The following is a 57,671-nucleotide window of genomic DNA, read 5'->3' on the forward strand; positions in this document are numbered from 1 at the left end:
AACCATGCAATCCCACCGAGCCTTCGCGCAAGCCCGCGCTCGGCGGCGGCCGTTTCCGCGTCCTCTGGGAGGCCGAGAGCCTGACCACGTAATTTACCGTGCTTAGTCACGAGGCGATTTAGAGCTGGCCGGGAGAATTTGGACAGCGGGATAATTGGAGTTTCTGCCTGCCGGCGGCCAAGATGGCAGCCGAACAGGAGAGAACATGAGCAGACGGCCGCGCCGGAACCACACCCCGGCATTCAAGGCGAAGGTGGCACTGGCTGCCGTCAGGGGCGAGCGGACGCTGGCGGAATTGGCGCAGCAATTTGACCTCCATCCCAATCAGGTCACCCAATGGAAGGCGCAACTGCTGGAAGGGGCGGCCGGCGTGTTCGGGTCCGCGGCTGGTAGTGGGCCCGCCACCCCCGCGATTGATCTGAAGTCGCTGCACGCGAAGATCGGCGAACTGACGCTGGAGAATGATTTTTTGGGGTAAAGCCGTCGATCTCGAGCGGATTCGGCTTGCCGCTGAGCTCTTTCGCAACCGCGGCCAGCACGGGAAGCTGCACCGGGTTGATCTCAGCGTCGCCGCTGGCGAAGAACCGGGCGGCTGAGAGTGAGATCACCAGCCCGCGGTTATCGAGCCTGACGGAGACCCCCGAATCCTGAAAAGTCAGCAGCGCCGTGCTCAGATTATCGCCCAGATTGGCCAGTCCCTTGCGCGACGTCTCGGCCATCATACGGCGCGTCATCTCCGTCATCGCCGAGCCCGACGCCCGCGCCGCTTCGCCGAGCTCGGGCCGCGTGCCGCCCCGATGAGGCCGCACGCCAACTCCAGTCGCCGCCGCCGTCCACGCCCGATTGACCTGATCGCTCGACTGCATCGACATCGCATACATCAGGACGAAGAGCGCAAACAGCAACGTGATGAAATCGGCGTAGGAGACCAGCCAGCGTTCGCTCGAATCATGTCCGCCGCCGCCTTCTTCATGTTCCATCGGGAGTTCCCTTCAATTGGCCGCAGGCAGGCCGTTTCATTCGCGCAACAACGGCCCGGGGCTGGACGGAATCAGCGCGGCGGCCGCGCCGAGCCGCGGCGCGCGGCGGCGGGAGAGTCCGGCCTTGGTGATATGGTACTGCAGCGCGCGGGTCGTGATCCCGAGCTGGCGCGCAGCCGCCGCGCGATTACCGCCCGCCGCGGCGATCGTGCGCAGGATCATTTCGCGGCGCGCCTCCTCGCGGCTGGTTTTCCAGCCGGTCGTCGGGGCCGCCTCCGCAGCCGCCGCCACGCTCAGGTGCTGGCGGATTTCCGCCACATCGACCAGGTTTTGTCCGGCGCTAATCGGCGCGATCGCGACCCGCGAGACCAGGCTCTCGAGTTCCAGCACATTGCCGGGAAAAGCGTAGGCGCCCAGCGCCTTGAGCGCCGCCGGCGTGAAACTGCGACGCGGATTCGCGCGCCGGATAAAGTACCGCGCCAGCAGCGCGATATCGCCGACGCGTTGGCGCAGCGGCGGCGCTTCAAGCGCAAAGACGTTAAGCCGCCAGTAGAGCTCGCGGCGGAAATCGCCGCGTTCGACCAGGGTCCCCAGCGCACGGTTGGTCGCAGCGATAAACCGCACCGGCGGCGCTGTCGCCAGCGGCGCGGCTGACCAGAACTGCTGATCGCCCGCCTGCAACATGCGTAAGAGCTTGAGCTGCGCGCCGTCGCTCAGCTCGCCGAGTTCGTCGAGGAAGAGCATTGCCGCCGCTGGCCCGGCCAACGGCCCCGGCGCCTGGCGCGCAATCGCACCCATCAGCGCGTGCTCGTCAAGTTCGTCAAAGCGCGCGCAGTTGAGCGTCAACAACGGCCCGCGGCTGCGGCTCGCCTGATGGCACAACCGCGCCAGATTGTATTTACCCGTGCCGATTTCACCGCTCAAGATTACCGGCACCGGACTGGCCGCGACGCCCAGCACGCTGCGCACCGCCGCCAGCATCACTGGATCCGCGGTCAGCAGTGCGGGCCGCAGCCGCAGCGCCGCCGAGACGATCAGGCAAGCCCCCGCCTGCCAGTCCGCGATCGCCAGATCAGCGTCCGCGCGTCCGCCACCCGCGCGCGGCTCCAGATCGAGGCTCAGGAGCTCGACCCCCGGCGGCCGCGCGCCGACGAAATCGACGTATAGGGCAGCGGCATGACGCTGAGTGAAGGGCAGGACCTCTATTCCGGCGCTCGCGACAAACTCCGCCAATTCAGCCGGCGCGCCCGGTCCGAGTGCGACCCGCGGCCAAGGCTCCGCGGCGGCGCGGTTGGAGAGGCCGTACGGCGCAGGCGCCATCAGCGCAGCCCCGACGGCCGTCCCGACGGCGGCGTTTCCACCAGCTCGATAATCTTCGCCCCGATCTGATCCTGCATCATCACCACCTCGGCGCGGGCGAACAGCGCACCGTTGACGTAGACCTCGACCGGATCGCCCGCGTGACGATCGAGCCGCAGGCTGGCGCCGACTTCGAGCTCGTCGAGAATCTCGCCGAGCGTCATGACCGTGCGTCCGACCTCGACCTGCACGGTCATCGGGACCTGGCGCAAAACGCCGAACTCGACCCGGCCGGCAGCCTCGGCTTCGCCAGCCGACGGCGTATCGTTTGTGCTAGCGTCGTCGATCGCCGCCGAGTCATTCGCAAGCGTAGTTTCGTTCACCGAATTTATCTCCTACTGGTCTAAATCACCCGGCCGTCTCACCAGGCCGCATCTGCTAATTGCGTTAACGAATCGCGCCACCGGACCACCCGCGTTCAGGCCGCGCCGGATTCGCGCCGCGGCTGCATCAGGAAGCGGTACCAGCCGCGCTCCGCGATTACGGTTCCGGCACAGAGGGTTTGACCGGCCGCTCTAAGCTCAACCGGCGGCGCGATACCCCGCATCCGACCCAATGGAATCACCGAGCCCGGGCTCAGTGTCTTGACCGCGGTGAGAGGCATCGTCACCGCACCGAGCACGGCCTCGAGCGGCAGCCGGGCAGCGCCAAGCGTCTGGCGCAGCCGTTCCACCGTATTGCGAGCTTCCGATGCCGCCGACGGCTGAGCTGCGCTCGCGCGGCCGGCGATCGCCAGGCTAAGTCCGAGCGCGAGCGCGCCGCTGCGCCCGCTGATCACATATTGTCCGCTCAGCGCCAGCATTGGCTCTGTAGGCTCGATCGTGTCCGCAATCAGGCCGGCCCGGTCTGCTACGCTGATAATCTGCAGGACCGTTTCCAGCTCCTCCGCGCCGCCGCGACGAGGCGCTGACGTAGCTTGTAAAGCGTCTTGCAAGAGCTCTTGAAAGGCTTGCGGAGCGGCGATACTCACGGCGCTCTTGATGAGATTAAGAAGGATACGCTTTTCGGTCGCCGTCAGCGGCGCTTCACTCGCCTCGCTCGACGAGGTGTCGACTCGGCCCAACACTCCATCGACGAGTCCCAGCGCCAGCGCGTGATCAACCCGGATGCTCAGCGCTGGTTTCGCTCCAACCCCAAACACCAGCGTGTGTTGCGCCGGCGACGCCGCGCAAAAGTCCGCAAAGCTCGCGACCGCCTGACGCACTCCCTGCAACTTGATGCGCCGTGCGATCAGCGGTTCCAGGGACTCCCCGAGCAGCGCGAAAAAGCGCTCGCCGCGTCGCTGCAGCGCCTGCGCCACCCCGCGCTCGAGCCCATAACTATCGGCCAACGCTGAAAGACCCGCCTTCGTCATATGGGGGGCCAGCGCAAGTCCGATGCCACGGGGTCGGCACCCGTGAAGATAGGAAAGCCTTGGGAAAAGATGCTGCTCACGGCAGTCCGGCGATGCCAGATTGCAGAGACCCCGGGTAGTTGTGTCGCGGCAAAAGTCTCAACCTGGAACAGAGGGCGCGAATAGAACGACGTTACCTTTCGACTAGGAAAACCTCCTTCTTCCGATCCTCCGCGCGCGCTCCGATTAGGCTCTGGTTGCGCACTTTGCTGATAGAAGCCGGCAAAACATACTGGCCGAAAAATGCATCGCTTGATGCCAAGGGAAGGTACCAGATGGCGCTTAGTCTAATCACCAACATCGGCTCGCTGATCGCGTCGAACGGATTGACGCAGAATCAGAACGGGCTCAACCAGTCGATCGCGCAGCTTTCGAGCGGCAAGCGCATCGTCAGTTCGGCAAACGACCCTGCAGGTCTCGCCATCGCGAGCCAGACCGCCGGCACGCTGTCGGGGCTCACCCAGGCCTCGGCGAATGACGCCAACGCACAAAGCTTCCTGCAGACCGCCGATGGCGCATTGGCCAATATCAACAACGTCCTGACGACGCTGCAGCAGGTCGCGACCGAAGCCGCTGACGGTTCTTTCAGCTCCTCACAGTTGGCCGACCTGCAGACCCAGTACGCCAGCCTCTATTCGCAGATCGACTCGATCGCGCAGAGCGCGCAATTCAACGGCATCGCCCTGCTCAGCGGCGGCAGCAAGACTTTCCAGGTGGGGTCGGCGAACACCGGCGCCCAGCAGCAGAGCGTCGCCTTGCCCACCATCTCAGCAGCCAGCCTCCTTAGTTCGACCACGCCAGTCTCCGGCACGGCTCTGGTGGCAGGCACCAACGTCAGCATCGCCGCGCCGGTCGGCGTCGCGGCGCATGTCGCGCTGGGCGGTACGGCAGCTTCTTCGAGCGGTTTGGCGAATCAAGCTGCGGCAACAGCCACCAATGACAAATTAAGTTCGAATGCACCGAGCAGCCTCACCCTGACGGTCGTTTCGATCAACAACGGTGCAGCCACCAGCGGCGCGCTAGGCACTGACAACATCACCTTCCAGGTGGCGGACTCAACCGGCGGCGGCGGCCAAGTCACGCTCTATGGCGCAGCCGCGCAGCTCGCCATCACCAACGTCGATAACCTGGGCTTCGATCTCAAGGTCGGCAACGCTGCCGATACCTTCAAGGTCGGCGACCAGATTTCGCTCAACTTCGGCACCGCCGGCGGCGTCTCTAACGTCTCGACCCAGGCCGCCGCGCAGACCGCGATCGGCGCCGTCCAGACCGCCATCCAGACCGTCGCGACCGACCGCGCCAGTATCGGCGCCAGTCTCGGCCAGCTCGCCACCACGGCGACCAATCTGAGCACCTATAGCCAGAACTTAACCCAAGCACTGTCGACGATTCAGGACGCCAACGTCGCGCAGACCTTTGCCCAGTTCACCAAGGAATCAGTGTTGCAGCAGGCGGGCGTCCAGGTGTTACGGCAGGCCGACGCGGCGCCCCAGCAGTTGCTGGCGCTCTTTCAGTAACGTTCCGCTAACCGGCGGGGAAGAGGGCGGCGCCGCCGTCCCCTCCCCGCCGTCAGCCGCCAAAGATTACACCTTCGGGTAAGCCACGGGTAAAGCACAATGGCAGGAGCACCGCCGATCACTTTCGGCAATTTCACCGGCATCAATTTCAACCAGATCATCCAGACGGAGGTCGCGGCCGCCTCGGTCCCGATCACCAACCTCAACAATCAAATCGGCGCCGAGAACACCCAGATCAGCTCGCTCGGCGCGATCAGCGCCAACGTCAGCTTGCTGCAAAGCGCCGTCGCCAACCTCAATACCGACGCGACCACGCCCCAGCAGGCGGTCAACGTCCAGGCCGGCGCGCCCTTCACCGCCTCCAGCACCGGCAGTCCCGCCAGCGGCGTCTACAACGTGACGGTCAGCGCGCTGGCGACCTCGCAAATCAGCGCCTCGCAGGGTTTTGCCAGCTCCGCCAGCACCTTGGGGACAGGTACGGTAACCTTGACGGTCGGTGGCGTCGCTCATCAGATCACCGTCGACACCACCAACAACACGCTCTCGGGCCTCGCCGGCGCGATCAACACCGCCAACTTGGGCGTCACCGCCCAGGTCGTGAATACCGGATTGCCGGGCGCGCCCTATCGCCTCGAACTCTCCTCGAACTCGACCGGCGCCGCCAACGCCTTCAGCGTCAGCTCGAGTCTGAGCGGCGGCGCGTCGCCCGATTTCAGTGCCAACGAAATCGGCCCGGTCTCCCTAGATTCGGTCACGGGCACCGCCGCCCCGACGATCAGCGGGACTTATAGCGGCAAGCTCTCGCAGGGTTATCGCTTCACCGTAACGAGCGGCGGGACGGTGGGCTCGACGCCGTTGACGATCTCTTACGTCAGCGATTCCGGTGAAACCGGCACCATCGACGTCTCGGCCAATTACGCAACCGGCAGTCCCCTCGCCGTGGTTGACGGCGTGACGCTCTCGCTCAACGCCGGCATCCTTAATACCGGCGACCAGTTCTCGGTGGCCGCCTTCGCGCCGGCGATCGCGAGCGCAGCGAACGCGCAGGTCCAGGCCGGTAATCAGATCGTCAGTTCCGCCAGCAACAGCGTCACCAACGCGATCCCGGGGGTGACGCTCAATCTTTCGAGCACCGGCGGCCCGACCACCGTCACGGTCAGCCAGAACGTCAACAGCCTGACTGCCGACGTCAACACTTTCGTCAACGCCTACAATGGATTACTTACCGGTACCAACAGCTTCGTCCAGGCGGTCCCCGGCCAGCCAGCCCCGGCGCTTGCCAGCAACGGCGGCCTCGAAACCTTGCTGTCAAGCCTGGGCTCCAGCCTCGGTACGGTTAATTTGTCAACCCTCGGCATCACGATCGATTCCAAGTCCGGTCAACTGATATTCAACAGCACAACCTTCGCCACCAACGTTGCTTCCAACCCGACCGGCGTTAACAGCGCGCTGAGCGCGATCAATACCGCACTCAGTCCGACCATCACTTCCACGCTGGCGCCCAGCACCGGACTCATCGCGTCGGATACCACTACCATCCAGAATGAGATCACCCAGCAGAACGCCCAAATCACCAGCCTTCAGACCCAGGTGACCAACGAGCAGAATGCGCTCACGACCCAGTATGCCCTGCTGCAGGCGCAAATCGCCCAATACCAGAGCGTCGAGCTCTACCTGAACACGCAGAGTTCATCCGGCAGCTCGTCGAACTCCAGCACCTCGAGCTCGCCCATCGGCTCGAATCTTACGGTCAACGGCTAAGCGACCTAAATCGAGGACCCCCTAATCATGCGTAACGCCACCGCCTATCTGAACACGCAGACCACGACGCTTAATCACGAGCGGGCCTTCGAAGAACTATATCTGCGTCTGGCGCGATGGACCCACGAGATTGCCGTGGCTGATCCCGCTCCGGCGTGGGAAGTCACGGGCGCACAGCTCGACCGCTGCATCGCCTTGCTCGGCTACATGAGCGGAGTCATCGACTTAAGCCACAGCTACGAGGTCGCCGCCGCGATTCTGAGTCTGCATCGCTTTGCGATCGGTGCGCTGGTGCAGGCCAAGAGCGAACGCGCCGCGGCGCGGCTCGACGGGCTGCCGCAGCTCTTCGTCTCGCTGGCCGGGATCTTCGCGGCGATCAGCGAGCGCGCCGCCGCCGCGCCGCGGTCACTCTCCGCCTGAGGCGGCGGCGTACGAGGCCGCCCGGCTCGCGCCCGCGTCTTGTACTACGACAAGCCGCCGTGCCAAGAAGAAGCGGGAGCCGCGATCACAATGAGAATTCTTTCGACGGTGGGGCTGGAGCCCGAAGAGCTGCGTGAACTCGAACGCGTCAGCGGCGGCGCCGAGATCATCGACCGGCGATGCCGCTCGCAGGCCGAGATGATCGAAGCCGCGGCGAACGGCTGCGACGTGCTTTTCAGCTTTCGCGCGCCTGACGAGTTGATCCGCAAATCACCGGCCCTCAAGTGGATTCAATTTCTTTCGGCCGGCGCCGACCATGTGATGAAGGGCGAGCTGCGCGCGCGCACCGAAGTCGCGATCACCAACGCCAGCGGCATTCACTCGACGCCCATCTCCGAGTACACGATCGCCTCGATGCTCGCCTGGTCGCACGGTTTTCACGTCACGATGCGCGCGCAGATGCGCCGCGAGTGGCTGCGCAACTGGGCCTTCATGGACTCGGTTGATTCGCTGCGCGGCAAGACCTTGGGCGTGATCGGCTACGGCTCGATTGGCCGCGAAACCGCGCGCCTCGGCCACGCCTTCGGCATGACGATCCTCGCGCTTAAGCGCAATCCCGATCAGCGCGCCGACACCGGCTGGAGCCCTCCGGGCATCGGCGATCCGGAAGGCAAGCTGCCCGCGCGATGGTTCGGACCCGCCGACTGTTCAGCGATCGTGCGCGAGAGCGACTTCATCACGGTCACGCTGCCGGCAACCCCGGCCACCCGCGGCTTTATCGGTGCCGCGCAGATCTCCGCGATGCGCCCGCACGCCTACCTGGTCAATATCGGACGCGGCGAGGTCATCGATCAGGACGCGCTCATCGCGGCCTTGCGCGAAAAACGCCTCGGCGGCGCCGGCCTCGACGTTTTCGAGCGCGAACCGCTCGAAGCCGAGAGCGCGTTGTGGGATCTCGACAACACGATTCTAACGCCCCACATGTCGGGCGCGTTCAAGGGCTACAACTCGGCCTGTTGCCAGCTATTCGCGGAGAATCTCGGCCGCTTCGTCGCGGGCCAGCCCCTGCTCAATCAGGTCGACCGCAAACTCGGCTACTAGTGTCGTGTGTCAGAGGTTGATTCAAGAATCTGTGAACCGTCGACAAGATGGAAAAGTCTGAAGCTCTTGGTGCGGTGCGTCGAAACGGGCGACTTTGCGCAGCGTTGGCGAAAAGTGCTTACCACGACCTGAGCCGTAGAGCGGCGGGCCCCTTGGCGCTAGAATGGTCGGGTGGTATGGTGGCGCGCACAGGGCGCGAATTCCGGGTTTAGGGTCTTGGTGGTCGACGATCAGGAGGAAACCCTGATCTCAACTGAGTTGCTGCTCCATCGCGAAGGCCATCAGGTGGCGCTCGCCGCCAGTGGGCGCGAAGCCCTCGCCGTGCATCGGCAGGCCCCCGCCGATTTGTTGCTGATCGATTACTTCATGCCGCAGATGACCGGCGAGGAATTAATTCGCCAGATTCGCACCTTCGATCCAGATGTGCAGATCATTCTGCAGACCGGCTACGCGGGCGAACGTCCGCCGCGCGAAATGCTCAAGCGGCTGGCTATCCAGGGCTATCACGACAAATCCGAGGGTCCCGACCATCTGCTCCTCTGGGTCGACGTCGCACTCAAAGCGGCGGCGCAGCTCCGGCGGATTCGCCAGGATGCCCGGGCACTGCTGGATTCGCGTTCGGAACTGCGGCGCCTCTCGGACCGGCTGCTGCATTTGCAGGACGAGGTCTGCGAGGGCATCAGCCGCGAGCTGCACGATCATCTCGGACAGCTCCTCACGGCGCTGGCGCTGGATCTCGACTGGGTGGCGCCCCGGCTCACCGCCCAGCCCGCTTCGTGCAGCGAGCGTCTGCGCGAAGCGGCGGGGCTGGTGCGCGAGGCGATCGCGGAGACTCGCGAGCTCTGCGCGACGCTGCGGCCGGGCAATCTGGGGGCGGGCGGATTGGTTTCCGCGCTGGAGACCTATGCCAATGAGTTCGCCACGCGGGCGAGCCTGGAGCTTGAGTTTACCAGCGCGTTGACCGAAGACCCCGCCGCTACCACCGAGTTGGCGCGCCAGGTGTATCGGATTGTGCAGGAGGCGCTTAGCAATATCGCGCGTCACGCCGGCGCGACCGCGGTGCGGATCGCGATCACGCGCGCGGGGGAGGGGTTCACGCTGACGGCTGTAGACAACGGGCGGGGCTTCGATCCGGCGGCGATCACCGATCCCCACGCGGTCGGACTGATCGGGATGCGCGAACGGGCCTTGATGATCGGTGCGCGCCTGGTGATCGAGTCCGCACCGGGCAAGGGCGCGCGGATCGCGCTCGAAGTCCCGCGCAGCGGCTGAGTAAAGGTCACTGGCGGCGCTCGCGCGGGCGGGCAACACTTGGCGCAGCGCAATGGTGGGATCGAATCCGAACGATGGCTTTTAAAATTCTGCTGGCCGACGATCATCCGATCGTGCGCGAAGGCGTGCGGCGGCTGTTCGCGGACTCGCGCGAGTTACGTGTGGTGGGAGAAGCGCGGGATAGCCATGAGGCCCTGCGGCTGGCGCGCAAACTGCGCCCCGACGTCGCGCTGATTGATTTGTCGATGCCCGGCCTGGACGGTATCGAGCTTACGCGCGAGTTGCTGATTGAGCAGCCCGAGCTTAAGGTCATCGTGTTGACGATGCATGCGAATGAAGAATACGCGGTGCGTGCCCTGCAGGCTGGCGCCCGCGGTTTTATCGGCAAAGGGATCGCTGGAGAGGAGCTGACCGCCGCCGTGCTCAAAATTGCCGGTGGCGGCACCTACCTGCCGCCGGCGCTGCTCGAGAATCTGCCCCGGCGGCTGGCGGCAAGCGGCAAGGGGGTTGGTGCGGGATCGCTGGCTGACCTGTCCGATCGCGAATTGCAGGTGCTGAAGCTCCTGGCGGAGGGCCGTACCGGCCGCGAAATCGGCGAAACCCTCCACCTCAGCGTCAAGACCGTCGATACCTATCGGGCGCGCCTGCTCGCCAAGCTCGGGCTCAAGACCACGGCCGATCTGATCCGCTTTGCCCTGCGCAGCAAGCTGATCGATGACGCCTGGTGAGGGCGCACGAGCGCAATCCTGGATGAGGTTTCAGATTTATCCTGACAAAAGGCGTTCCGGCGGCGTTCTAAAGGGACCTCATGGGACGACTGAGCAGCGGCGCCGGGTGGACCGACCACCGTCGCGGTATGCTCAAGCGGGACCCATGAATTAGCCGGGCGGCCGTGAGCCGTCGGTCGCATCGGGGCGCCGCGGGCGTGCTCGTCGTCCTGCTTGGAGCCCTTGCCGGCATGGTGACGGTCAACAGCGTGCGCTGGATCGGAATGACTTTCCCCGGATTTTTCGCGCCGCGGGCCCGCCTCAGAAAAATCCTGACGACGGTTTCAGCCGATTCGCCCGTGAACTTCCAGCGCCCGTCTGACCTCTCGACGTTGTCGCGGAGACGCGCCGCGATCAATCATCCACATGTGCTTCACTTGGAGCCGCAATTAATGCATATCCCCACTGAGCCGGAGCCGGCGCGCAGCGGGTTTCAGTCCGAACGCGGCAAGCGGCGCGCCTGCGGGCGCGTTCAGGCGAGTATCAAAAATTTTGCAACCATAGCGAAGGTGTAAGCATGGCGACGAAAGAGCGGATAGTGCTGGTGACTGGCGGCGCAGGGTTTATCGGGTCCCATCTGACCGACGCCCTGATCGCAAAGGGGATGCGGACGCGGGTGCTGGACAATTTCGCGACCGGCCGCCGCGCCGTACTCAATCCGCGGGCTGAACTGGTCGAGGCGGATATCTGCGACCCAGAGCGGATCAAGCCGGCCTTCGCCGGCGTCGACTGTGTCTTTCATACCGCAGCGCTGGCGCGGGTGCCGCTCTCGATCGTCAAGCCGCGCGAGACTCACCTGACCAATGCGCTCGGCACGCTAAACGTCCTGATGGCGGCGCATGCCGCTGGGGTGCGGCGCGTCGTCTACTCCGGGTCGTCCTCGGTCTACGGCGACCAGACCGAACTGCCCCTACGCGAAGAAATGACGCCGAACCCGCTCAATCCATACGCCCTGCAGAAGCTCGTGGGCGAGCAGTACACCCGCCTGTTCCATCAATTGTTCGGGTTGCAAACGCTGACCCTGCGCTACTTCAATGTGTTTGGGCCGCGGATGACCATCGAGGGCGCGTACGTCACCGTGATTAGCACGTTCCTGCGCGCGCAACGTGCGGGCCAGCCGCTGACGATTCATGGCGATGGCGAGCAGACCCGCGACTTCACCCATGTCCACGATGTCGTGCGGGCCAATCTGCTCGCGATGGACTGCTTCATCGCCGACGGCCGGGCGCTGAATATCGGACAGGGCCGCAATCTGAGCGTGAATCGTATTGCGGCTTTGTTCGGCGGTGCGACGGTGCGTGGTCCGGCGCGGGCCGGTGACGCGCGCCATACGCTGGCCGATTACAGCGCCGCGGCCCGGGTGCTCGGCTGGCAGCCGCAAATCGGGACCGAGGATGGGGTGGCCGAACTGATCGCGGAAGCCGCATGGCCGCCAATTACTACTGCGCCCGACCGATTGGTCGCAGACGCTTCACCGCAACCCTCGTGAGGCGCGGCGCCCACTTTACTTTCAAAAACTCCTGACACGAACTGTTTGGCACAATTCGGGTAAGATAAGCAGGCCATGACAAAATATAGACATTGGTTTCGCTCGCCCTTCGTCATCGGATTGATCGCCGTCATCGGGCTGCTGAGCATTACCCTGAGCACGGTCGCGTGGGCCGGATGCGGATGCAGCAAGCCGCCGCCGCTGCCGGGATCAGTGATCCCGTCATTCGGCGTACCCGGCATGCAACTCACGTTTTTTGGTCCGCAGCTCAGCGTCGGCCAGACCTGGAACGTGACCTTTAGCGGCGGGGGCAGTTCGTATACGAGCACAGGCGCGGTCGTACTCAAACGCGCGATCACCGATCCGAGCGGCCTCACGTGGAGCCCGCAACTGGCGATAACGGCACCCGACGAACTGCCGCCGGGCCCGGTGAGTATCGCGCTCGCCAGCGGCAGCCTCACGATGGCGATCCCGTCGAGCTCGTTCACGATGCTGGGCCGGCCGGCGACGGCGGCGTCGCTGGTGGCGTCAACCAATCTCGATCCGTTTACCTCGGCGGTCGGTTCCGACGGCACCTTCTATCTCGCCCTCGGCGGTCTGCAAGCGGTCTGCGACCCGGTGCAGATTACGGCGTACTTCGATAACTATCCGCTGACCTTCGCCACCGGCGACGTCCAGATCTTCAACTGGCAGGGTTACTATATTGATGCGCTGAACTCGACCAGCCAGAACCATTTTCAAGTGCAGCCGCCGAGCGATGATTCGGGCAGCGACGGGCTGTTCTACTCCCGTCATTCGTTCGAGAATTACTGTGCGCAGCACATGCCTGGCCAGCCCAAGCAGATCGACCCAAGCGACCCAAATTGGCATATTGATGGCACCCCGCACGTGGACTACAGCGTCGTGGTCTTCGCGATCAAGGGTCAGGTCAATGGCGCCGCCATCGCGCCCGGCAGCGCCATCGGCAGTCTGAACATCATGACCCAGCCGAGCACCAGCCTGACGGGCAGCTGGCAAACCGAGACGGGCGAGGAGAGTCTGACGCCCTGAGGTTTCCTGCCGCCACCATGCGAACGGCCGCGGATCTGGCCCTGCTGGCGATCGGCGCCGTCCTCTACGGGCTGGCTTTCCCGCCTTACAACTGGTCGAGCGCCGGATGGGTGGCGCTCACGCCTTGGTATGTGGTGCTCCGCGGCCGGTCATGCCGGCGTGCGGCGGTATACGGCCTGCTTTACGGCGTGATGATCAGCGCGGCCGTGGCTTATTGGCTGGAGACCGCGATCGTCGCGTACTTCGTCGCCAATCGTCTGCCGGCGATCGGACTCACGCTCGCGGCATATCTCGGCTGCGTCGGTATCTACACCGCGCTGGCCGCCGCCGGGGTGAGTCTGGTCCTCCGTTCGGCCCGCGGCGCGCTCCGCTTGAGCGCAGCGCCGGCGTGCTGGGTGGCGGGCGAGTTCGCCCGCGCCAAGCTGCCGCTCGGGTTCGCGTGGGAGCTGCTCGGCTACAGCCAGTACACGCATCCGGCGCTGCTTCAGGTCAGTGACCTGACGGGCGTATATGGGCTTTCATTCCTGCTCGCCGCGACCGGTCTGGTCGTAGCCGAGGCGCTTGACCTTTGCCGCGCGCGGCAAAGCTTCATGGCCGCCGCCGCGCCGGTCGCGATGCGCGCGGCGGTCGTGGGCGCGCTGGCTGGTGTGATCGTCCTTTATGGCCGGGCGCGTATCCAGCAATACGACACCGCCCACCATCGCACGCTGCGTGTCCTGCTGATCGAACATGACATGCCCGCCCAGGAGCGCTGGCGGCAAGAATTCTACTTCGCCGCGCTGCGCGACTATACGGCCCTGACGCGGGCGGCGGTCCAAACCACGCCCGCCGATCTGATCATCTGGCCCGAGTTCGCGAGCGGGTTCTATGTCGATCGCAATCCGATGGTCCAGCTCGAGCTGGCACGGCTGGCGCGCGCGTCGCACGCCGCGCTGCTGGTCGGCGGACCCCGCGCCGAAGCGGTGGACGGCCGGATGCTCTACCACAATTCGGCCTTCTTGTTCGCCAACAGCGGCCATCTGCTGGGCACGTATGACAAGGAACTGCTGCTGCCCTTCGCCGAGTACCGGCCCGGCCGATTGCCGTCGCTGCTGGCGCGGGCGACCGACTATCCGACGGAGTTCAGCGCCGGGACCCGCGCAACAGTCTTCGACTTGGGCATGGTGCGTTTCGGAGTGATGATCTGTTACGAAGCAACCTATCCGGAATATGCGCGGGCGTTGGTTCGGGGCGGCGCCAACCTGCTCGTGAATATCTCCAATGATGAGTGGCTCGCGGCGGCGGGCGGCCGCGCCGCCGCCGCCCAGCATTTCGCGATGGGGACCGTGCGGGCGGCCGAGAACAAGCGCGCGCTCGCGCGGGCCACAATGGCGGGTGTGACCGGCTTTGTCGATCCGTTGGGACGGCCGTATGGCCTGCTGCGCGGTGGCGCCGACGGGGCGGCGTTCGGCGTGGTCGCTTTGCCTGACGAGCTGACCTTCTATCTGCGCCACGGCGACTGGTTCGCATGGCTGTGCGTGGCGCTGGCCGCGCTGGGCTGCGTGATCGCGCGCGGCCGCATCGCGCCGCGCTGAACGTCGCGTTCAAGCAAAATCCCTACAGGTCTTTCGGGCCATTTCCACTAGAAGTTTCCGGCTGTGCCGGACGGCGCGCGCTGGCCGGCGCGTGAGCGTCACGACACCATGAGCAGGTGACCGAATTAACTCTGCATCACGCGCCGCACGGCGGCGGTTCAAGCCGCGACGGCGGGAGGCTCCGGAAACCATGATGGAAACAGTAACAGCCACGGGACAGGACTTCGGACGGCGGCCTTTCGTCGTGAGCAACACGCGGCGCGCGCCGCGCCGCCGCCGGCGGGTCGCGTTCTACTCGCACGACACGATGGGTCTCGGACATACGCGGCGCAATCTGCTAATCGCCGAACAGCTCCTCGCGGCGGACGCCGATGCCGACATCCTGATGATCGCGGGGATGCGTCAGACCAGCGCCTTCCCGATCCCCCCGCGGATGGACTTCGTAACGCTGCCGGCGCTTTACAAGGACGATCATGGGCAGTACGAGGCGCGCAATCTGCAGTTGAGCCTCAACGAACTGCTGGGGCTCCGCACATCGCTCATCATGGCGGCGCTGCGAGGTTTCGATCCCGACCTGTTGGTGGTGGATAACGTGCCGCGCGGAGCAGTGCGGGAACTCGACGCGGCCCTAGCGGTGCTGCGGACGGCGGGACGGCCGCGCTGCGTGCTGGGCCTGCGCGACACGCTCGACGACGCGGAGTCCGTCAAACAGGAATGGGGGAAGCTCGATAACGCCCGGGTGATCGCCGATTACTACGACGCCATCTGGGTGTATGGCGATCCGGCCGTCTACGACCTCCGGCGCGAGTACGGCTTTTCCCCGGCCCTGTGCGCGATGACCCATTTCACTGGCTATCTCGACCCGCGGGTGCGCCGGGAAAGCGCACCAAGCGACGCTGCCGCTCTCGCCCAGTTGGGTTTGCCCAACGAACCTTTCGTCCTCTGCCAAGTCGGCGGGGGGCAGGACGGGGCCCATCTGGTTGAGACTTTTCTGTCCACTCCGCGGCCGGCCGGGATGCACGGCGTGGTCCTGACCGGACCATTTATTCCCCGTGACATTTTGGCGCGGGCGCGCGCGCAAGCAGATCCGCGGATGCATGTGCTGGAGTTTGTGGCCGAGCCCGCGGTACTGCTGCGCCGTGCGCAGAAGGTTATCGCAATGGGCGGCTACAACACGGCGTGCGAGCTGCTCACCTGCGGCAAGCCCGCCCTGATGGTCCCGCGCGTCAAGCCGCGCCAGGAGCAACTGGTGCGGGCGCAGCGCTGGAGCGAACTCGGGCTGGTCGAGATGCTCTCTCCGGACGCGGCCACCCCGGCGCGGCTCGGCGAGTGGATCGCCAGCGGACCGGCGGCCAACCTGAGCGCGCGCGCCCGCGTCGACCTCGGCGGGCTCAAGCGGCTGCCGCGGCTGATGATGCAACTGCTGGATGACGGTGAAGGCCTGCGCGCGACGTCGTCGGAGGATGAATGACATGCCGGCCGGTGCCGAAGCGAAGCGCGAGCCGCAACGCGTGGCGTATGTGTGCGCCGATCGCGGGATTCCCATTTGGGGTTCGAAAGGCTCCTCGGTGCACGTCCAGGCGATGGTGCGGGTGCTGGTGCGGCGCGGCGCGACGGTGACCATCTTCGCGGCCAATACCGCCGGAACCCCGCCGCCGGGCCTCGAGGGCGTAGGCGTCTATCAGCTCCCCGCGCCCCGCTCGCGTGACGCCGCGGCCGAGCAGGCGCAATTGGCGGCCAATCAGGATCTGCTTGCCGCGCTGCGCGCGCGGGGTCCCTTCGAGCTGATCTATGAACGCTACTCGCTGTGGAGCTGCGCGGCGCTGGAATATGGCCGCGCCGCCGGAATTCCCGCCGTGCTCGAGGTCAACGCTCCGCTGATCGACGAGCAGAGCCAGTACCGGCAGCTGTACGATCGGCCTGCGGCCGAAGCGGTCGCCGGCCGCGCCTTCGCCGCCGCCAGCCGGCTGGTTGCGGTGTCGGCGGGGGTGGCTGCCTATCTGCGGGAGCGGCTGGGTGTCGATGCACCGATTCGGCTGATCGCCAATGGGGTCGATACCGAGTGGTTCCGGCCCGGCATTATGCCGGCCAGTCCGGCGCCGCAAGGGGCCCTGACGGTAGGCTTCGTCGGCAGCCTTAAGCCTTGGCATGGGCTCGACACGCTGGTCGAGGCTTGTGCCCGGTTGCGTCTTCGCGATCATGAACTGCGGCTGCTGATGGTGGGCGACGGGCCGGGTCGCGCCGCTTTGACCGAGCGCCTGCGCGCGCCGGACGTGACCTTCGCCGCCGAACTCAGCGGCGCGGTCGAGCAGGCGCGGGTGCCGGCCTTGCTGGCTTCAATGGATATCGCGGTGGCGCCGTATCCGCCGCTGGCAAATTTCTATTTCTCGCCCCTCAAAATTTTCGAGTACATGGCGGCTGGACTGCCGGTGGTGGCGAGCCGCATCGGGCAGATCGAAGAGGTCATCGAGGACGGCCGCACCGGACTGCTCTGCCCGCCGGGCGACGTGGCGGCGTTGGCTGACGCGCTGGAGCGGCTCGCCGCGGATCCCGGACTGCGCCGTAAGCTCGGGATGGCAGCGCGCGCGGCGATGCTCGCAGATCGGAGCTGGGACAGCGTGCTCACGCGGACCTTGGCTGGCCTGGGCCGGGCGCCGGCGTCACTTGACTGCGGTGTCTCAGCGCCATGAATGATCGCCACGCACCGCTTTTGAGTGAGTCGGTCGCTAGTCTCTGGCGGTTGCTGCGACGCTTTGGGATCTACATCCGCAGGCAACGCAGCCTGATCGCATTATCGATGCTCGCGCTCGTTGCCGAGGCGGGTTTGCGCCTGATCGAGCCGTGGCCGCTCAAGCTGATTTTCGATCGGATTATCGCCGGCCGCCATCATCATTCCGGGTGGCATATCGACATTTTTGATCGTCTCAGCGGCGATACTCTGTTGCTGGCTGCGGTGATCGCCATGGTCGCTTTCACCGCCCTGCGCGCACTCTTCGAGTACCTGAACAGTATCGGTTTCGCGACGGCCGGCAATCGCGTGCTGAGCGCCGCGCGCTATGATCTCTACCGCCATCTGCAATGCCTCTCGCTGGCGTTTCATGGCGAGGCGCGCGGCGGCGATCTGACGCTGCGTGTGATGAGCGATCTCGGCGTGCTGACGGACGCCACCACGTCCGCCGGGGTGCCGCTGTTCCGCGGCCTGCTGATCATGTGCGCGACGCTCGCCTTCATGCTATGGATGAACCTGGAGCTCGGCCTGATCGCACTGATCGCCGCACCGCTCTTCTGGGCGGCCAGCGCGTTGCGCGCGCGGCGGATCGTCGAGACGCTCCGGCACCAGCGCCAGCGCGACGGCGCGATGGCGGCGACCGCGGCCGAGACCATCAGCGCGATCAAACTGGTGCAGGCCTTTGCGCTCGGCGACAGCTTTGCCGCGAGCTTCGCCGCCGACAACGATCACAGTCTAGCCGAAGGGATCAAGGCCAGCCGCTTGGCGGGCAGCCTCGGGCGGTCGCTCGACGTGCTGACCGCGCTGGTTATGGCCGCGGTGCTGTGGTTCGGCGCGCATATCGTCAAGCGCGGCGAGATGAGCGTGGGCGATCTGGTGATCTTCCTGAGTTATTTGCGCAACGCCTTCCGTCCGCTCAAGGATTTCGCCAAGCAGGCGACCCGCCTGGCGCGCGCAGTGGTGGCCGGGGAGCGCGCGCTCGCGGTGTTCGATCAGACGCCGTCGGTATGCGAGCGGCCCGGAGCCGCGGACGCGGCCGGCGCGCGCGGTGAAGTAGCGTTCGTAAACGTCAGCTTCGGCTACGCGCCGGGCCGGCCCGCTTTGACCGATATCACTTTCAAGGTTCGCGCCGGCCAGCGCGTGGCCCTGATTGGCCCCTCCGGCAGCGGCAAATCGACCCTGCTCGGCCTGCTGCCGCGGCTCTACGACGTCGGTAGCGGCGCGATTTTGCTGGACGGCCGCGACCTGCGTGACTACACGCTCGCTTCGCTGCGCGCGCAGATTAGCATCGTGCCGCAGGACAGCGTGCTGTTCGCCGGCAGTGTGCGCGACAATATCGCGTATGGCGCGCCCGCCGCCTCGCCCGCGGCGATCGAGGCGGCCGCGCGGCTCGCCAACGCGCATCAGTTTATCGAGGCTTTGCCGCTCGGTTATGACACGCCGGTGGGCGAACGCGGCGTGACCCTGTCGGGCGGCCAGCGCCAGCGGATCGCGATCGCGCGGGCGGCAATCCGCCGCGCCCCACTGCTGATTCTCGACGAACCGACCAACGGGCTCGATCGCGAGAATAGCGAGGCGGTGATCGCGGCGCTCAAGCGGCTGCCGCACGGCCAGACAACTTTTATCGCAACGCATGATCTCGAACTGGCGGCCGACGCTGACCTGATTCTTTATTTCGAGCACGCACGAATCGTCGAGCACGGCACTCACGCGGAGTTGCTGCAGCATGGCCGGCACTACCGCGAGATGCTCGGACGGAATGTCAAGGCGGCCTAATGGAAAAGGAGAAAGAATTGCCAAGTAGAGCTTTTGACGGGCGGAAACGCTGTGCGCGCTATCTCGCGGCGCTCGTCGTCATCGCGATCGCCGGCGGACCTGTGCGGGCGCGCGCCCAGAGCTCGGCCGCCGCCGGCGCGGCGCCGGCTATCGCCAGTATCGGGCAGGCGCCGGTGCCGCAAGTAGCGCCGATCACGATCACGCCGCCCCCCGCCGAAACCTACGCGGCGCCGCTGCGGATGCCCCGGGCGCTCATCGATCAGTGGCGGCCCGGCAGCGAAACTCTGCCGGTCGCGGACCTCGGCGGCCAGGAGCCGCTGCGCCTGAGTTTCGGCGCGCCGCGGCCGATCGGACTCAAGGAGGCGATCACGCTCGCTTTGCGCGGCAATCCCGCCCTGCGCGCCGAAGTGCTTGAACCCCTTGCGGCCCATCAGGTAATCCGCGCCAGCGAAGGCGCGTTTGACCCGAGCCTGACCTCGCAACTGAGCTGGCGGCGCGACGTGCTGCCGACCCGCTTTCTGTTCGATACCGGTGGTAATCCGATCACCGACCAGCGCCAGGAGGGCTGGGACCTGGGCCTGACCAAATTGCTGGGGTCGACTAACGGCTCGCTGTCGCTCACTTTCGACAATAGCCACGTCCGGTCGAACTATATCGATCTCGGGCTCAACCCGTTCTACAGCACGGATCTGTCGGCGACGCTGAGCCAGCCGCTGCTGCGCAACTTCGGCTTCGGCTTCGCAACGATCCACGTGCGGATGGCCGAGGCCGGCGAAGCGCAAGCGCGCGCCGTGCTGGAGCAGCGCCTGTCGGACTTCGTGCTGGCGGTGGGCGTCGATTATTGGCAAGCGGTGCGGGCGCGCGAAGCGCTCGACGTGGCGCGCGGCGCGTTGACGCTCGCGACGCAGTTGCTGGGGCTCGATCGCGCCCGCGCGCAGCGCGGACTGCTGGCGACGCTGGCCGTCAAGGAGGCCGGCTCCCAGGTCGAAAGCGCTAATGCGCAGGTAGCCGCGGCGCAAGACGAGCTGGCGCAGGCGCAGGATGCGTTATGGCGCGACCTGGGCGCCGCCGCGACGGGCGCCGGGCCTCGCGACCTCGAGCCCCTGGCGGTCGGCAACAGCGTCGCACTATCGGCGAGCGTGACGCAGTCGCTCGACGACGCGCTCCATCGTCGGCCCGAATTCGCCGCGTTCGAGGCCGCCCTGCGGAACGATCGCCTCGATCTGCACTATGCCAATAATCAAACGCTGCCTGAGCTCGATGCGACTGCCGGCGTCGGGGTTTCGGCGATCGGCGGCAACGTCAACTGTATCCACGTTTCGACCGCGATCTTTCCGAGCAACTGCACCACCACCTTGGGCGGGGGGGCCGCCAAAACCGGCATCGCCGTGCCTTATCAAGGAGTCTACGGCGACGCGCTTAACGGCCTGGGCAAGTTCAACTTCTACCATTTTCAGGCCGGGCTGAACCTCGATGTCCCGCTGGCGAACGAGACCGCCCAGGCGGAGTTAGCCAACGCGCGAATCCGGTACGATCAGGAGCAACTGCGTTACCGCGATCTGTTCAATAACGTCGTGAGCGAAGTCGAGAACGCGCTGAGTGCGCTCGACCGTGGCCGCGAGCAGGTGCGCGCGACGGCCGCGGCCGTCGATCTGGCGAGCGCCGCGCTGCGCGCCGAAGACGGCCGCTACTCGCTGGGCCTCGCCGACAGCCACGAGGTCCTGCAATTTCAGCAGGAACTGATCGCGGCTCAGGCCAGCCAGGTGAGCGCTCAAGCCAATTTCCAGGTCGCCGGAATAACCTTACTGCACGCCACCGGCACCCTGCTCGACCATTTTCAGATTGAACTGGCGCCGTCCGCCGAACGTCGGGCGCCCTGGTACACCAAGTTCTAGGAGGACAACCGCCGTGGCATTTGAACTTGATCTCGACGTTAGCGGCCAGCGGCCTGACAGCGCCGCGCCGCCGGTGGCCCATCCGTTCGCCAGGCACGCGCGATGGACCTGGCTGGCCGCCGCGATCGCATTGGCGACGGCCGCCGCGCTCTACCTCGCACACGCCCGCAGGCCCAACGTCTGGTACGCGACTGCCGCGGTTAGCCGCGGCGCGATCGTGCGCGCAGTCAATGCCAGTGGGACGGTCAATCCGGTCACGACCGTGCAGGTCGGCAGCTACGTCTCCGGCCCGATTATCGAGCTTGATGCCGACTTCAACACGCGCGTCAAGCGCGGCCAGTTAATCGCGCGGATCGATCCCCGGCCCTTCACCCTCAAGGTCGCGCAGGCGCGCGCACAGCTCGCCGACGCGCAAGCCGCGATCGAGCGCGATCAGGCCGACGCCGGCTACAAGCGCCTGCTTTACCAGCGCGCCCGCGAGCTGCTGCCGCTGGGCGCCGTCGCCCAGGATACGGTCGATCAATACCGCAGCTCGGCCGATCAGGCCGCGGCCCAGGTCAAGGTTAATCGTGCGCTGGCCCAACAGCAGCAGGAGGCGCTCGCTGAGGCCGAGGTTAATCTCAACTACGCCAATATCGTCTCCCCAGTGGATGGCACCGTGGTGCTGCGCAACGTCGACGTCGGCCAGACCGTCGCGGCCAGCTTCCAAACCCCGGTGCTGTTCCTGATCGCCCGCGACCTCACGCGGATGCAGATCGATTGCAACGTCAGCGAAGCCGACGTCGGCAATATCCGCGTCGGGCAGCCGGCCGCCTTTACCGTCGAAGCGTTTCCCAACCGCACGATGCAGGGTGTGGTGAATCAGATTCGTCAGGCCCCGATTACGGTGCAGAACGTTGTCACCTACGACGTCGTGATCGCGATCGATAACCGCGCCCTTACGCTGATGCCGGGCATGACCGCCGACGTCAATATCATCACCGGCCATCGCGACGACGTCGTGCGGATTCCGGTCCGCGCGCTCCATTTCACCCCGCACGACGCGCGCTCGTCCCAACCAGCAGCGCCGGCAGTATCGCCTGGCCGCCGCGTGTCGCGGGTCTGGGTGATGCGTGACGGCCGCCCGGCGCCGATGACGGTCGCGCTCGGCCTGCGCAACGCCGACTATGCAGAGTTGATCGGTCCCGGCCCCGTTCTGGGCGATCAGCTTGCGACCCAGGAAGTCGTGGGGGCCCCGTCTGCCGACGAACTCACGGCCGCGGCCGGGCGCTAAGCCATCATGACGCCGATTATTGAAGCTCGCGATCTCGTCAAGCGCTACGAAGTGGGCGGTGAGCCCTTTCTGGCGCTGCGCGGCGTCAGCCTCACGCTCGGGCGCGGCGAGTTCCTCGCGATCATGGGCGCGTCCGGCTCGGGCAAGTCCACGCTGCTCCATTTGCTCGGCTGCCTCGATCGCCCCGACGGCGGCCGCTACCTGCTCAACGGCGTGGACGTGCGCACGCTCGACGACAGTGGGCTGGCGGCCGTGCGGGGCCGCCTACTGGGCTTCGTCTTCCAGAGCTTCAATCTGCTCGCGCGAACCAGTGCGCTGGAAAACGTCGAGCTGCCATTGATCTACTCCGGATGGACCGCGGCGGGGCGGGCGCGCGCGCGGCGCCTGCTGGCGACGCTGGGGCTCGAGGGCCGCTTCGACAACCAGCCCAATCAGCTTTCCGGCGGCCAACAGCAGCGGGTCGCAATCGCGCGCGCCTTGATCAACCGCCCGCTGGTGCTCTTGGCCGACGAACCGACCGGTAATCTGGATTCGCGCAACGCCGCCGAGGTCCTCGACCTGCTCCGCACGCTTTGCCACGAGCAGGGTCTGACGATCGTGATGGTCACCCATGACGCCGAGGTTGCGCGCAGCGCCGACCGCACGATCACGCTGCGCGACGGGCTGATCGTCACGGACCAGCTTAACCCACGCACTGCGCCGGCCGCGCCGCCCACGATCGCGGATGCGGTCCCCTCGCCCCCCGCCGCGATCGCGGAGAGCGGCGCCTGGCGGGCGCTCGCCGCGATGATTCTGCTGAGCGCGCGCCGCTCGCTCGGGCGCAACCGGCTGCGCGCGGGGCTGACGATGCTCGGCGTCCTGATCGGCGTCGCCGCCGTGGTGCTCATGATGGCGATCGGCCAGGGCACCAGCGCGGTGATCCAGCAACGGATCCGCAGCCTCGGCACGAATATGCTGACAGTCCATCCGGGTACTACGATCGCCAGCGGCGTGCGCGTCGGAAGCGGCAGCAACTCCAAGCTGACGGTTGGCGACGCGCGCGCGATCGGCGCTGACGATGCCGCAATCGGCGGCGTCGCCTACGTCATTCGCCAGGCCGCGCAGGTGGTTAATGAGGATCGCAACTGGAGCACCGTGATCGTCGGCACCGGACCCGAGTATTTCACGATTCGCGACTGGGGCGTGACCAGCGGGCGCATTTTCAATCATGAGGAGGCGCGCACCGCGGCCACCGTCTGCCTGCTCGGCCAAACCGTCGCAACCAATCTGTTCGATACGGACGACCCGGTGGGCGCCTCGATTCGCATCAAGAACGTGCCGTTCCGCGTTATCGGCGTGCTCGCACCCAAGGGCGCGACCAACGAAGGACAGGATCAGGACGATGCGGTGATGATCCCGTTCACCACCGCCGAGCGCCGCGTGTTGGGCTCCGCGACCGCCGCGGGCGGGGGCTCCGCGGCAATCGCGGACCCCGGTTCCGCGCCCGCGTTTGAGGCCCATTACAACGTCGAGGCGGTGCGCAACACGATGGCCGGCCAGGCGCCGCGGATGCTCGGTAAGGTGAATATCATATACGCACAGGCGGTCAACGCCGGCCTGATCGACTCCGCCATCGACGAACTGACAGCTACGCTGCGCGAGCGGCACGGCCTCAAGCCCCGGCAAGACGACGACTTCACGGTGCACGACATGACCGCGATCGCGCAGGCCTCCGCTAGCACAAGCCGAATGCTGACGATGCTGCTGGCCGCGCTGGCCTCGATCGCGCTGGTAGTCGGCGGCGTTGGCATCATGAACATCATGCTCGTGTCAGTGACCGAACGGACGCGCGAGATCGGTATCCGCCTGGCGGTCGGCGCGCAACGCACCCATATCCTCGCGCAGTTCCTGGCCGAGGCGGTGCTGCTCAGCCTGGCCGGCGGTTTGGCGGGCGTGGTGTTGGGAGTGTTGGGCGCCGTGGCAGTCACAGCGCTCGATCTGGGGCCGACGGTGCTTTCGTTCACGCCGATCGTGGGGTCGCTACTGTTTTCCGCCGCGGTGGGCGTCTTCTTCGGTTATTACCCGGCCAAGCGGGCCGCGCTGCTCAAGCCGATCGAGGCCCTCCGCTATGAATAAGTCATTCGCACGCCGCCGCAGCGCGCTGCGGCGCTATCTCTCAAGCAAGCGAGGAACCATGAAAATACCTGCAAATCCCCCCGTCGCCTTCATCCTGAAACGCTACCCGCGCCTATCCGAGACGTTTATCCTCAACGAAATCCGGGCGCTCGAACGTCTGGGCGCGCGCCTCGAAATCTTCTCCCTGCTGCGTCCGGAAGAGCAACTGACCCATCCGACCCTGGCCGAAGTCGCCGCTCCCGTGACCTATTTCCCGGCCAATCCGCTGCGGCGGATCGGTACGATTCTGTGGTCGCATCTGCTGATGCTCGCGTCGGCGCCGCTGCGCTATCTCCATGTCCTGCTGCTCGCCGTCGGGTGGTCGGCGCAGTCACAGCGGCCGCTCGGGGTCTGGAAGCAGTTCATGCGTTCGGCTTACATCGCGCTCCGCTGCCGGCGCGCTGGTGTGGGCCATATCCATGCGCATTTTGCCAACGCGCCCACCGCCGTTGCCCATATGGCGAGCCTGATGCTGGAGGTGCCCTTCAGCTTCACGACGCACGCGAAGGATCTCTACCTGACTCCGCGCGAGGTGATCCGCCGCCGGCTCCATGCCGCCAGCTTCGTTTCGACTTGCACCCGCTACAATATGGACTATCTCGGCGGGCTCGCCGAGCCGTCCGACGCCGGCAAGCTGAATCTCGTCTATCACGGGATCGACCTGAGCGAGTTTCCCGCCATGCCACGCTCCCCCGCGCTGGCAGGCCATGGCGGTAACAACGCCACCGCGCTGCCGCCACTCATCCTGTCGGTCGGCCGGCTCGTGCCGAAAAAAGGCATGGGCGACCTGCTCGCAGCGTGCCGCATATTGCGGGCGCGCGACATCGCGTTCCGTTGTATCGTCGTCGGCGGCGGCCCGTTGCGTGCGAGCCTCGAGGCGCAAGGGCAGGAACCTGGTCTTGACGGGAGGGTCACCTTTACGGGTGCGATGGCGCATGACCGGTTGATCGCGCTCTACTGTCAGGCGACTGCCTTTGCCCTGGTGCCGCAGATCGCCGAGGACGGCGATCGCGACGGCATCCCCAACGTTCTGGCCGAGGCGATGGCCGCCGGTGTTCCGGTGGTGACCACCGCCATTTCAGGTATCCCGGAACTGGTGGAGCATGGACAGACCGGTCTCCTGGTTGGCGCGCGTAATCCCAACGCCGCGGCCGACGCGCTCCAGCGGTTGCTCGGCGACGCCACGCTGCAACGCAAGCTCGCGCTGGCCGCCCGCCGCCGAATCGAGAGCGACTTTGCCTGCTGGGAGAATGCCCGCGCGATGTATCGATTGCTGACCCCGGCGTCGGCTGCTCCCGCTCGCCGCGCCGCCTAGGTATTCAGTCAATTGAATGAATTTAGATATTAGCAGCCCGGTTAGTCGGCGGATGCGCCCGCCGCCGGAAGCGTCACACTCAGCTGCGTACTCCTGGCTTGCGGGGCGCGGCGGGATTGTCGCGCGGCGACGCGGCCGGAATATACACGATGAAGCGGCTGCCCTGGTCGACGGCCGATTCAACGCTTATCGTTCCGCCGAACAGGGCGGTGACGATATCGCGCGAGATCGACAGGCCGAGGCCGGTGCCCTCGCCGAGCGGCTTGGTGGAGAAGAACTGGTCGAAGATCTTGTCGAGATTGGCGGGACTGATGCCGCAGCCGTGATCGCTGACCGTAATCACCACCGCGCTCTGATCGCTGCGAATATCCACGCCGACCGTCCGCTCTTCAAGGAGACTGGTGGTGTAAGCGTCGATCGCATTGACGATCAGATTGGTGAGTACCTGGCTGAGCTTTCCCGCGTCGCCGAAGACCAGCGGGTCGGGGCCGCTGGTGACCTTGAGCGTGCAGTCGGCCAGCCGCAAGCGGTGGGCGACCAGGGGCTCGATTTGCTCAAGGAGCTCGCGCACCGAGAACGTGCGGCTTTCTTCCTGCTCCAGATCGCGCGTGTGGGCCTTGAGGCTGCGTATATGCGCCGCGGCCTTGTCGATCCACTGGCGCGTGTTGGACACCAGCATCATGATTTGCTGGACGGCGGCGCCGTTGTGTGGGGCATTGCCGGTCGGCGCCGGCCGCGGCAATTCTTCGACCAGTTGCTGAATCAGTTTCAGCGAGGTCATCGACGCGCCCAGCGGGGTGTTCATCTCGTGCGCGATACCGGCGCTCAAGCGGCCTAGCGCGGCCATGCTTTCGGCGCGAGTCAGGGTTTGGCGACTGCGTTGCAGATCACTATAAGCGTGGCCGAGGCGTTCGATCGACGAACGTAGATCGGCGTTGCTGCGGGCGAGTTCGCGGGTGCGTTCCTCGACCCGCGCCTCGAGCGCAAGGTTGAGCGCTTCGATTTCCGCATAAGCCATCGCGTTGCCGATTGACAGCACGCTCTGATTGGCGAGTGCGCCAAGGAAAGCCCGGTCGTCCGCCGAGAAAAACGCGCCGGATTCCTTACGCCCGAGCAGAATCATGCCGAGCAACTCATGCTTGAGCATCAGCGGCGCCGCGAGCATCGTCTGCTGCGCGACCTCGGATTCGTGCGCGCGCGCCATCCGGGCCGGCGCGAAGCTGGGTTCTTCGCCATCCTCGGTCGTAAAGACCCCCTGATGGTATGACTTCAGGCGTTCGACCAGCGGATCATCGGCGGCCAGCGTCGGCGGATGGTCCATCGGGGGATAGACGCAAAGGTAGCGGCCATGCGCGGGCTGCTGGAGAAATATCCGGCAATCCCGGGCCGCCACGGTGGCGCCGATCGTCTCGTGCACAAAGGCCAGAATCTCGTTGAGCCGCAGCGTCGAGCCGAGCGCCGCGCTGCTCGCTTCGAGCATCCGGCGCGGATCGTAATGCAACCGGAAAAAGATCCGGTCAATGCTTTTCTGCAGCAGGTTGCGCAGCGGATTGAGCAGCAGGGCCAGGATCGAGATGAAAGCCAGCGAGGCCGGCAGCGTTGGGGCTAAATGCGCCGCGTTGAGGTCCAAATCAAGCAGCGCGAGCATTGCCAGATAACCGAGCATCAAGGTCGCCGTCAGCGCCAGGTAATAGACTCCGCGCTTGATCAACGCATCGATCTCGAACAGGTCGTGTTTGATAATGGCGTACCCGACGCTGAGCGGAAAAATGACGACGGTGTAACCCGCGTAATTAACCGGCACTGCGCCGCCGGCGAGCCCCGAGTAGAGCATCAGCGCGCCGGGGAAAGTGAATCCGGCCAGCAGTCCGAGCAGGATGATCCGCAGTCGCTGCCGCACCCGAAAAGACGGGCTGGTGCAATAGTCCCAGGCTACTGCGCCAAGCAGAAAGATGCCGCCGAGGCCGGCGTAGATCATGCACAGGTTGTGGATCAGCGTGTAGGCCGCCGGCCGGTAGAGGTAGAACTCGTAGCTGGCGCCCAATGCCGCTGCGATCATATACGGGAGCGCGAGCAGCCACCCGCGCCATCGGCGCAAACGATCGACTGGAAAGACCAGCGCCAGATGGATCAGCAGGCCCGCCGGGAAAAACGCTTCGCCCAGGATATGCAGTCTGAAGAAATTCGCCGGCGAATATAAATCCGCGGCCGTGATCGCGAACACGCCCCCGGCAATTCCACCGATCAGCAGGGCTCGGCCACCCGCCGCCTCCGGCGCGAGCCACCACACCGCGATGCCGATGAGGGCCAGTCCCAGACCCGACAACAGATAGGGCAGGAAGATCAGCAGATAGTCCTGATCAGTGAAGGTGCGCGAGTTGACGGCTAGCTCTGACTGGCGGTCGCCTTGGCGGAGCATGTAAGTGATCTTTGCGCCACTGGGCAGGCGGCCCACGATCGCGTACACCTCGTGTCCGGTGTTGGTGGGCACTCCGTTAACCGCCATGACGGCGTGCTGGTAAACGTCGTGCTTAGCGGCCGGCCAGTCGGGCAGGCTGACCGACGCCACCACGCCGTTGGCCATTACGAAAAAGCCGGGGAAGGTTCGTCCAATCCAGCGCAGGCTGGTGATCGTGCAGGTCACGGCTAGCGCGATCATCAACACGGCGAGGGCCGCGGCGGTGGCGTCGTGACGCCGTCTATTGGCCGGCTTGATCACAACCTTTGTGGCTCCCGCGCCGGCCCACTGCCGAGCGGAATCCGGCCGATGATTACGCCTTGGGCGTTGGTGGACAGCTGCTCAAAGCGGCCGGCAGAATCGACGAAACCGGCAGCGTTCATCGCGCGACGCGCGCACCCGCGCGCAGCGTCAGTTCGATCCGGGTCCCTGCGCCAGGCACCGATCGCAGGGTTAGCTGGCCGCCGATCAGCCGGGCGCGCTCACGCATCCCGATCAGGCCGGACGCAAGCGGATCGCTCTTCTTGCCGGTGTCAAACCCGATCCCGTCGTCCGCCACTGACAGCGCCAGATGCTCTGCGGTGCGGCTCAACTCAATGGCGACCTTGGCCGCCTGCGCATGACGCCCCACGTTGTTGAGCGCTTCCTGGACAATGCGGCAGACGTTGCGCACGACCTCGGCCTCAAACTCTTCATCCTCCAGCGAAGCGGCAAAGCTCACCGCCATCGAACAGCGTTTTTCAAACTCGCGGACGCAGGCGCGCACGGCCGCCGCGAGGCCGCGCTCGTGCCATTCATCAACCCGCAGGCTTGAACACAGCTCGCGAGTGCCGCGGATCGCATCTTCGATCAGCGCCCTGGACTCCGCGAGCCGCGCGGCCAGCGCGGGCAGCGTCGACGGGCAATGGCGCGACGACCAATCGAGATCCAGCGCAATCGCGGTCAGCAGCTGGCCGAGTTCATCGTGCAGTTCGCGGCTGATCCGCTCGCGCTCCTCCTCCTGCAACTCGAGCAGCCTCATCGAGAGGCGGCGCAACTCGGCTTGCGATTCGACCAGTTCAGCCTCCGCGCCTTTGACCCGCGCGAGCTGGCGCGCGCTCTTGAGCGCGGTTTCGATCCCCAGCAGCAGCCGATCGGGTCCATCCGTCTTATCGTGATAACCCTGCACGTCGAGCAGCCGCATCATCTCGCGCGGCGGCTTTTCCCCGTAATAGCCGGTCTGCAAGATAATCTGCACGTCGCGGTCGAATTGACGGATTGCCTCGACCAACTGCTCGCCGTTCATCCGCGGCATGAAGTAATCGATCAGCAGGAGTTGCGCGCGCTCTTCGCGGAGCGTTGCCAGCGCCGCCGCGCCGCTGGCCGCGGTCAGTACCCGGTAGCCTTCATGTTCCAGCAACATGCGGGTGGAGGTCAGCGTCTCGTGCTGATCGTCGACGACCATCACCGTGAAAACTGACGCTTGCGATGCGGGCGCAACGATACTCATATGGCAAGGGCTGCCGTCAAACTCTGCGCGAGATGGAGCGGGTTCACCCGCCGCGCGCGCTTACGATTCATCGCCGGGGCCGGAGCTGCGCGCCGCGGCCTCGACTAACGCGGCGCGAGTCGCCGACTCTTCGAGCTTACGATAAAGCGTCTTGCGGTCGATGCCTAGAATCGTCGCGGCTTCGCTTTTGTTGCCACCCACCGCACCTAGTATCGACCGGATGTAGTCGCGTTCCAGCTGATCGAGCGTCGGCCGTCGTGCAAACGCCTCGTCACGCGGAAACTCGTCAGCCCCGTTGCCGGCGATCTTGCTGGGCAGGTCGTGGCGACTGATGCGGCCTTCAACGCACATGATTAAGGCGCGCTGAATCGCGTTCTGGAGTTCGCGGACGTTGCCCGGCCAGGCGTAGCGCAACAGCCGCTGCATCGCGTCGGGCGCGATCGCGGCCGGCGCCCGCGCCGCTTCGGCCGCGGCGCGCGCCATAAAATGTTCGATTAGCAGGGGAATATCCTCGCGCCGTTCGCGCAGCGGCGGCAGGTGCAGGATGATCGCAGAGAGCCGATAGTACAGGTCTGCCCGAAACGTGCCCGCCGCGATCGCCTGATCAAGGTCGGCGTTGGTCGCCGCCACCACCCGCACATCCACCGCGGTCTCGGCGGTGGCCCCGAGCGGCCGCACGCGCTTGGTTTCGATCACAGTCAGCAATTTGGCTTGCAGCGCCCGCGGCATCTCGCCGATCTCGTCGAGAAACAGCGTGCCGCCGGCCGCCGCTTGAATCAGCCCGGTCTTGTTCTGGCGCGCGCCGGTGAACGCGCCCGGCACATGACCAAACAGCTCGCTTTCGAGCAGGCTCTCGGGAATCGCTGCGCAATTGATCGGGACGAACGGGGCTTTCGCCCGCCTGCTGTGGAAGTGCAACGCGCGGGCGAGCAGATCCTTGCCGGTGCCACTCTCGCCAGTCAAAAGAACGTTCGCCGGACTGTCGGCGATGCGCCGCACCATCTCGAGCAACTCCGCCATTCGCGGGTTGGCCGCGATGATGCTTTCGAGGCCATAGCTGCGCGCCAATTCGCTGCGCAGCCGGCGCACCTCCTGACGGAGCTCGAGATCCGCAAGTGCGCGCCGCACCACTATCAGCAACTCGCTGTTGCTAAACGGTTTCGTGATGTAGTCGAATGCACCCAGCCGCATCGATTCCACCGCCGTTTCGATCGAGCCAAAGGCGGTGATCATCACGACCTGCAGGTCCGGATACTGCCGCTTGATTTCGGCTTGCAGCTCGTGGCCGCTGATGCCGGTCATCATGAGGTCGGAAATCACCAGATCCGGGCATGCCCGCGCGATGCGCGCCAGCGCCTCCTCGCCCGAATTGGCCGCGAGCACGGCGTAGCCGGCCGCGCTGAGGACTTCGGCCAGCATGCCGGTCATGGCGCTATCGTCGTCAACGACCATGATCGTCGCCTTGTGATCCATGCGAGCCTTGCCTCACGCGCTCCGCGCGAGCACCCGCGGCGGGGCCGCCGCCGGCAGGGTCACGACGAAGCGCGCGCCGCGGGAATTCGGCTCGAGGGACAGTTCGCCTTCATGGTCGGCGACAATCGACTGGCTGACCGCCAAGCCCATTCCGGTGCCCTTGCCCGGAGCCTTAGTGGTGAAAAATGGATCAAAGATGCGATCCTTGATCGCGGTGGGGACGCCGGGTCCGCTATCCTCGAAGCAGATGCGCACGCCGCCCGCTGAGTCCGCGGCGGAGGCACTCACCCGCAGCGTCCCGCTGCCGCCCGCCATCGCGTCGAGCGCATTCATCTCGAGATTGACGAAGACCTGCTGCAGCTGATCGGGGTCACAGTCGACGACCAGCGCCTCCGCGCCCAGCTCGGCAACCACCGCGATGCCGCGCCGAGCGGCCTCGGTCTCGAGCAATTCAATGGTCCGAACGGCGATCGTCCTCACGTCCGTTGCCGCCCGCAGGATCTCGCGGCGGCGGCCCAGATCAAGCAGCATCCGCACCATCTTGGTAATGCGATCGATCTGGGCGATGATGGTCGACAGTGCCTCCGCCAGTTTGCGTTCATTCGGATAGCCGCTGAGCAGCAATTCCGCGCGTCCGCGAATCACCCCGAGCGGCGTTCCGATCTCATGAGCAAAACCGGAAGCGAGCGTCCCGATGGTCGCGAGTTTGTCGGCATGCCGCAGGCGGCGTTCGAGTTGCAACTTGCGCTCGCTCTCTTCGAGCAGGCGTCGGCGCGCGCTAGCCAATTCATCGTCAACGCGCTGAAACTCTTCAGAAATCAATGTCATCTCATCGCCACCGGGGCGGGGTTGCGAGCCGTCGGCGCCGTCCAGATTCATTACGCGCCTGCGGAGGTCGGCAAGCGGACGCGAGACATAGCGCCGGGCGACCAATGGAATCACCGTGACCACGATCAGCAACACTCCGGCGATCGCGATTAGCGCCGCGACGATGCGACGATCGCGATCCTTGCTCAGCGCGGTCCAGTCTTGTGCGACCATCAGGTATCCCGAAGCGCCGGGCCCCAGCGCGACGATCCGGCAATACCAAGTGCGGCCGCCCGCGCGACGCATAAATTCCGCGGCGCCGGTGGACTTGATCCGGCGCGAAATCCACTCAAGCGACGGCGGTTCTATCGGAAAACCCCGCAACGCAAATCGGATCCTGCCCGATTTGTCGAGCAGCGCGGCAACCAGATCGTCGCTGCCGATCGCCGCCATAATATAGTGGACTTCGTCCCATTCACCCTGCTGCACATCGGGGGTGAGCGAGGCATTCAAAGCGCGCTGCGCAATCTTGGCCTCCGCCCTCAGGTCCTCGGCAAAAATCAGCGTGGTGCTGCGCAAAGTCACGAAGGTGTAGACCAGCCCGACCGGTCCGAGAAATGCCAGCATCATCAACGTGAGTCGGGTTCCAACTTTCATCGGCGGTCTTCGGCGCAAGGTTCTAAGCTTCCTTAAAATAGAACGAACGCGAATTGCGTGCCACCCGGCGCGCCCGCCGCAACGCCCATCTTTCCGCCGATGATATCGTGAAGTGGGGCGTCCCGCCCCACCCGGGCCGGTTCCCATCGGGGCATTCTGCCCGATACCCACCAGAGCTTGCGCTAAAGCGCGATGGTTAGGTGGTCTTGAGCTGGGCACGCCGGTTGCTTAGTAATCGCGGGCGGCCATTCGGGGCTAACGCCCATGCTCTGCCGAGCAGGGAGTTAAGAAAACATGCTGTTATTGCTGTTCTTCGGGATCGGGGCGTTGGTCGGTTCGCTTTCATGGCTGTTCGCCGCGGCTTGGCTTGAGGTAAAACTGATGAACGGGCGGGTAGGCGCGGCTGTGGAGACCGCTCCCGAGACGCCGACTCCCGAACGGTCCGTGGCTCTACAGGTCGCGAACACACCGTTGAAGTGACCTAAACGAGTCGACAACCTTTCGGAAAATGCTTTCATCCCTGCAAACCACCAAGAAATGGAAAAATGACGAAACCAAAATTGCTTATGTTAGGGGCGACACTGTGGATTGCCGCAGTTGGCAACGCGAACGCCCAGACAATACCTACTTCGGTGCTACACATCGTAATCATGGTCAAGGAGAACCACACGCTCGATAACTATTTCGGCACCTATCCCGGCGCTGACGGCGTGACCGTCGGAAATCATCGCGGTAAGCTGCTGGCGCTCGAGCATTTGACCAAGGCTATCCAGGATATTCCTCATTCAGAATCGAGCGCCCGCTACGATTACGATAACGGCTTGATGGACCGCTTCAATCACGAGGGTTACGGACAATACTATCAGGCGGATATCACGGATTATTGGAATCTCGCCACGAGCTACGTTCTGGCCGACGAATTTTTTACCAGCGCGATGGGCCCGTCCTTTCCGAATCACCTCTATGCGACGACGGCCACGAGTTTCGGCGCGATCGACAATCCGACGCAGCAGGGGGTCTGGGGTTGTGATTCCCGCGCGGGAACCAAAGTTGAAACCCTGACCGGACCGGTCAAGCCGTGCTTTACCGGTACTAGCCTGCTCGACGAGCTGGACGCCGCCCACGTGTCGTGGGCGTATTACGGCCCGCCAAAAGGCCAAACCGCCTATCAATGGGTATCCCTGCGGACGCGATCAACTTGGTGCGGCGCGGGCCCGACTGGGCGGTCGACTTTCGTCCTTGGCAACAATTCGCCACCGACGCCGCCGGCGGCAATCTCCCGCAAGTATCGTGGCTGATCGCGCCGGATAAATACTCCGAGCATCCGCCCTCTTCGATCAGCGCCGGCATGGGCTGGACCATGACTCAGATTAGTGCCGTGCAGAATGGTCCGTCGTGGCCCGGCGCGGTGATTTTCCTCACTTGGGACGACTTCGGGGGCTTTTATGATCACGTGCTGCCCCCCAGCTCGATAGCGAAGGCCTCGGCTTCCGCGTGCCGCTGATTATCGTCTCGCCCTTTGCCCGGCCAGGTTACATCTTCCATAAGATGGCCGAGTTTTCGTCCTTCGCCAAATTCATCGAAGAACGCTTTGGCTTAGCCACGATTTCCAGCCGCGACGCTCAGACCGATGATCTGTTCGGCGCTTCAACTTTTAGCCGACAGCCCGACCTCTTTGGCCATCTGACTTGAGCGAAATCGGCGCCGGCGGGATTAGAAAAGACCGCCTTGGTAAACGATGGACGCGCCAGCCGGCAAATCCGTTCGATGCGGTCGGGATCGAGATCAGTAAAGACAGGCGGTTAGTCGCTGCTCTGGCCGCGGCGAACGGAACTGAGCGTTGAGAGCAGAGCAAACCGTTCCAACGGGCGCAAAGCAGCGCTCCATGTTCGTGCCAGCTTGACTAAATCGGTGCAATTCGGCTTGGCGAGTCGGATGATGTCTGCGTTGGCTTCAGAGAAAAGCTTGCATTTTTTGGCCTTTGGTGGTGGGCCGTTGGAGACTCGAACTCCAGACCCGCTGATTAAGAGTCAGCTGCTCTACCAACTGAGCTAACGGCCCACCGTGGGAAACCCTGTCGACCTGGCAAACGTCCTCCTGGCAGGAGATTTTCTGGCAAGATCTTCCTGACAAGAGATTTTTGGGGTGAGTGAAGGGATTTGAACCCTCGACCGCCGAGGCCACAACCCGGTGCTCTGCCAACTGAGCTACACTCACCACCGCGCACAGAACCGCCGTCGCGGTCTGTCGCACGCAACCCTTCCAAAACCCATCATCGCGGCGGCTGCTGCGCCGCTACGACGCGCTCTCGTGGCGCGCCAGAAGGGACTCGAACCCCTGACCCGCGGCTTAGAAGGCCGCTGCTCTTATCCACCTGAGCTACTGGCGCGAAATCGGGGCGAGCCGATTTGAACGGCCGACCCCCTGCTCCCAAGGCAGGTGCGCTACCATGCTGCGCTACGCCCCGAGCGTCGTATGGAATTAACACAGGCCCGCGCGGCTCTCAACCGCGAACCGTCTCGCGCAGCCAGTTTTGACTCGACGCAGCCACGGGGTTAACGGATCCGCGCGTAGGCGACGACATCGCTGCTTGACCCGGCGATCGCCAGCGTCCCGAGGGCGGGCGTACAGCGGACAGCGCTGACGGCGGTCGTATCCGTACAGAGCACGACGTTATCGGCGCCGGAGAAACAGGCGTTCTGAACTGTCGCGGCGCCGCCAGTGAGAGTGGCTTGTCCTGCACAATTAGACCCGGACGACATCGAAAAGCCGCCCATCGGGCTCCACGAGGTAATCGTGCTGGGGGGCGGCGCCGGCACCTGGATGCATCCGGTTGCGCAACAAAAGATCAAAATCATCGCCGCTCGCTTCATGCAGAGGTCCCCTTCCCGGCACCATCAGTTTATCTGAATGCGTCGGGATGGGCTGCATTGACGGCTCCGAAATCGAGCTTCACGCCGGCCAGGAAGTTGAGCGGCGGCGCGGGGAAGCCCAGGGCTTGCGAGTACTGACGATCGAGCAGGTTCTGGATGCGCGCGACCAACTGCTCGTCGCGGATGAAGCGCGAATGCCAGCCGGGTGAATAGGAGAAGGCCAGATCGACGAGATGGTACGCGGCGTGATTCACGATGCTGCCGGTGTTGTTGAAGTCGTTGCGGTCGCCGACGAAGTTGTAGATTACCGCCGCGGCCGTCCGGTCATGGTCAAGAATCAGATCGCGATGCGTGTATTGAGCACTCGCGGCCGCCGAGTATTTGGGGACGCGCACCGGCGTGCGGCTAAACAGCGGCGGCGCGTGCCGCTGATCGAGATAGGTGAAGCTGCCGCTCAGATCGAGTTCCTTGAGCGGGCGCCAGTTGGGCACAAACTCGACCCCCTGGGTATCGACGCGCCCGACGTTACCCTCCGTGAAGCCGAACGGGCAGCTCACCGCGTTAAAAGGACAGAGGACCGTAACGATGTCGCTATGCACCCGCCGCGCGAAGTAGGTCGTGGTGACCGACAGCTTCTCGCCGAAAGTCTTGGTGACGCCGCCGTCGTATTCGCTCGAGAGCTCCGGTCCGAGGCTCGGATTGCCGAAGCCGGGAAAGAACAATTCGTCGAAGGCCGGCGCGCGAAAACCCTCGGCATAGTTGGCGCGCAACGTCAGACCGTATTGGTTAAAGGGGAGCGCGACCGACCAGTCCGGACTGACTTCCTTGCCGAAATCGCTGTTGCCGTCCACGCGGAACCCGCCGGTAAGAATCAGGTGATCCTTGAACAGCCGCGCTTCCTGCTCGACGTAGCCTGCGTACTCTTGCCGCCGGGCGTTGAAGACCGTCAGCGAGCGGAACAAGGGCGGCGGCGCGAAGCTGACAAAATCGTCCTGCGAATGGACCCAGCGGTCGAGGAAGTCGAAACCGACCAGCGTGCGCAGCCCGAACGGCTCCTGATAAACCGCGTCAAGGTTGCCCCCGCGGGTCTCGTCAGGGATGTGCGTGGTGTCTTCAATCGGGCTTCCCGCAAAGGGGACTTCGTTCTCGCGCAATTCGTCGCGGACGTAGAAGGCGCTCAGCCGCGTGCTCAGCCGCTCCGAGAACTGATGGTCGATCTCGCCCTTGAAGAGCATGAACTCGTTGCGCTGATGGGCGTTGGGGTTGAGCGGGATGCCGGAGGCGATCGAATTGCTGACGAGGCTGACATTGGCGCGAATATAGCGCGCGAAACCCCGAATCGTCGTATTTTCGTCGAGATGATAATCGAGGCGCAGCGCACCGGCGAGATTATCCGAGCTGTCGTTGATCGGACGAAAGCCGTTGGTCGAGAAGTAAGAGACCGCGCCGGAGTAGGCGAGCCGGCCTTCGGCTCCGCTGAACGTCCCGACCTGGTTGACGCTCGAGCTATTGCCGCCCTCCGACAAGAGCGAGAATTGCGGCGGTCCCGAGCCTTCGCGGCTGATCAGATTAATCACGCCGCCGATCGCCTGTGAGCCGTACAGCGCGCCACCGGCGCCGCGCAAAACCTCGATCTGATTGAGATCGCCGGTAGTGAGCCGGCTGAGATCGAACGACGAAGTTGCCGAGTCGTTGACCGGAACGCCATCGATCATGATCAGCGTCTGCGAAGGATCGGCGCCGCGAATAAAGACTTCGGCCAGCGTGCCCGGCGAACCGCTTTGTACGACTTGCACGCCCGGGACCTGGGCGAGCGCATCGATCGCGCTACGCGCCTGTTGGGTCTCGATCTCTTGGGCGTCAACGACCGAGACGGTCGTGCCGGCTTGACCCAGTGGTTCGGGAAGCCGCGTGGGCGTGACGACGATCGTCATTGCGGGCAGCTTCGCGGGGGACTGCTTCGCATTGGCGTCGGCCGTAGGAGATAGAGGCGTTGTGCCCGGACTTTTGGTCGCGACGTGAGCTGGCGCCGCCGCTCCCACGGCCACTGGCGTCGAGGGCGAAGCAGCCGAAACGGTTACGGCCGTCGCGGGCTCAGTACTATCGGCGGCGTCCACCCGGACCGTCGTAACGATCGCGAAAACCCAGAACGCACCGAGCCAACAGAGAACTTGACGCATAACCACCCTCGTGGCGCGATCGTCTCGCGCAGAGAGTGGTCGTCATCGAACCGTCAGATTAGACCGGAACGACGGGCATCCCGCCGACCAGCGGCAGGACGCCCCGCGACCCTCCCCCGCGGAAGGCAACCGCAAAGTCGTCCGGCCGGTCTCCTGGCTTGGGGTTCTCACTCGGGCCCGCCTTCCCGCCGCAGCAGTGGCATGATGGGCCGTCGTCCCCCGATACAGTTGCGGGGCAGCGCCGGATTCGCACCGGCTTCCCGTACACCGAACGCGACCGAGATAGTTATGCGCGAAGCGGAACGAAGTCAATCGCTGCGGCGGCGCTGTCGCCAAGTGTTATGGGCGCAGCGCGCGCATCACGCGCTTGACCGCGCTCGCGCGATCTTCGCCGACCGGATTGACGAAAACGATCGCCCAGCCGACGCCGGGCGCGGTCAGCTCGCTGAGCCGCTCGCGGATGCGCGCCTCCGGACCGACCAGCAGCGTCGCGTCGATCATCGGATCGCTGACCGCGGCGATTGCGGCTTTGCCGTCGCGGCCGGCGGTGCGAATACCCGCCATCTCGCGCTCGAAGCCGGCGTGGACGAACATATTGCCGTAGAAGCGCATCGCGCCGTAGCGTGAGAGCAGCGTCCGCGCTGGACGCCGCGCCGCCTCGAGGTCGTCCGAGATGAAGGCGGTCGCAAACAGTGTAGTTTCAATCTCGCGCGGATCGCGGCCGGCCTTGTGCGCGCCCTCGGCGATCTCGCCGAGCGCCTCCTTGACCCGCGTCGGCGGGAAAAAATTGAAAATGACGCCGTCGGCGATCTCGCCCGCCAACCGCACCATCGGCCGCGAGACGCCAGCCAGATAGACCGGCTGCTTGCCCTCCACCTTGGGGTTAGTGCGGCCGCCGTCGAGCGCCCTGCGCAGCGTTGCGACGGTCTCGCGCATCTTCTTCATCGGATCGGCCGGGCCGCCCATCTCGATGCCAATCGCGCCGTTGGCCTCGCGATGGCCGGTGCCCAGCCCGAGGATAAACCGTCCGCCCGTGAATTCGTGCAACGCGGCGACTTCGTTGGCGAGCAGCAGCGGATGACGCAGATAGATATTGGTGATCGCCGTGCCTAACTTGATGCGGCTCGTATTGAGTCCCAGCCCGAGCGAGCAGGCGAGCGAGTCGTTATTGGCTTCGGTGAGAAATACGCCGTCAAAGCCCGCATCCTCCGCGCTCTTCGTCCATTCGACGATCGTTTTCATGGGGCTGTCGGGCATCAGCGCAAAAGCCAGTGCAATTTTGGCCATAGATTCCTTTCCTCTTTAGCGTCTCTGATAACGTTAACGAGGGTTCTTGGCAAACGGCGGCTGTCACGATGCGCGGATTATCGTTATGATCCGGCCTCTGGGCGGATGCGATGATCGCGATCGTTGACTATCGGGCGGGCAATCTCACGAGCGTGGCGCGCGCGCTCGAGCATCTGGGTCATCGATGCGCGATAACCGATCGTGCGGAGCAAATCCGCGCGGCCGAACACGTGATCCTGCCCGGCGTCGGCGCGGCGGGCGCCACGATGGAGAATCTGCGCGCGCTCGGCCTCGACTCGGTTTTGCGCGATGACGTCGCACGCGCCGGCAAGCCCTTTCTCGGTATCTGTATCGGGATCCAGGTGCTGCTCGAGCGCAGCAAAGAAGACGATACCGAATGCCTCGGCGTGATTGCGGGGACGGTCGAGCGCTATCCGGCGTCGGTCGATGGACGGGCATTGAAGGTCCCGCAGATCGGCTGGAACCGCGTCCGGCAGACGCAGCCGCATCCGGTCTTTGCGGGGGTGCCGGATAATACTCACTTCTACTTCGTCAATTCCTATTACCCAATGCCGGCTGAGCCTTCGGTTACGATCGCGACCAGTGATTACGGTGTGACCTTCACCGCCGCGATCGCGCGCGACAACGTCATCGCGACGCAGTTCCATCTGGAGAAGAGCGGCGCCGCCGGGCTCAAGCTGCTCGATAACTTCTGCCGGCTCGATCGCGATCAGTTCTCACGCTCCGAGAAATAGTCAGGTGATTGCGAAACGCATCATCCCCTGCCTCGACGTGCGCGCCGGCAAGGTTACCAAGGGCGTCCAGTTCCTCGAAAATATCGACGTCGGCGATCCGGTCGCGATGGCCCGTTACTACTATGAGCAGGGCGCCGACGAAATTGTCTTCTATGACATCACCGCGTCCAACGAGCGGCGCGGCATCATGCTCGAAGTCGTGCGCGCGGTCGCTCGCGAGATCTTCATTCCGTTCAGCGTTGGCGGCGGCCTGCGCACTGTCGACGATCTGCGCGCAGTCTTGCTGGCGGGCGCGGAGAAGGTCTCGATTGACTCGGGCGCGGTGCGCGATCCAGCGATCATCGCGGAGGGCGCGCGCGCCTTCGGCCGCCAGTGCATCGTGCTCTCGATGCAGGTGCAGCGCCGCGCGGCAAACGGCGTCTTCCCTTCCGGCTGCGAGGTCGTGATCGACGGTGGGCGCACGCCCACCGGCCGCGACGCGCTCGCCTGGGCGCAGGAGGGGGCGCGGCTGGGCGCCGGCGAGCTCTGTATCAATTCAATCGATCGCGACGGCACCAAGCTCGGCTACGACCTCGAACTGACGCGGCTGATCAGCGAGAACGTGCCGATTCCCGTGATCGCCTCGGGCGGCGCCGGCGAGCCGCGTCACCTGCTCGAAGCCTTCACGCGCGGCGCCGCCGACGCCGCGATCGTCGCCTCGATTGTGCACTACGGCGAGCACCCAATCCCGCAGCTCAAACAATATCTCAAGGGCTACGGCGTCGAGATTCGCGACGCCGTGGGATCGCATAGGAGCGCCCATTGAAAATCGCACTGGTGGTTTCGGACTTCAACTTCGACGTCACCTCCCTGATGCTCGAGCGGGCGCGGCGCCACGCGGAGTTTCTCGGCGCGGAGGTCAGCCAGGTCATCCATGTGCCCGGCGTTTTCGACATGCCGCTCGCGGTCAAGAAGCTGCTCAAGCGCAAGGACGTTGACGGCGTCGCGATCCTCGGCGCGGTGATCAAGGGCGACACCAATCATGACGAGCTGATCACGGCGCCGGTGGCGGGCGCCGCGGTCAACCTGGCGCTGCAGTTCGACAAGCCCATCGGCCTGGGGATCACGGGTCCCGGGATGGATCGGATGCAGGCGCTCGATCGCATCGACAATGCCAAGAACGCGGTCGAATCCGTGGTGCGGCTGCATAAGCTGGTCAAGGAGATCGGCGACTAGCCACGCAGGTGGAGCTTGGCTGTCGCTCCGCCAACTAAGAATTTTGACGCAGCTCCAGGGGGCGGGCGAGTCCGCGAGCCGCGGCCTTGGTCAAGACTCGCCTGCTCGATTCGGCGCGCGGCGCGCCTCCGCTAGTGTCCTGTGCAAAAATGCGTCGGTGCGGATTGAGGATTCGTGAGGCGGTTCCTATACTCGATGCCGTGGTGGTGAATACGGGCGAGGGCGGGACGGCGCGCGCGCAAACGTTTTCGACGCGCGCGGCTGCGCGGATTCTCGCCGTCTCTCCCGATCGCATCCGCTATTGGGTCAAACATCAGCTCGTGAGCCCTGCGGCCAAACGCGGCCGCCGTCATCGCTTCGCTTTCAACGACCTCCTCCTGATGCGGATGGCGAAGGAGCTGCTGCCGAGCCGCGCGCATCTGAAATCATTTCGGCTGCGCTTCGACGGCATTGCCCGTTATTTCGGTGCGCGCCGGCCCCTCACCTCGCTCAATCTGCGAAGCGAGAATGGGCAAATCCTGGTGCGCGACGGCAATCTCGTATTCGAGGCGGAGAGCGGGCAGTTGCTGCTCTGGCCCGCGGGCGAACGGCCGACCGGCAAGATCGAGGATGGCTTCGGGCCGGCGCGCCTGCGCGCCCGCTTTGAAGAGGCGCGGCGGCTCGCCGAGTCCGATCCGCTGCGCGCGCTGATGCTCTACAACGATCTTATCGGGCGCGAGCCGCGAAACTTCGAGGTCCATCTGCAGATGGCGGCGCTGCTCGAGCGTGAGGGCGATCTCGTCGGCGCGATGCGCCATCTACACGGCGCCGCGATGCTCGTGCCGGCCAACGCCGAGGTCCATCTGCGCCTGGGTTTGCTCCAGCGCAAACGCGAGGAATTCGAGCTCGCCTTGCAGAGTTTCCAGCGCGCCACTGAATGTGATCCGCTGGTCGCCGAGGCCCATCGCAACCTCGTCGAGCTCTACGAACGGATCGGGCGCAAACGCGACGCCCTGCGCCACCTCAGCACACTCCATCGCCTCAGCCGCGACAACTAATGGACTGTAACAACTGAAACAATAGTAGGATACTCGGGTGCATCGGTAACACGGTTGTTTTGTCGAAAATGGCGGATGCGGAACTCCGTCAGCGCGCCGTGATTGCGGCCGATGGCGCGCAGCGTTTGACATCACTGCGGGCTATGCGCAGTCGGAAAGGAGCCTTCGTATAGAAAGTCCCGCAGGGGCAAGGTTTTCCGTGACTGCGGTTTCGGCAGCAGGAAACAGAGGATTGCCCGGCGACCAAAGCTCGATGCTGTCCGAATGCTGCTCGTAGTAAGCTGCGTCAGTCGTGACGCGGAATTGCCCGGGCTTTCCGGGTGCGAGATAGCTGTGCTCGCGAGCGCCCATTGACTAGATTTCGATTCCGGGCGGCAGCACTCCAGGCCCCCGGATAACGAGGTCGAGGTCATCGAGCGAAAGCGTTGGCAGCGCGCGCTCCGGTTCGATGAAATCTTCGTCAATTGCTGCGACGTTTACATCTCGTATGCAAACGGATCAAACTCTTCGAAGGCGTGGTCGGGCGGCTTCAACCGATATTGGCGCGGCTGCCGAGCCTCATCGGCGAAACCGTGCTGCTTAGGCACGCAAGCGATCCGCAAAGCAGGCGAAACCTCGCCGACAGAATCGACGCCGAAGCGAAGACCGCACGCATAGGATTCCAGGGGAGGTCATAATTCATGAGTGCGCCGCAGAATTGAAAATTGAGTCCTTCCGCGGCCGCGTCCGAGCAGACGAGTACGTCGGCCTTGCCTTCTCGGAATCGCCGCTTGATGTCGTCGTGCGAGACCGTCCGCCATGTCCCATCTGGATCACGGATTTCGCCGCCGCGGCCGGAAAAGCAGATCACGCGCAGGTCGCTGTCGCGCGCCCGCTCCGCGCGAATGAAATCCATCGTGTCCGTGTATTGCGTGAAGACCATCACTTGCGCGTACCCGTCTACGCGCAGATCGGCGAGCACCCTCTTCAGCTCTTCAATCTTGCTATCGGGCGGCAACTTGCGCACGTGCGAATAGGGTCTCGATCTCCGCCCGCTCCTGCACTGCGAGTCCCTCGCGCTCACGCGCGATGCAGGAGCTCCAGCCGATCCTCGCCTCACTCGGACGCGGCGCCGAAGCCTTCGCCCAGCGGGCGCTGTATGGCTCTCCCGCCGACATGATCGCGCAGCTCGAGCCCTATATCGCGCGCGGCCTCGATAAATTCGTGCTCTGGCCGGTGGCCGAGCCCGAGGCCTGGGCCAATCAGGTCGAGCTCATCGGCCGCGAAGTCCGCGACCCACTACACCCGCCACCCCCCGCGCCGCTAGCATTGAGCGATCGAAGCGTTGCCTCGTGGCAGGCCGTTTATACGCGGCCGCGCATAGCGCCTGTCGGGAACGCTGGTGTCGCGCCGAGCCTATGAAAGCTTGATACGTCACTTTTACTTTTGATACGCGCAGCCTTTTGACAAGTCGGCTTCTGAGCACGATTCAAACACTTTGCTTTTTCCGTTTGCAATAAGAAACGGTGTTGTGCGAGTGTTGAACCTTAGTGCTGCTTAATGATTCAGAAAGAAACCATTCGGTCTATATCGTGAGTTGAGAACCCAGAGGCGGAATTAAGGAGGACGATTATGGAAGGAAACGTCTCTGCGCAACGCCACTTGAGCGCTCCTTCTCCAGCGAGTGTACCGCATGGATCCACTGAGGTAGCCAGAGCGCGGTCCGAAGTAGACGGCGCTCGGCGGGCCAGCACTAGAGATGGCAGGCAGGCATCACCCATGCCTATCGGCATCTTAGCCGCAACTGGAATGGGACAACCTCGGCAGATTAAACTGACTACCCAGAGTCAGTTGGCCACCCTGACATTGTTCAGCCAGGACCAAATAGTCCTTCGCTAATACATCGGACCCCTGATCTGGCAAGAGCGCAACCCGCGGCAGGCTGCGCCCCATCGGCTAGCGGCGGAGATAGCAGGCGGGCATCTCCCGCGCCGGTTGGCCTTGTCGTGGCAACTGCAATGGGACAACCCGGGCAGACTACGACTACATCTCATAGTCGTTCAACCACAACTGGACGCTCAGCCGTTCGTCGGAAACTCAGAGAGCAGGAGTCCGACACCGCGCATCCCGAGACCTCGATGCGGAACAGCAGGAGAACGTCATGATTGGCTTCGCAAATCATTACAGGGCACAAGTTTGGATCGCTTTCCAATGGTTTGATCCAAACTGTCAAGGCGGTTCTGAACCCTTCCGCACCGAGGGTTGGTTTAACTTTCAACCCGGCGACAGCTCTTGGCTCAACATTTCGGAACTGGCCGATCTGCGACGTGTTGGATCAACCCACTTCTACTACTACGTCGAGGCAGCAGATGGGGCGGTATGGGCTGGCCCTTACGTGACCAATTGTCCTTCCAGCGCTTTCAACTGGTGCAACTATCAAAATGACCCGTCAACCCGTGCGCCTGGGTTTCGAGAGATAATTATAAGTAATACGCCTGATTATTCGATCAATTTAATACCTGGAGATCTGCAGCCTACAATCCAGGTGAGTACTGAAAAAAATCAAGAAGGTGGCTGGGTGACTGTTACCGGCAATGGTTATGCGTCGGTAGGACGCCTACATTTATGCTGATAATTTGTTTGGTCGGAGCGGTCCATTGAACATCGGTTCGGCCAGCGTCGATATTAATGGGTATTTTCAAACCGTTATCGACGCACGCTGTTGGCGCAATCAATTTGACATCGTCAATCTTCGAGCGGTAGACAATGTCACGCAAGGGTCCGCGACAGGTCAGACGTCGGCCTATATTTGCTAGCCCTACAAATCGCTCGCGGAGTGCCTATAACGAGGCGCGGCTATCTGAATTCGGCCACAAAATGGACATATCCTCACTTAAATACCTAAAAACCGAACGAGACTCTCGCAGCCGCATCTCTAGTCTTCATGAAGCCCATTTTCTTTGCGCGTAGCGGCCGGTCGTATCTCCACACGCAATCGCCAAGCGCGCTTGCGCCTAAGCCTGCTAAAACAGATGAATCGCATGCCGACGCGGACCTACACTTAATACTACTACGGCTGAATTGCTACGAGCCGAGAAGTATTTACATCTACACGATAGCCTGCGTGGAACTTCAATGGCTCCTTGTGATGGAGGACTGCGAATTTCTGTTTTCCCTCTTTAGGAGCAGCAAATTTGAGCGCCACCTCCTCCATGCGTTTCTGCGTAGGCGGCGTACCTGGTTCGATTGTTACAAATTGATGTGTATGGATAATTCTTCCACCCACTCTTAGGATCATAAACGATGACCGTATTAACTAGTGCGGCCGCCATCATCCCGACGCCAACGGATCCGACACCGCTGTGAACTTGCTGCTTTGTCATCTTCTCACCCCCAAATTTCGACAGTTCCAATTGCACTTGCATCCATGTCTCGTAGGCGTAGGGCAAAGGTGACTTCTATAAAGTCCGGTCCCCATTTCGCTGACCACCACGATCCAAAATCCCACAGAGCATTTTCAACATGTTCAATGATCGAGCACCGTCGGGAGTTGCCCTGATCCAGCCGCTAACTCCAGCAAACGCAAATGATTCGCCGCTATGATTATTCACAAACTGAAGTAGAGGAGTAGCGACGATCCAAGAAGGACCAAACCCGTTGATTGTTAAAGCTGCTGATCCGCCATCGTTATCACCACTTCCGCCGTAGGTGTTCCATCGCTTTGAGTCATACTCGTCTTCCTTTATCAGGTTGACCAACTTTTCCCTTTGCATCCTAGCCCTGGCTAGATGGGATAGCAAACACGCGCTGCGAGTGTTGCACCCTCTACTCAGCGGACGAGACTTGGAGCGCGAGAATCGTTAACCACTTCATTTCGAGCAGTGTCTCAGGGATCACTCATCTTCGCGAAGGCTAAGCAAAGCCGGAGGTCGAGCGCGAATGTCTCGAGGTTCGACATGCTATTTTGCCGTTTTGTCAATCCATCACTTACACAAATCGAATGGAGAAAGACACAAACCATGACCGTCACCAAAACCACCACCGCGACCGAGGGCTGCGATCTCGTTCTGACGCGCATCATCGACGCGTCGCGCGAAAAAGGATTCGAGGTGTGGACTAGGCCGGAACTGGTGAAAGAATGGTTTGCACACGCGCCGTGCACAACTCCCGTTGTTGAACGGACGAACGTCCTACCGGCTCCAGTCTGATCATCTACGTGGCCCCAACGGCAATAAGTTTCCAAATCCGCGTGTCTATCTAACAGTTGTCAAGAATGAGCGCCTTGTATATACCCATGCCTATACCAGGGCGTGGGGGCCAATGGGAAAGCCCTTTATGACTGTAATCCTCACGTTCGAGGAGCATGCGGGAAGCACAAAATATACGGCGCGGGTTCGTCACTGGACCGTGGCTGATCGCGAAGCTACGGAGCAACTCGCCGCGCTCGTCGAGAAGCGCTAGGGGGAGCGTTCAGGCCTACTACTCTCTGATAGTATAACGCTACTTTGTGTCATTCTCAGCCCTTCGGCCTTGAGGGTAAATTCCGCGTTCGCTGCCCCCGAATGGGGACAGCGAAGAATTCCGGATCTGTTTCTCCACTGCTTCACAGGGAAGGTTCATCCTCGGCCTCTTGCAGTGTCGCCGTGGGCAGCACATTCGCGTCGAGATCCTCGAGGAAGCGCGAGACCCGCCCCATCACGTGACCGAGCTGCCGATCCATCATGTAGATTGGGTAGCTGATATAGAGTTCGTCGCGCGCACGCGTGCTCGCCACGTACATCAGGCGCCGTTCCTCTTCGAGCTCATCGGGCCGCACGCTCATCGGACCGGGGAAACGCCCGTCAGCCGCCCAGATAAGAAAGACCACGCGCCATTCGAGGCCCTTGGCCGAATGGATCGTGCTGAGCGTCACGTATCCTTCCTCCGGCTCGATCGCGAGCACGTCGCCGATTGAGTCGTTGGGCGGTTCGAGCGCCATGTCCGCCAGCATCGATTCGAGGCTGCGATAACGCTCGGCGAGACTCTGGAAATGCTCGAGGTCGCGCTCCCGCTTTGGGTAATCGTCAGGGTAAGCCTCGCGCATGATCGGCGTATAGTACTCGACCACCTGCGCGAGTTGGTCGGCAGGCCGCAGGCCATCACGCAGTTCGGCGAGCAACTTCGCCAGCCGGACGCAGCCCTGCGCCGCCGCTTGTATACGCGGACCGAACGTACCCGCCGCCCGCACCAGCGCTGCCTCCGGGACGGCCTCGCCGATAATCGCGTCAGTCAATTGATGCGCCCGCCGGCTGCCGACGCCCGCGATCAGCATCAGCGCGCGCATCCATGAAATCGCGTCGGCCGGGTTCGCGATTACCCGCAGATGCGCCAGCACGTCCTTGACGTGCGCGGTCTCGATAAACTTGAAGCCGCCGCGTTTGACGAAGGGGATGTCGCGGCGCTGCAATTCCAGTTCGAGGTCAAACGCGTGAAAGCTCGAGCGAAAGAGCACGGCGATTTCGCCGAGCGCGACGCCTTCCTCGCGCAACTCGAGGATGCGCTGCGCGACAAAACGCGACTGCATATGCTCGTCCGCCGCGCGCACCAGGATCGGTCGCAGCTCGCCCTCCCGCCGCGTAAATAGCGCCTTGGTGTACTTCTCACTAGCCCGCGCGATCACTTCGTTGGCGACGTCGAGAATCCCTTGAATCGAGCGGTAATTCTCCTCGAGCTTGAGGACGCGGGCACGCGGAAAAATCGCCGGGAAATCCATGATGTTGCGGAAATTCGCGCCGCGAAATGAATAAATCGATTGCGCGTCGTCGCCCACCGCCATCACATTCTGATGCGTCGCCGCCAGCAGGCGCGCCAGCTCCGCCTGGATGACATTGGTGTCCTGATATTCGTCGATCATGATGTAGCGATAGCGCGCCGAGAGCTGCCGTCGCGCCGACTCGTCGGCGCTCATGAGCTCGGCCAGTCGAAAGAGCAAATCGTCATAATCGAGCAGGGCGCGCGCGCGTTTGTACTCTTCGTAGGCCTGCGCGATCGCGATCAGCGCCTCGGCATGCTCGAGCAGATGGGGAAAATCCTGTTCGAGTTCCGACAGCAGCGCGCGATTCTTGTTGCGCGCCATGCTAATCGCTTCGGCGATCGTTCCCTTCTTCGGGAAGCGCCGATCCTTCGAGCCGAGTTCGAGCCGCGCGCGGATCAGATTGATCACGTCTTCCATGTCGCTGCGATCGAGAATCGTAAAGTTCGGCGCCAGCCCGATCGTCGATCCCATCTGCCGCAGCACCTGATTCGCGAACGAATGGAAGGTGCCGCCAGCCACGTGGCTGCCGCGTTCGCCGATCAACTGCTCGACCCGCCGCAACATCTCCTGGGCGGCCCGCCGGGTGAAGGTCAGCAGAAGTATCGCCCCGGGCGGCACCCCGCTCTCGATCAGTCGCGCGACCCGATAGATCAGCGTGCGCGTCTTGCCCGAGCCGGCGCCGGCGATCACCAGCAGCGGGCCGTCGCGATGCGTTACCGCGTCGAGCTGCTGCGCGTTAAGGACTTCGGCGTAGCGGATGCGGTAACCGCGCTCGCCGCTTTCAGCGTTGGCGGGCGGGTTGCGCAGAGTGATGACCTTGTCCGGCACGACGCCGTCGATTCTAGCACCACGACTGGGCTTTTGCCGGGGCACTAAGGCTGTTCGGCGATGGGCTGGAGTTTTTGAATTCCAGCGACTAGAGCTAGTCCCAAGCAATCGGAGGAGAGAACGCAATCATGAACTTTGGCCTGCTGATGTCCTTTCGCAACTCGTCGCGCAACGAGTTGTCGTATTCCGAGCTCTACCGCAAACACATTGATCTTTGCGTTGAAGCCGAAGAGCTGGGCTTCGACACGATCTGGCTGACCGAGCATCATTTCGTCGACGACGGCTACTCGCCGACGATGATGCCGCTGGCGGCTGCGGTCGCTGCGCGCACAAAGAAGATTCGGATCGGTACTTTTGTCCTGCTGATGCCGCTGCACGAGCCGCTGCACGTCGCCGAGGAAGCGGTGACGATCGATGCGTTGTCGAACGGCCGCTTCGACCTCGGGCTCGGGCAGGGCTACGTGCCGCGCGAGTTTGCCGGCTTCAACATCCCGCGCGACCAACGCAGCCGCCGCCTCCGCGAGGGCGTCGAGATTATGCAGCGGCTCTTCACCGAGGATCACGTCACTTTCGAGGGCAAGTGCTACACCGTGCGGGACGCGACGCTCTATCCCAAACCGACGCAGCAGCCCCATCCGCCAATCTGGATTGGCGCGCGTTCGCGCTCGGCGACCGAGCGCGCCGCGCGCAACGGCTTCCATCTGGCGGGGACGGGAGAGCATCAGGTGCGCATCTACCGCGACGCGCTGGTCGCGGCCGGGAGGAATCCGGCGGATTTCAATATCGCACAGCTCCGCTTCGGCTACGTCGCAGCGAAACGGGAAAAGGCCTGGGACGAGTGCGAATTTGCGCTGCACTATCTGCTCAAGCGCTACGGCGACTGGATCGCGGAGGCCAATGACGTGCCGGGCGACGAGAAGTATCGCGCAATTCCGCCGGTGGGCGAGCTGCGCAAGAGCAACGACGCCGGCATGATCGGCGAAGGTTTCATGATCGGCACGCCCGACGACGCGATCGCGCAAATCGAGCAGATCGAGAACCACGCGACCCATCTGGCGCTCGGCCTGGCGTTGCCCGGAATCGAGCCTAAGAAGATTCGCGCGTCGATGAAACTGTTCGCCGAGAAGGTGATTCCGCATTTCCGCAAGGGCCGCGCCCGCAAAAAGGCCGCCGCCTGAACTTTGTTTCAGCGTCCGGGCGGCGCGCCGCTCAAGATGTGGTGCGGGCCTTGATTGAACGGCGAGCGGCATCGATAGAATGGGATCACTATGAGCAATCATCCACGGGTGCAATATCGCGACGTTGCGAGCGCGAGCGAAATCCTGACTCCCGAATTCCTCGATTTTCTCGCCGGCCTTGATGATGCGATGCGCAGCGAGGTAGCAGCGGTGCGGATCGCGCGCGCCGAGCGCCTGCGACAGGCGTTGCAGAACAATACGCCGCCCGCATCGTTGCCGCCGAGCGAGGCGACCATCGAGCGGTGGCAAGTGCCCGCGCTGCCGCCGCCGTTGATGCTGCCCGGGATTGAAATCTCCGGACCCGCCGCGATCGCCTCGATGATGGTGCAGGCGCTCAATCCCGGTCCTGAAGGCGAGCGCGCCGCGGGCTACCTGGACGACGACGAAGATTCGGGCGGGCACTCGCTCGCCGATACGGTCGCGGCAGCGCAGAATCGCAAGGCCGCGGTGGAGGGCACCCTGAGTGCCGAGGATGCGCAGCGCGGCAAGAGCTATCGGGTGGAACCCGGTAACCTGCCCTTTTTTATGCATCGCGAGCGCGGCCTCTACCTCGACGAGCACGATCTGACGATCGATGGGCGTCCGGCTGCGGCGAGTCTGCTCGGGATAGCGCTGACGCTTTTTCACGCCGGACGCGCCCAAGCCGCGCGCGGCGAATCGATCAACTTTTATTTGCCCAAGACCGAAGCGGTGGCCGAGGTGCGGCTGTATCGCGAGATCTTCGATCACGCGCGCGCCCGCCTGCCCCATCTGGCGGAGGCTTCGATCCGCGCGATACTCCTGGTCGAATCGCTGCCGGCGGCGTTCGCGATGGAAGAGATGCTCTACGCATTGGGTCCTTACGCAGCAGGTCTCAACGCCGCGCGCTGGGACTTGAAGGCCAGCCTGATTGAATACGCGATGACGAATCCTGGCGGTGTGTGGCCCGACCGCTTCGACGTGGATATCAAGACGACGCCGTTCCTGGCGAATCTGTTCCGCCGGCTGGTGGCGATCTGCTTGCGTCACGGGGCAGTGCCGATCGGCGGTATGGCGACGGCGTTGCCCAGTCGCGACGAAGCGGTGAACCGGCAGGCCGCCGCGGCGATCCGCGCGGATAAGGAGTGGGAAGCGCGCCAGGGTTTCCGCCGTGGCTGGGTCGCGCATATTCATCATATGGCGGCGGCCGCGCAGCCCTTCGTGGAGTTGGACAAGAGCGGATGGAAGCCCGGGCCGGAAATGGCCGATCCGGCCAACTATCCCCTGCAGATCGAAACGCCGGCCGGGTCGATCACTGAGCTGGGCACGCGCCGCAATCTGCGAACGATCCTGGAATACCTCGAAGGCTGGCTGCGCGGACGCGGGGCCAAGGGGATCGATTCGATGGCGGGGCGGCCCGGCGCGCGGCCGGCCCTGATGGAAGACCTGGCTACCGCGCGCATCTCGATCGCGCAAACCGCGCAGCGGCTGCTACATGAAAGTGCGTGCGCGGATAGCGGTCGGCATCATGCGCCCGCGATGGTCAAAGAGATTCTCGGCGAGGAATGCGCCGACATCATCGCGCGGCTGGGCGATTTGAGCGAGCCGGAACTGCGTACGCGCTACCAATACTCATTCGGGATCGCGCTGCGTTGGATTCGCGACTACACGGAACTGGATTTTCGGAGCCTCGGGTCGTACACGCGCGCTGAGTTGGAGGCGATCGGCCGCGCCCCCGACGCGCTATGAAGCCAACACTTACTATTCAAGATATTACCGCTGACCCACGAGCTCGGAAGGGTTTTCAGGAGCAGCTCAGAGACGGAACAAGCCTTTCGAGACGAGTACATGCAGAAGCCGATTTTTCCTTGGGCAAGCTGTTTGTGGGTTTGCCCGAAAACGCTGATCCCGGGCGGCTGCCGGATTTGGTCACGGGTCACTTGCCGGGTTTGCGCTATGGTGTGCCGGCTGAGAGAACGCTTGCAAAGATCGTCCAAGCGTTTTTGGGTAATTCGGGGGGTATCGTGTTGATACAGGACACACAAGCGTTGGTCGATGATCCTTGGCTACAAGACTACGAGCATCGAAATCACATCGTTTCCTACAAGGAAGAACTCTATTGGCAATTGAAAACAGGGGAGTTTTCTGAGGATAAAATTCGTGGTGTTGTATCCAGTGGTAGCAGCTATCCGTTTGCAGCCTTTTTTTATGTAGCTCAGACACACAGTACAGAGCCCGAAGCCCAATTAGATGATTCTGCTTTCAACAAGATCGTCGAGACGCTCGCAGGCGTCGCGGTCGGAGCCTTCGACGGCGAGTCTTTTCTGTTGTGGTGGAAACAGGGGACCGTACCAGCTTTAACCGGTGAATCCAGTTAGCAAAAGCGATCTCGGAATACACCGACATCATCGCGGCTGGGGGATTCGAGCGAGCGGGAATTACGGACGCGCTACCAATACTCATTCGGAATCGCGCTGCGCTGGATTCGGAATTATACGCAGTTGGACGTCCGGAGCCTGGGTTCGTATACGCGCTCGGAGTTGGAGATGCTCGGCCGCGCTCCCGACGCGCTGTAACGCGCCGCGCAGTACGGAGGGCACATCCGCGGGATCAGGCGATGGTGGGTTGGAGGCCTTCGCCTTCGAGGTGGTAGCGCTGCATCTTGCGGTAGAGGGTCGAGAGATGGATGCCGAGGGTCTGGGCGGCGCGGACTTTGTCGCCTTTGACTTCGTTGAGCACGCGGCGCATGTGATCGCGTTCGAGCTCTTCGAGCGTGACGCCGGTCTGAAAAGCCGCGGTGCCTGAGTTGCCTGCGCCGTGGATCTTTTCCGGTAGATCGTGGCTGTGAATGACGTCGGTTTCGGCGAGGATCGCCGCGCGTTCGATCGTGTTTTCGAGTTCGCGGACGTTGCCCGGCCAGCCGTAGCCGATCATCAGGCGCATCGCGCCCTTGGAAAAATGCATCGCGGTGCGGTTGAGCTGCTTTTCATACTTGCGCAGGAAATGATTGGCGAGCAGGAGCAGGTCGTCCTTGCGCTCGCGCAGGGGCGGCAACTCGAGTCCGATGACGTTGATGCGATAGAGCAATTCCTCGCGAAAACGCCCCTCGCGCGCCTCGCGTTCCAGGTTCTTGTTGGTCGCGCAGAGCATCCGGACGTCGAAACTGACGGGCTCGTTGGAGCCCAGCGGATAGCATTCGCGCTCTTGCAGGGCGCGCAGCAGCTTGACCTGCAGGGCGAGCGGCATGTCGCCGATTTCGTCGAAGAAGACGGTGCCCTTGTCGGCGGCCTTGAGCAGGCCGACCTTATCCTGCGTCGCGCCGGTAAAGGCGCCGCGGCGGTAGCCGAAGAGTTCGCTTTCGAGCAGATTTTCGGGCAGCGCGCCGCAGTTGATTGGCAGGAAACGTTTGTTGGCGCGTTCGGAACTGAAATGAATCGCGCGGGCGACCAGCTCCTTGCCGGTGCCGCTCTCACCGGTGATGAGCACGCTGGAATCGGTACGCGCGACTTTCTCCATCACGCGGAAGACCCGTTCCATCGCGTCGCAATTGCCGATGAGGCTTTCGAAGCGATACTTCTCGCGCAGCTCGCGGCGTAGAAAGCGGTTTTCGTGAAACAAGGCCTTTTGCGCGAGCGCGTTGCGCACCACGGCCTTCAGATGATCGTTGGCGAAGGGCTTGGTGATGTAATCGTAAGCGCCCTTGCGCAGGGCCTCGACGGCGGATTCGATACTGGCGTAGGCCGTGACTATGATGCCCATGACTTCCTGATCGAGGTCGCGCATCCTGCCGAGCAAGTCGAGGCCGCTGCCGCCGCCGCCCAAGTTGAGATCGAGGATGGCGAGATCGATCTTCTCACGCTCGAAGATCTCGAGCGCCACGCCGGGCGCCGAAGCCTCGGAGACTTCATAACCCTCGCTGCGCAGGAGTTGCACGATGATCGAGCGCATGAGCTGCTCGTCTTCGACGACCAGAATGCGGTAGGGGGCGCGCTGCTCCAGTTGATCCTGGCGCGGCCAAGCGCCACCGTTGTTGGCGCCGTTGGTAGTCATTGCGCCGCCGAACGCATCTCAGGCGCAGCGCCGTCGGTGATCGAGGGCAAGCAGATCGTGACGGTGGTGCCGGCGCCATCGCGGCTTTCGAGCTTGATCGTGCCGTGATTGCTCAAGACGATGCCTTGGCAGAGCGAGAGGCCGAGACCGACGCCGGAGCCGGTGGACTTGGTGGTGAAAAAAGGATCGAAGACGCGCTCGAGATTCTCGGGCGGGATGCCGCAACCGTCGTCGCCGACGCTCAGTTTGACGCAGGTCTCGCCAGCCGAGTTGCGATGGCTTTTAGTCGCGATCCGGATAGTTCCGCATTGATGCTGGATGGCGTCTGCGGCGTTGAAGAGCAAATTCAACAGCACCTGCTGGATGCCGTTGTGGTCGGCATAGGCGGGCAGCAGCTCGTGAGAGAGCGAGGGCTCGATGCGGATGGAATCGAAGCGCCGATTGTAGGCGAGCAGGCGCAAGGTCTCGTTGACCAGATCGTTCAGGTCGATGGGACGGCGCTCGGGGGGGGCCGGGCGGCCGAAGTTGACGAGGTCCTTGAGCGTGGAGGCGATCCGCGTGATTTGCGAGAGGATGGTGCGCAGGGTCGTGCGCCGCTCGGCGTCAGGCTCGTCGGGGAGCAACGCCTGCACCAGCGACGAGATCGAAGCCAGCGGGTTGTTGACCTCGTGCGCGACGCCGCTGGCAAAGGTGCCGGCGGCCGCCAGCCGTTCGGCCTTGACCAGCGTATCGAGCATCTCGTGACGCTGCGTCGCGTCGCGCAGAATCATCTGGATGAACTGGCGGTGACCCGCCGAGATGAGCGCGGAATGGACGTCGAAATAGCGTCCGCCGATAGGGAAATCCATCACCTGGTCGGAGCCGTTGGCGACAACACAGGCGATGTGCTTAAGGACGCCCGATTGAGCCTCTGCGGGGCAGAGCTCCAGCAGCCGCTGCCCGACAAGTTCGTGGGCTTCGCCTTCAGGCATGGCGCGCTCAAGCTCGATGGCGGCGGCGTTGACGCCGGTAACGATAAGGGTCTCAGGGTCAATTTCGTAGATGGCATCGGGGGCGTGGTCGATCGAATTGCGGTATTTTTCCTCGGACGCCTTGAGCGCCGCCTCGCGCGCGTCGATATAAAATTGTGCGACCATCAGACGGCGTTCGTCCAGCGCGGCGACGATCGTGTCGCGCACCAGCTCCATCGGGCGGCCTTTGAGATTGGCGCGGATGTAAACCAGGATCACTTGCTTCAGGACGATATGGAAGATGTTGAATTCGGAGGGTTTGGCGCTGGCCAGCATGCCTTTCTGGCAGTGGCGGCGGAGATGAACATAGGTGCGCAAATCGTCCGGGTCGCGCAGATGGGAGATGAAGCGGACGAGCGCATTGCCCATGCCCTCGCGGCTGAGGTCGTCATAGCCGAGGACGCGCTCGAGCGCGACGCACCATTCTTCGACGATGCGATCGAAATTAAGCTCGATAATGTCCGCCGCCTTGGCGCGCGCTGCAGTACTGATCTCGCCGCGGTCGTAAGCTGGACCAAACAACTCGGCGAGTGTTTTCGCGATGGCGCCCAAGTGGTCGCGGATCGCTTCAAGTTCGTGAGGTTGTGCTTCAATCGGTGCGTCGGTGGCCTCGTGGTGGGGGATCTTCGAGCGATCGCGCTCGGCCACATACTTGCGGGCCATTCTGGCTAGCGGCCCGTGATGATGATCTCCCGCTCGTTTATCCTCATGCGCTTTATTCATCGCAGTCGAAACTACCTCTATTCGAACGCAGCTCGCAGACTCCTGATTTCGTCCGCGCGTCGCAGACTCCGCCGTCCCCTGTGCTCGGCTCCACTTCGTTGCGCCTGGCGTGGTCTGAACACAGCATGCGTACCCCTGGTGCGGGCCGCAGCTAATGCCACTTCACTATTTATCTAATCATCTGATTTGCATTATGCAAGAAGTCGCGGGCTGAAACCAGCGCAAGATGCAAAATCCTGAGGATCAACCGGATCTGAAGGAGGTGGATGAACCGTCTATCTTAAGGGAGTTCGCGCACTGATCGCGAGGCGGCGATGCGGATCTGCTCGTGGCCTAAAACGTCGCGAGGGGCATCCCAATTCGTCAAGGACTTTCTACCAAGGGTCTTTGGAAGTCGGTTAAATGACTGTCAATAAAGGATTTTTGTTATGGCATGGCTTTGGCTCAGTGGAAGTTCATGGCTCCGACGAAATCCGCCTCCAGAGTCGTATCTCACGGAAAATTCTTCAATCAGCGCGGTCGGAAGTTCTTCTTAAAGGCGACGCGGATCGCCGAGGTTGGCGATGCGCTGGACTTTCATCAGAAACTGGAGCTGAGCAAACGGCTCGGCGATATGGTTCAGGCGCACACGACGGGATTGATCCTGGCTGAGTCGCAGGCGGAAGCGCTGAGCGGGATTGCGGCGCAAAGTGGATTACAGTTTTTCGTCGAGTTCACGGTCACAGCTAACGAATTGTTGTCAGACAGCAACTTTCGCGCGCTGAGTTCCCGGCTTCTTCATCTGGCCACGATCTTACGCGGATATCCGTCGCTGATGGGTTACCTGATTGATTGTCAGGTCGAGCCTGACGATCTGCGTCATCGCGGCGTCGAGAACTTGCGCAAGCGTCTGGGCAGATTAATCGCGGCAGTGCGCCAGGTCGATGCGGAGCGAATGATCGCGGTGAAGCATCGCCCGGCCACGCTGGCCTTGTCATCCCTCGATGAGGACCTGATCTACGCGGAACTGCCGGCACTTGGGCCGGCGGAATTGAGCGCTAACGTGGTGCAACTGCACAACCTCGCCGAGGCGCGCCCGGTAGTGCTGGAGTTCGGCCACGGGCTGCCCGGGCAAAATAGGCAAGGCGAGTTAATCGCATGCGCCTTCGGTCTAGGGGCCGCGGGTGTCGTCGTCCCGGCGACGACCGGGCCGGCAGCGTCGTTAGATTGGTCGGGTCTGCGCGCACTGAGCAGCGCGGAGAGCCAGCCCTTCGTGGCGCCGCCGATGGTCTCGGTGGTGATCTGCGCCTATAACGCTGATCGCACGATGCGCGCCTGCCTCGAATCGTTGCGGGCGATCGATTATCCGAACTATGAGGTCGTCATCGTGGATGACGGCTCGCGCGATCGCACGGCGGAAATCTCGGCCGAGTTTCCCGAGTTCCGCCTGATTCGGCAGCCGAACAAGGGGCTAAGCGTCGCGCGCAATGTCGGGATGCAGGCGGCGCGCGGCGAGTTGATTGCCTATACCGATTCGGACTGCGTGGTCGATCCCCATTGGCTCAGCCTGATGGTCGGGGCGATCGTCAGAAGTGGCTTCGACGGCTGCGGCGGTCCGAACTATGCGCCGCACGAGGAAGGATGGGTCGAAGCCGCGACCGCGGCTTCGCCCGGCGCGCCCTGCCATGTGCTGACCGACGACGATCGGGCTGAACATCTCGCGGGCTGCAACATGGTTTTTCGCAAAACCGCGCTGCTGGAATTGGGCGGGTTCGATCCGCAATTCACCGCGGCCGGCGACGACGTCGATATCTGCTGGCGGCTGCTCGACGCGGGTCGCACGCTGGGCTTCTGTCCGTCGGCCTTCGTCTGGCATTTCCGCCGCAACACGGTCAAGGCCTACTACGGTCAACAGCGCGGTTACGGCAAGGCCGAGGCAATGCTCTTTCTGAAATATCCGGAACGCTTCAATGGGCTGGGGCAGATTCGCTGGCGGGGCACGATTCCCGGTCTCGCGCGGACTTTTCCGGGCTGCGCCAGGAGCCGGGTTGGCTGGT

47 protein-coding genes, 4 tRNA genes, 3 pseudogenes and 1 riboswitch (2 of these 55 only partly in view) are annotated in these 57,671 nt (G+C 63.7%); of the genes and pseudogenes, 34 read left to right on the forward strand and 20 right to left on the reverse strand.

From position 1 onward, the window contains the following. Together VKS22_16855 and VKS22_16860 are read left to right on the forward strand one after the other, a co-directional pair. Nucleotide 1, forward strand: a 1-nt sliver of a protein-coding gene (locus VKS22_16855) for a hypothetical protein (protein HLW72283.1). The gene continues 461 nt to the left of window position 1, outside the view; a 1-nt sliver of its 462-nt coding sequence is all that appears in the window; its start codon lies beyond the left edge, outside the window; its stop codon straddles the left edge of the window (only 1 of its three bases is visible, at nucleotide 1). A gap of 204 nt (nucleotides 2–205) precedes the next feature. Continuing rightward, nucleotides 206–469: pseudogene (locus VKS22_16860) on the forward strand (transposase). A gap of 385 nt (nucleotides 470–854) precedes the next feature. Here VKS22_16860 and VKS22_16865 read toward each other — a convergent pair. The 4 genes and pseudogenes from VKS22_16865 to VKS22_16880 form a co-directional block, all read right to left on the reverse strand. Then, nucleotides 855–980, reverse strand: a pseudogene (locus VKS22_16865) (flagellar motor protein MotB). 36 nt (nucleotides 981–1,016) lie between these two features. Then, nucleotides 1,017–2,300, reverse strand: a complete 1,284-nt coding sequence (locus VKS22_16870; GenBank protein HLW72284.1) for a sigma 54-interacting transcriptional regulator — start codon at nucleotides 2,298–2,300, stop codon at nucleotides 1,017–1,019. Further along, nucleotides 2,300–2,662, reverse strand: coding sequence for a FliM/FliN family flagellar motor switch protein (locus VKS22_16875; GenBank protein HLW72285.1), 363 nt, complete (start codon nucleotides 2,660–2,662; stop codon nucleotides 2,300–2,302). Before VKS22_16875 ends, VKS22_16870 begins: the two co-directional genes overlap by 1 nt. A gap of 95 nt (nucleotides 2,663–2,757) precedes the next feature. Beyond that, a complete protein-coding gene (locus tag VKS22_16880) occupies nucleotides 2,758–3,693 on the reverse strand; it encodes a FliM/FliN family flagellar motor switch protein (GenBank protein HLW72286.1) in 936 nt (311 codons plus the stop codon). 314 nt (nucleotides 3,694–4,007) lie between these two features. Here VKS22_16880 and VKS22_16885 point away from each other — a divergent pair, with 314 nt between their 5' ends. The 17 genes from VKS22_16885 (at nucleotide 4,008) to VKS22_16965 (ending at nucleotide 25,824) form a co-directional block, all read left to right on the forward strand. Further along, nucleotides 4,008–5,249, forward strand: a complete 1,242-nt coding sequence (locus VKS22_16885; protein HLW72287.1) for a flagellin — start codon at nucleotides 4,008–4,010, stop codon at nucleotides 5,247–5,249. A 99-nt stretch (nucleotides 5,250–5,348) separates the two neighbouring features. Next, entirely contained in the window at nucleotides 5,349–7,010 is a 1,662-nt protein-coding gene (gene fliD / locus VKS22_16890; protein HLW72288.1) for a flagellar filament capping protein FliD, read from the forward strand. Nucleotides 7,011–7,037: 27 nt separating this feature from the next. Continuing rightward, the gene (locus tag VKS22_16895; protein ID HLW72289.1) at nucleotides 7,038–7,430 is read left to right on the forward strand and encodes a flagellar protein FliS; all 393 of its coding nucleotides are present in this window, start codon (nucleotides 7,038–7,040) and stop codon (nucleotides 7,428–7,430) included. A 90-nt stretch (nucleotides 7,431–7,520) separates the two neighbouring features. Beyond that, nucleotides 7,521–8,531 (forward strand): D-2-hydroxyacid dehydrogenase, encoded by a 1,011-nt coding sequence (locus VKS22_16900; GenBank protein HLW72290.1) that lies wholly within the window; start codon nucleotides 7,521–7,523, stop codon nucleotides 8,529–8,531. A gap of 219 nt (nucleotides 8,532–8,750) precedes the next feature. After that, nucleotides 8,751–9,803: a response regulator gene (locus tag VKS22_16905; GenBank protein ID HLW72291.1), complete on the forward strand. Its 1,053-nt coding sequence runs from the start codon at nucleotides 8,751–8,753 to the stop codon at nucleotides 9,801–9,803. A gap of 74 nt (nucleotides 9,804–9,877) precedes the next feature. Beyond that, nucleotides 9,878–10,531: a response regulator transcription factor gene (locus VKS22_16910; protein ID HLW72292.1), complete on the forward strand. Its 654-nt coding sequence runs from the start codon at nucleotides 9,878–9,880 to the stop codon at nucleotides 10,529–10,531. 164 nt (nucleotides 10,532–10,695) lie between these two features. Then, on the forward strand, nucleotides 10,696–11,085 hold the full coding sequence (locus tag VKS22_16915) for a hypothetical protein (GenBank protein ID HLW72293.1): 390 nt from the start codon (nucleotides 10,696–10,698) through the stop codon (nucleotides 11,083–11,085). A 2-nt stretch (nucleotides 11,086–11,087) separates the two neighbouring features. Further along, a complete protein-coding gene (locus tag VKS22_16920) occupies nucleotides 11,088–12,059 on the forward strand; it encodes an NAD-dependent epimerase/dehydratase family protein (protein ID HLW72294.1) in 972 nt (323 codons plus the stop codon). A 75-nt stretch (nucleotides 12,060–12,134) separates the two neighbouring features. Then, complete coding sequence (locus tag VKS22_16925; protein HLW72295.1) at nucleotides 12,135–13,109, forward strand: hypothetical protein; 975 nt, start codon at nucleotides 12,135–12,137, stop codon at nucleotides 13,107–13,109. Nucleotides 13,110–13,126: 17 nt separating this feature from the next. Next, nucleotides 13,127–14,683 (forward strand): apolipoprotein N-acyltransferase, encoded by a 1,557-nt coding sequence (gene lnt / locus VKS22_16930; GenBank protein ID HLW72296.1) that lies wholly within the window; start codon nucleotides 13,127–13,129, stop codon nucleotides 14,681–14,683. 193 nt (nucleotides 14,684–14,876) lie between these two features. Next, a complete protein-coding gene (locus VKS22_16935) occupies nucleotides 14,877–16,154 on the forward strand; it encodes a glycosyltransferase (GenBank protein HLW72297.1) in 1,278 nt (425 codons plus the stop codon). 1 nt (nucleotide 16,155) lies between these two features. Then, nucleotides 16,156–17,373: a glycosyltransferase family 4 protein gene (locus VKS22_16940; GenBank protein ID HLW72298.1), complete on the forward strand. Its 1,218-nt coding sequence runs from the start codon at nucleotides 16,156–16,158 to the stop codon at nucleotides 17,371–17,373. Beyond that, complete coding sequence (locus VKS22_16945) at nucleotides 17,370–19,187, forward strand: ABC transporter ATP-binding protein (protein ID HLW72299.1); 1,818 nt, start codon at nucleotides 17,370–17,372, stop codon at nucleotides 19,185–19,187. The genes VKS22_16940 and VKS22_16945 overlap by 4 nt, the downstream gene beginning before the upstream one ends. Nucleotides 19,188–19,204: 17 nt before the next feature. Continuing rightward, nucleotides 19,205–21,082 carry a TolC family protein gene (locus VKS22_16950; protein ID HLW72300.1) on the forward strand — a complete coding sequence of 626 codons (1,878 nt, stop codon included), beginning with the start codon at nucleotides 19,205–19,207 and terminating at the stop codon, nucleotides 21,080–21,082. 13 nt (nucleotides 21,083–21,095) lie between these two features. Further along, nucleotides 21,096–22,355 (forward strand): efflux RND transporter periplasmic adaptor subunit, encoded by a 1,260-nt coding sequence (locus VKS22_16955; protein HLW72301.1) that lies wholly within the window; start codon nucleotides 21,096–21,098, stop codon nucleotides 22,353–22,355. A 6-nt stretch (nucleotides 22,356–22,361) separates the two neighbouring features. After that, nucleotides 22,362–24,470: an ABC transporter permease gene (locus VKS22_16960; GenBank protein HLW72302.1), complete on the forward strand. Its 2,109-nt coding sequence runs from the start codon at nucleotides 22,362–22,364 to the stop codon at nucleotides 24,468–24,470. A gap of 58 nt (nucleotides 24,471–24,528) precedes the next feature. Next, complete coding sequence (locus VKS22_16965) at nucleotides 24,529–25,824, forward strand: glycosyltransferase (GenBank protein ID HLW72303.1); 1,296 nt, start codon at nucleotides 24,529–24,531, stop codon at nucleotides 25,822–25,824. 79 nt (nucleotides 25,825–25,903) lie between these two features. Here the strand turns inward: VKS22_16965 and VKS22_16970 are convergent, their stop codons facing one another. The 4 genes from VKS22_16970 to VKS22_16985 all read right to left on the reverse strand — a co-directional run bounded on the left by VKS22_16970 (nucleotide 25,904) and on the right by VKS22_16985 (nucleotide 32,708). Continuing rightward, complete coding sequence (locus VKS22_16970; GenBank protein HLW72304.1) at nucleotides 25,904–28,543, reverse strand: ATP-binding protein; 2,640 nt, start codon at nucleotides 28,541–28,543, stop codon at nucleotides 25,904–25,906. A gap of 118 nt (nucleotides 28,544–28,661) precedes the next feature. Then, nucleotides 28,662–29,771, reverse strand: coding sequence for a response regulator (locus tag VKS22_16975; GenBank protein HLW72305.1), 1,110 nt, complete (start codon nucleotides 29,769–29,771; stop codon nucleotides 28,662–28,664). Nucleotides 29,772–29,831: 60 nt separating this feature from the next. After that, nucleotides 29,832–31,244 (reverse strand): sigma-54 dependent transcriptional regulator, encoded by a 1,413-nt coding sequence (locus tag VKS22_16980; GenBank protein HLW72306.1) that lies wholly within the window; start codon nucleotides 31,242–31,244, stop codon nucleotides 29,832–29,834. Between the two features lie 12 nt (nucleotides 31,245–31,256). Continuing rightward, on the reverse strand, nucleotides 31,257–32,708 hold the full coding sequence (locus VKS22_16985) for a HAMP domain-containing sensor histidine kinase (protein HLW72307.1): 1,452 nt from the start codon (nucleotides 32,706–32,708) through the stop codon (nucleotides 31,257–31,259). Nucleotides 32,709–33,002: 294 nt separating this feature from the next. Here VKS22_16985 and VKS22_16990 point away from each other — a divergent pair, with 294 nt between their 5' ends. From VKS22_16990 to VKS22_17000, 3 genes and pseudogenes are all read left to right on the forward strand, one after another. After that, nucleotides 33,003–33,188 (forward strand): hypothetical protein, encoded by a 186-nt coding sequence (locus VKS22_16990; protein ID HLW72308.1) that lies wholly within the window; start codon nucleotides 33,003–33,005, stop codon nucleotides 33,186–33,188. Nucleotides 33,189–33,340: 152 nt separating this feature from the next. Further along, nucleotides 33,341–34,006 carry an alkaline phosphatase family protein gene (locus VKS22_16995; protein ID HLW72309.1) on the forward strand — a complete coding sequence of 222 codons (666 nt, stop codon included), beginning with the start codon at nucleotides 33,341–33,343 and terminating at the stop codon, nucleotides 34,004–34,006. A 193-nt stretch (nucleotides 34,007–34,199) separates the two neighbouring features. Beyond that, nucleotides 34,200–34,400: pseudogene (locus tag VKS22_17000) on the forward strand (alkaline phosphatase family protein). Between the two features lie 293 nt (nucleotides 34,401–34,693). On the opposite strand, the gene VKS22_17005 reads toward VKS22_17000, so the two are convergent. From VKS22_17005 to VKS22_17035, 7 genes are all read right to left on the reverse strand, one after another. After that, nucleotides 34,694–34,769: transfer RNA gene (locus VKS22_17005), tRNA-Lys, on the reverse strand. 80 nt (nucleotides 34,770–34,849) lie between these two features. Continuing rightward, nucleotides 34,850–34,925: transfer RNA gene (locus VKS22_17010), tRNA-His, on the reverse strand. A gap of 94 nt (nucleotides 34,926–35,019) precedes the next feature. Further along, a tRNA-Arg gene (locus VKS22_17015) sits at nucleotides 35,020–35,097 on the reverse strand. A 4-nt stretch (nucleotides 35,098–35,101) separates the two neighbouring features. Next, nucleotides 35,102–35,175 (reverse strand) — tRNA-Pro (locus VKS22_17020). An 88-nt stretch (nucleotides 35,176–35,263) separates the two neighbouring features. Further along, nucleotides 35,264–35,581, reverse strand: coding sequence for a hypothetical protein (locus tag VKS22_17025; protein ID HLW72310.1), 318 nt, complete (start codon nucleotides 35,579–35,581; stop codon nucleotides 35,264–35,266). Nucleotides 35,582–35,610: 29 nt separating this feature from the next. Then, the gene (locus tag VKS22_17030; GenBank protein HLW72311.1) at nucleotides 35,611–37,761 is read right to left on the reverse strand and encodes a TonB-dependent receptor; all 2,151 of its coding nucleotides are present in this window, start codon (nucleotides 37,759–37,761) and stop codon (nucleotides 35,611–35,613) included. A gap of 125 nt (nucleotides 37,762–37,886) precedes the next feature. Next, nucleotides 37,887–38,058, reverse strand: a riboswitch (cobalamin riboswitch). Between the two features lie 42 nt (nucleotides 38,059–38,100). Then, nucleotides 38,101–39,048 carry an LLM class flavin-dependent oxidoreductase gene (locus VKS22_17035; protein HLW72312.1) on the reverse strand — a complete coding sequence of 316 codons (948 nt, stop codon included), beginning with the start codon at nucleotides 39,046–39,048 and terminating at the stop codon, nucleotides 38,101–38,103. Between the two features lie 110 nt (nucleotides 39,049–39,158). Here VKS22_17035 and hisH point away from each other — a divergent pair, with 110 nt between their 5' ends. The 4 genes from hisH to VKS22_17055 all read left to right on the forward strand — a co-directional run bounded on the left by hisH (nucleotide 39,159) and on the right by VKS22_17055 (nucleotide 42,055). After that, entirely contained in the window at nucleotides 39,159–39,803 is a 645-nt protein-coding gene (hisH, locus tag VKS22_17040; protein HLW72313.1) for an imidazole glycerol phosphate synthase subunit HisH, read from the forward strand. 4 nt (nucleotides 39,804–39,807) lie between these two features. Then, nucleotides 39,808–40,608, forward strand: coding sequence for an imidazole glycerol phosphate synthase subunit HisF (gene hisF / locus VKS22_17045; protein ID HLW72314.1), 801 nt, complete (start codon nucleotides 39,808–39,810; stop codon nucleotides 40,606–40,608). Beyond that, nucleotides 40,605–41,018, forward strand: coding sequence for a 6,7-dimethyl-8-ribityllumazine synthase (ribH, locus tag VKS22_17050; protein HLW72315.1), 414 nt, complete (start codon nucleotides 40,605–40,607; stop codon nucleotides 41,016–41,018). Before hisF ends, ribH begins: the two co-directional genes overlap by 4 nt. A 206-nt stretch (nucleotides 41,019–41,224) precedes the next feature. Continuing rightward, entirely contained in the window at nucleotides 41,225–42,055 is an 831-nt protein-coding gene (locus tag VKS22_17055; protein HLW72316.1) for a MerR family transcriptional regulator, read from the forward strand. 529 nt (nucleotides 42,056–42,584) lie between these two features. On the opposite strand, the gene VKS22_17060 is transcribed toward VKS22_17055, so the two are convergent. Next, nucleotides 42,585–43,052: a C-terminal helicase domain-containing protein gene (locus VKS22_17060; GenBank protein HLW72317.1), complete on the reverse strand. Its 468-nt coding sequence runs from the start codon at nucleotides 43,050–43,052 to the stop codon at nucleotides 42,585–42,587. Nucleotides 43,053–43,123: 71 nt separating this feature from the next. On the opposite strand from VKS22_17060, the gene VKS22_17065 reads away from it, so the two are divergent. Both VKS22_17065 and VKS22_17070 read left to right on the forward strand, forming a co-directional pair. Next, the gene (locus VKS22_17065) at nucleotides 43,124–43,456 is read left to right on the forward strand and encodes a hypothetical protein (GenBank protein HLW72318.1); all 333 of its coding nucleotides are present in this window, start codon (nucleotides 43,124–43,126) and stop codon (nucleotides 43,454–43,456) included. Between the two features lie 739 nt (nucleotides 43,457–44,195). Continuing rightward, nucleotides 44,196–44,666, forward strand: a complete 471-nt coding sequence (locus tag VKS22_17070) for a hypothetical protein (GenBank protein ID HLW72319.1) — start codon at nucleotides 44,196–44,198, stop codon at nucleotides 44,664–44,666. An 826-nt stretch (nucleotides 44,667–45,492) separates the two neighbouring features. Here the strand turns inward: VKS22_17070 and VKS22_17075 are convergent. Beyond that, complete coding sequence (locus VKS22_17075; GenBank protein HLW72320.1) at nucleotides 45,493–45,807, reverse strand: hypothetical protein; 315 nt, start codon at nucleotides 45,805–45,807, stop codon at nucleotides 45,493–45,495. 246 nt (nucleotides 45,808–46,053) lie between these two features. On the opposite strand from VKS22_17075, the gene VKS22_17080 reads away from it, so the two are divergent. Together VKS22_17080 and VKS22_17085 are read left to right on the forward strand one after the other, a co-directional pair. After that, nucleotides 46,054–46,242, forward strand: coding sequence for a hypothetical protein (locus VKS22_17080; GenBank protein ID HLW72321.1), 189 nt, complete (start codon nucleotides 46,054–46,056; stop codon nucleotides 46,240–46,242). Further along, a complete protein-coding gene (locus VKS22_17085; protein HLW72322.1) occupies nucleotides 46,208–46,495 on the forward strand; it encodes an SRPBCC domain-containing protein in 288 nt (95 codons plus the stop codon). Before VKS22_17080 ends, VKS22_17085 begins: the two co-directional genes overlap by 35 nt. A gap of 142 nt (nucleotides 46,496–46,637) precedes the next feature. Here VKS22_17085 and VKS22_17090 read toward each other — a convergent pair whose 3' ends face one another. Next, nucleotides 46,638–48,701 (reverse strand): ATP-dependent helicase, encoded by a 2,064-nt coding sequence (locus VKS22_17090; GenBank protein ID HLW72323.1) that lies wholly within the window; start codon nucleotides 48,699–48,701, stop codon nucleotides 46,638–46,640. An 83-nt stretch (nucleotides 48,702–48,784) separates the two neighbouring features. Here VKS22_17090 and VKS22_17095 point away from each other — a divergent pair, with 83 nt between their 5' ends. The 3 genes from VKS22_17095 to VKS22_17105 all read left to right on the forward strand — a co-directional run bounded on the left by VKS22_17095 (nucleotide 48,785) and on the right by VKS22_17105 (nucleotide 52,230). After that, a complete protein-coding gene (locus VKS22_17095; GenBank protein ID HLW72324.1) occupies nucleotides 48,785–49,834 on the forward strand; it encodes an LLM class flavin-dependent oxidoreductase in 1,050 nt (349 codons plus the stop codon). A gap of 90 nt (nucleotides 49,835–49,924) precedes the next feature. Continuing rightward, a complete protein-coding gene (locus VKS22_17100; GenBank protein HLW72325.1) occupies nucleotides 49,925–51,601 on the forward strand; it encodes a hypothetical protein in 1,677 nt (558 codons plus the stop codon). Continuing rightward, complete coding sequence (locus VKS22_17105; protein ID HLW72326.1) at nucleotides 51,598–52,230, forward strand: hypothetical protein; 633 nt, start codon at nucleotides 51,598–51,600, stop codon at nucleotides 52,228–52,230. Before VKS22_17100 ends, VKS22_17105 begins: the two co-directional genes overlap by 4 nt. 232 nt (nucleotides 52,231–52,462) lie before the next feature. Here the strand turns inward: VKS22_17105 and VKS22_17110 are convergent, their stop codons facing one another. Both VKS22_17110 and VKS22_17115 read right to left on the reverse strand, forming a co-directional pair. Continuing rightward, complete coding sequence (locus VKS22_17110; protein ID HLW72327.1) at nucleotides 52,463–53,902, reverse strand: sigma-54 dependent transcriptional regulator; 1,440 nt, start codon at nucleotides 53,900–53,902, stop codon at nucleotides 52,463–52,465. After that, nucleotides 53,899–55,575, reverse strand: coding sequence for an ATP-binding protein (locus VKS22_17115; protein ID HLW72328.1), 1,677 nt, complete (start codon nucleotides 55,573–55,575; stop codon nucleotides 53,899–53,901). Before VKS22_17115 ends, VKS22_17110 begins: the two co-directional genes overlap by 4 nt. A 493-nt stretch (nucleotides 55,576–56,068) precedes the next feature. Here VKS22_17115 and VKS22_17120 point away from each other — a divergent pair, with 493 nt between their 5' ends. After that, a protein-coding gene (locus VKS22_17120) for a glycosyltransferase (protein HLW72329.1) crosses the window boundary here: on the forward strand, nucleotides 56,069–57,671 show its 5' portion. Its footprint extends 902 nt past the window's final position; the window shows 1,603 of its 2,505 coding nt (coding positions 1–1,603); it begins with the start codon at nucleotides 56,069–56,071; its stop codon lies beyond the right edge, outside the window.

It is taken from the genome of Candidatus Binataceae bacterium, from assembly GCA_035308025.1.
Classification (GTDB): domain Bacteria; phylum Desulfobacterota; class Binatia; order Binatales; family Binataceae; genus JAJPHI01.

What these genes read in the sequence shown, in the direction of transcription:
- VKS22_16870 (HLW72284.1), bottom strand. Translation starts at nt 2,300, where the DNA reads ATGGCGCCTGCGCCGTACGGCCTCTCCAACCGCGCCGCCGCGGAGCCT.
- VKS22_16880 (HLW72286.1), bottom strand. Translation starts at nt 3,693, where the DNA reads ATGACGAAGGCGGGTCTTTCAGCGTTGGCCGATAGTTATGGGCTCGAG.
- VKS22_16885 (HLW72287.1), top strand. Translation starts at nt 4,008, where the DNA reads ATGGCGCTTAGTCTAATCACCAACATCGGCTCGCTGATCGCGTCGAAC.
- fliD (HLW72288.1), top strand. Translation starts at nt 5,349, where the DNA reads ATGGCAGGAGCACCGCCGATCACTTTCGGCAATTTCACCGGCATCAAT.
- VKS22_16895 (HLW72289.1), top strand. Translation starts at nt 7,038, where the DNA reads ATGCGTAACGCCACCGCCTATCTGAACACGCAGACCACGACGCTTAAT.
- VKS22_16900 (HLW72290.1), top strand. Translation starts at nt 7,521, where the DNA reads ATGAGAATTCTTTCGACGGTGGGGCTGGAGCCCGAAGAGCTGCGTGAA.
- VKS22_16910 (HLW72292.1), top strand. Translation starts at nt 9,878, where the DNA reads ATGGCTTTTAAAATTCTGCTGGCCGACGATCATCCGATCGTGCGCGAA.
- VKS22_16920 (HLW72294.1), top strand. Translation starts at nt 11,088, where the DNA reads ATGGCGACGAAAGAGCGGATAGTGCTGGTGACTGGCGGCGCAGGGTTT.
- VKS22_16925 (HLW72295.1), top strand. Translation starts at nt 12,135, where the DNA reads ATGACAAAATATAGACATTGGTTTCGCTCGCCCTTCGTCATCGGATTG.
- lnt (HLW72296.1), top strand. Translation starts at nt 13,127, where the DNA reads ATGCGAACGGCCGCGGATCTGGCCCTGCTGGCGATCGGCGCCGTCCTC.
- VKS22_16935 (HLW72297.1), top strand. Translation starts at nt 14,877, where the DNA reads ATGGAAACAGTAACAGCCACGGGACAGGACTTCGGACGGCGGCCTTTC.
- VKS22_16940 (HLW72298.1), top strand. Translation starts at nt 16,156, where the DNA reads ATGCCGGCCGGTGCCGAAGCGAAGCGCGAGCCGCAACGCGTGGCGTAT.
- VKS22_16945 (HLW72299.1), top strand. Translation starts at nt 17,370, where the DNA reads ATGAATGATCGCCACGCACCGCTTTTGAGTGAGTCGGTCGCTAGTCTC.
- VKS22_16960 (HLW72302.1), top strand. Translation starts at nt 22,362, where the DNA reads ATGACGCCGATTATTGAAGCTCGCGATCTCGTCAAGCGCTACGAAGTG.
- VKS22_16965 (HLW72303.1), top strand. Translation starts at nt 24,529, where the DNA reads ATGAAAATACCTGCAAATCCCCCCGTCGCCTTCATCCTGAAACGCTAC.
- VKS22_16975 (HLW72305.1), bottom strand. Translation starts at nt 29,771, where the DNA reads ATGAGTATCGTTGCGCCCGCATCGCAAGCGTCAGTTTTCACGGTGATG.
- VKS22_16980 (HLW72306.1), bottom strand. Translation starts at nt 31,244, where the DNA reads ATGGATCACAAGGCGACGATCATGGTCGTTGACGACGATAGCGCCATG.
- VKS22_16985 (HLW72307.1), bottom strand. Translation starts at nt 32,708, where the DNA reads ATGAAAGTTGGAACCCGACTCACGTTGATGATGCTGGCATTTCTCGGA.
- VKS22_16990 (HLW72308.1), top strand. Translation starts at nt 33,003, where the DNA reads ATGCTGTTATTGCTGTTCTTCGGGATCGGGGCGTTGGTCGGTTCGCTT.
- VKS22_17025 (HLW72310.1), bottom strand. Translation starts at nt 35,581, where the DNA reads ATGAAGCGAGCGGCGATGATTTTGATCTTTTGTTGCGCAACCGGATGC.
- VKS22_17030 (HLW72311.1), bottom strand. Translation starts at nt 37,761, where the DNA reads ATGCGTCAAGTTCTCTGTTGGCTCGGTGCGTTCTGGGTTTTCGCGATC.
- VKS22_17035 (HLW72312.1), bottom strand. Translation starts at nt 39,048, where the DNA reads ATGGCCAAAATTGCACTGGCTTTTGCGCTGATGCCCGACAGCCCCATG.
- hisH (HLW72313.1), top strand. Translation starts at nt 39,159, where the DNA reads ATGATCGCGATCGTTGACTATCGGGCGGGCAATCTCACGAGCGTGGCG.
- VKS22_17065 (HLW72318.1), top strand. Translation starts at nt 43,124, where the DNA reads ATGCAGGAGCTCCAGCCGATCCTCGCCTCACTCGGACGCGGCGCCGAA.
- VKS22_17070 (HLW72319.1), top strand. Translation starts at nt 44,196, where the DNA reads ATGATTGGCTTCGCAAATCATTACAGGGCACAAGTTTGGATCGCTTTC.
- VKS22_17075 (HLW72320.1), bottom strand. Translation starts at nt 45,807, where the DNA reads ATGCAAAGGGAAAAGTTGGTCAACCTGATAAAGGAAGACGAGTATGAC.
- VKS22_17080 (HLW72321.1), top strand. Translation starts at nt 46,054, where the DNA reads ATGACCGTCACCAAAACCACCACCGCGACCGAGGGCTGCGATCTCGTT.
- VKS22_17095 (HLW72324.1), top strand. Translation starts at nt 48,785, where the DNA reads ATGAACTTTGGCCTGCTGATGTCCTTTCGCAACTCGTCGCGCAACGAG.
- VKS22_17100 (HLW72325.1), top strand. Translation starts at nt 49,925, where the DNA reads ATGAGCAATCATCCACGGGTGCAATATCGCGACGTTGCGAGCGCGAGC.
- VKS22_17105 (HLW72326.1), top strand. Translation starts at nt 51,598, where the DNA reads ATGAAGCCAACACTTACTATTCAAGATATTACCGCTGACCCACGAGCT.
- VKS22_17110 (HLW72327.1), bottom strand. Translation starts at nt 53,902, where the DNA reads ATGACTACCAACGGCGCCAACAACGGTGGCGCTTGGCCGCGCCAGGAT.
- VKS22_17115 (HLW72328.1), bottom strand. Translation starts at nt 55,575, where the DNA reads ATGGCCCGCAAGTATGTGGCCGAGCGCGATCGCTCGAAGATCCCCCAC.